This window comes from Agrobacterium cavarae (assembly GCF_004310285.1).
Taxonomy (GTDB): Bacteria; Pseudomonadota; Alphaproteobacteria; order Rhizobiales; family Rhizobiaceae; genus Agrobacterium; species Agrobacterium cavarae.
The window spans coordinates 1-56936 of the sequence record NZ_SISF01000032.1; the positions used below are offsets into that span (position 1 = coordinate 1).

The 56936-nt window shown below is 56.9% G+C and carries 54 protein-coding genes, 3 tRNA genes and 2 pseudogenes (1 of these 59 running past the window's edge); 18 read left to right on the plus strand and 41 right to left on the minus strand.

All coding sequences use genetic code 11. The features are described from left to right. Window positions 1-419: 419 nt before the first annotated feature. The 8 genes from EYC79_RS16005 to EYC79_RS16040 form a co-directional block, all read right to left on the minus strand. Window positions 420-845, minus strand: a complete 426-nt coding sequence (locus tag EYC79_RS16005) for a GlcG/HbpS family heme-binding protein (protein ID WP_062597900.1) — start codon at window positions 843-845, stop codon at window positions 420-422. A gap of 140 nt (window positions 846-985) precedes the next feature. Next, on the minus strand, window positions 986-1981 hold the full coding sequence (locus tag EYC79_RS16010) for a Gfo/Idh/MocA family protein (RefSeq protein ID WP_130978627.1): 996 nt from the start codon (window positions 1979-1981) through the stop codon (window positions 986-988). After that, window positions 1978-2859, minus strand: coding sequence for a sugar phosphate isomerase/epimerase family protein (locus tag EYC79_RS16015; protein WP_116493414.1), 882 nt, complete (start codon window positions 2857-2859; stop codon window positions 1978-1980). Before EYC79_RS16015 ends, EYC79_RS16010 begins: the two co-directional genes overlap by 4 nt. Window positions 2860-2916: 57 nt before the next feature. Next, window positions 2917-3750 (minus strand): carbohydrate ABC transporter permease, encoded by an 834-nt coding sequence (locus EYC79_RS16020; protein ID WP_116493415.1) that lies wholly within the window; start codon window positions 3748-3750, stop codon window positions 2917-2919. After that, window positions 3747-4670, minus strand: coding sequence for a carbohydrate ABC transporter permease (locus EYC79_RS16025; protein ID WP_111851089.1), 924 nt, complete (start codon window positions 4668-4670; stop codon window positions 3747-3749). Before EYC79_RS16025 ends, EYC79_RS16020 begins: the two co-directional genes overlap by 4 nt. Window positions 4671-4736: 66 nt before the next feature. After that, window positions 4737-5936, minus strand: a complete 1200-nt coding sequence (locus EYC79_RS16030) for an ABC transporter substrate-binding protein (protein WP_165457053.1) — start codon at window positions 5934-5936, stop codon at window positions 4737-4739. A 27-nt stretch (window positions 5937-5963) separates the two neighbouring features. Continuing rightward, complete coding sequence (locus EYC79_RS16035) at window positions 5964-6890, minus strand: alpha/beta hydrolase (protein ID WP_321191256.1); 927 nt, start codon at window positions 6888-6890, stop codon at window positions 5964-5966. A gap of 50 nt (window positions 6891-6940) precedes the next feature. Then, window positions 6941-7690, minus strand: coding sequence for a GntR family transcriptional regulator (locus EYC79_RS16040; RefSeq protein ID WP_207773920.1), 750 nt, complete (start codon window positions 7688-7690; stop codon window positions 6941-6943). Between EYC79_RS16040 and EYC79_RS16045 the strand changes: the two genes are divergently transcribed. Together EYC79_RS16045 and EYC79_RS16050 are read left to right on the plus strand one after the other, a co-directional pair. After that, complete coding sequence (locus EYC79_RS16045) at window positions 7680-8792, plus strand: ABC transporter ATP-binding protein (RefSeq protein WP_418123030.1); 1113 nt, start codon at window positions 7680-7682, stop codon at window positions 8790-8792. The genes EYC79_RS16040 and EYC79_RS16045 overlap by 11 nt on opposite strands. A 136-nt stretch (window positions 8793-8928) precedes the next feature. Then, complete coding sequence (locus EYC79_RS16050; protein WP_130978628.1) at window positions 8929-9126, plus strand: hypothetical protein; 198 nt, start codon at window positions 8929-8931, stop codon at window positions 9124-9126. Between the two features lie 793 nt (window positions 9127-9919). On the opposite strand, the gene EYC79_RS16055 is transcribed toward EYC79_RS16050, so the two are convergent. The 7 genes and pseudogenes from EYC79_RS16055 to EYC79_RS16085 form a co-directional block, all read right to left on the minus strand. Beyond that, window positions 9920-10705, minus strand: coding sequence for an SDR family NAD(P)-dependent oxidoreductase (locus EYC79_RS16055; protein ID WP_116493420.1), 786 nt, complete (start codon window positions 10703-10705; stop codon window positions 9920-9922). A gap of 102 nt (window positions 10706-10807) precedes the next feature. After that, window positions 10808-11791: pseudogene (locus EYC79_RS16060) on the minus strand (phosphotransferase enzyme family protein). 628 nt (window positions 11792-12419) lie between these two features. Continuing rightward, window positions 12420-14273, minus strand: a complete 1854-nt coding sequence (locus tag EYC79_RS16065; RefSeq protein WP_130978629.1) for an ABC transporter ATP-binding protein — start codon at window positions 14271-14273, stop codon at window positions 12420-12422. Window positions 14274-14655: 382 nt separating this feature from the next. Continuing rightward, window positions 14656-14815, minus strand: a pseudogene (locus EYC79_RS23835) (DNA polymerase ligase N-terminal domain-containing protein); the annotation flags it as partial. A 198-nt stretch (window positions 14816-15013) separates the two neighbouring features. After that, on the minus strand, window positions 15014-15565 hold the full coding sequence (locus tag EYC79_RS16075) for a DUF4142 domain-containing protein (protein ID WP_113226161.1): 552 nt from the start codon (window positions 15563-15565) through the stop codon (window positions 15014-15016). 17 nt (window positions 15566-15582) lie between these two features. Then, window positions 15583-16683, minus strand: a complete 1101-nt coding sequence (locus EYC79_RS16080; protein ID WP_205654410.1) for an alpha/beta hydrolase — start codon at window positions 16681-16683, stop codon at window positions 15583-15585. Between the two features lie 30 nt (window positions 16684-16713). After that, window positions 16714-18507 carry a YbhB/YbcL family Raf kinase inhibitor-like protein gene (locus EYC79_RS16085; protein ID WP_116493425.1) on the minus strand — a complete coding sequence of 598 codons (1794 nt, stop codon included), beginning with the start codon at window positions 18505-18507 and terminating at the stop codon, window positions 16714-16716. Window positions 18508-19397: 890 nt separating this feature from the next. Between EYC79_RS16085 and EYC79_RS16090 the strand changes: the two genes are divergently transcribed. Continuing rightward, window positions 19398-20297, plus strand: a complete 900-nt coding sequence (locus EYC79_RS16090) for a hypothetical protein (protein ID WP_116493426.1) — start codon at window positions 19398-19400, stop codon at window positions 20295-20297. Window positions 20298-20597: 300 nt separating this feature from the next. Here EYC79_RS16090 and EYC79_RS16095 read toward each other — a convergent pair whose 3' ends face one another. From EYC79_RS16095 to EYC79_RS16110, 4 genes are all read right to left on the minus strand, one after another. Then, on the minus strand, window positions 20598-20789 hold the full coding sequence (locus tag EYC79_RS16095) for a CsbD family protein (protein ID WP_113267364.1): 192 nt from the start codon (window positions 20787-20789) through the stop codon (window positions 20598-20600). 359 nt (window positions 20790-21148) lie between these two features. Beyond that, window positions 21149-21418 (minus strand): hypothetical protein, encoded by a 270-nt coding sequence (locus tag EYC79_RS16100; protein WP_207773925.1) that lies wholly within the window; start codon window positions 21416-21418, stop codon window positions 21149-21151. Between the two features lie 1193 nt (window positions 21419-22611). Beyond that, window positions 22612-22688: transfer RNA gene (locus EYC79_RS16105), tRNA-Arg, on the minus strand. Window positions 22689-22719: 31 nt separating this feature from the next. Further along, a complete protein-coding gene (locus EYC79_RS16110) occupies window positions 22720-23025 on the minus strand; it encodes an ETC complex I subunit (RefSeq protein WP_062424309.1) in 306 nt (101 codons plus the stop codon). 343 nt (window positions 23026-23368) lie between these two features. On the opposite strand from EYC79_RS16110, the gene EYC79_RS23500 reads away from it, so the two are divergent. Further along, entirely contained in the window at window positions 23369-23509 is a 141-nt protein-coding gene (locus EYC79_RS23500) for a hypothetical protein (RefSeq protein ID WP_165457054.1), read from the plus strand. A 260-nt stretch (window positions 23510-23769) separates the two neighbouring features. Here the strand turns inward: EYC79_RS23500 and EYC79_RS16115 are convergent. Then, window positions 23770-23846: transfer RNA gene (locus EYC79_RS16115), tRNA-Pro, on the minus strand. 259 nt (window positions 23847-24105) lie between these two features. On the opposite strand from EYC79_RS16115, the gene EYC79_RS16120 reads away from it, so the two are divergent. The 5 genes from EYC79_RS16120 to EYC79_RS16140 all read left to right on the plus strand — a co-directional run bounded on the left by EYC79_RS16120 (window position 24106) and on the right by EYC79_RS16140 (window position 28906). After that, window positions 24106-25404: an efflux RND transporter periplasmic adaptor subunit gene (locus EYC79_RS16120; protein WP_130978630.1), complete on the plus strand. Its 1299-nt coding sequence runs from the start codon at window positions 24106-24108 to the stop codon at window positions 25402-25404. Between the two features lie 14 nt (window positions 25405-25418). Beyond that, window positions 25419-26141 (plus strand): ABC transporter ATP-binding protein, encoded by a 723-nt coding sequence (locus EYC79_RS16125; RefSeq protein ID WP_130978631.1) that lies wholly within the window; start codon window positions 25419-25421, stop codon window positions 26139-26141. After that, entirely contained in the window at window positions 26131-27339 is a 1209-nt protein-coding gene (locus EYC79_RS16130; protein ID WP_130978632.1) for an ABC transporter permease, read from the plus strand. The genes EYC79_RS16125 and EYC79_RS16130 overlap by 11 nt, the downstream gene beginning before the upstream one ends. Window positions 27340-27412: 73 nt before the next feature. Then, entirely contained in the window at window positions 27413-27895 is a 483-nt protein-coding gene (greA, locus tag EYC79_RS16135; RefSeq protein ID WP_130978633.1) for a transcription elongation factor GreA, read from the plus strand. Window positions 27896-27970: 75 nt separating this feature from the next. Continuing rightward, window positions 27971-28906, plus strand: a complete 936-nt coding sequence (locus EYC79_RS16140) for an MYG1 family protein (protein WP_130978634.1) — start codon at window positions 27971-27973, stop codon at window positions 28904-28906. Between the two features lie 68 nt (window positions 28907-28974). Here EYC79_RS16140 and sufA read toward each other — a convergent pair whose 3' ends face one another. From sufA to EYC79_RS16180, 8 genes are all read right to left on the minus strand, one after another. Continuing rightward, complete coding sequence (gene sufA, locus EYC79_RS16145; RefSeq protein WP_062441466.1) at window positions 28975-29364, minus strand: Fe-S cluster assembly scaffold SufA; 390 nt, start codon at window positions 29362-29364, stop codon at window positions 28975-28977. Between the two features lie 110 nt (window positions 29365-29474). Next, complete coding sequence (locus EYC79_RS16150) at window positions 29475-29882, minus strand: SUF system Fe-S cluster assembly protein (RefSeq protein ID WP_130978635.1); 408 nt, start codon at window positions 29880-29882, stop codon at window positions 29475-29477. A gap of 23 nt (window positions 29883-29905) precedes the next feature. Further along, window positions 29906-31159, minus strand: coding sequence for a cysteine desulfurase (locus EYC79_RS16155; protein WP_130978636.1), 1254 nt, complete (start codon window positions 31157-31159; stop codon window positions 29906-29908). Continuing rightward, window positions 31152-32423: a Fe-S cluster assembly protein SufD gene (sufD, locus tag EYC79_RS16160; RefSeq protein ID WP_130978637.1), complete on the minus strand. Its 1272-nt coding sequence runs from the start codon at window positions 32421-32423 to the stop codon at window positions 31152-31154. Before sufD ends, EYC79_RS16155 begins: the two co-directional genes overlap by 8 nt. Window positions 32424-32447: 24 nt before the next feature. Further along, on the minus strand, window positions 32448-33203 hold the full coding sequence (sufC, locus tag EYC79_RS16165) for a Fe-S cluster assembly ATPase SufC (RefSeq protein WP_062424300.1): 756 nt from the start codon (window positions 33201-33203) through the stop codon (window positions 32448-32450). Between the two features lie 114 nt (window positions 33204-33317). After that, window positions 33318-33659 carry a GIY-YIG nuclease family protein gene (locus tag EYC79_RS16170; protein ID WP_130978638.1) on the minus strand — a complete coding sequence of 114 codons (342 nt, stop codon included), beginning with the start codon at window positions 33657-33659 and terminating at the stop codon, window positions 33318-33320. Window positions 33660-33712: 53 nt separating this feature from the next. Beyond that, window positions 33713-35182 (minus strand): Fe-S cluster assembly protein SufB, encoded by a 1470-nt coding sequence (gene sufB / locus EYC79_RS16175; protein ID WP_062441476.1) that lies wholly within the window; start codon window positions 35180-35182, stop codon window positions 33713-33715. A gap of 201 nt (window positions 35183-35383) precedes the next feature. Further along, window positions 35384-36553, minus strand: coding sequence for a cysteine desulfurase family protein (locus EYC79_RS16180; protein ID WP_130978639.1), 1170 nt, complete (start codon window positions 36551-36553; stop codon window positions 35384-35386). Window positions 36554-36764: 211 nt separating this feature from the next. Between EYC79_RS16180 and EYC79_RS16185 the strand changes: the two genes are divergently transcribed. Beyond that, complete coding sequence (locus tag EYC79_RS16185) at window positions 36765-37442, plus strand: alpha/beta hydrolase (protein WP_062441481.1); 678 nt, start codon at window positions 36765-36767, stop codon at window positions 37440-37442. A 100-nt stretch (window positions 37443-37542) separates the two neighbouring features. Here the strand turns inward: EYC79_RS16185 and EYC79_RS16190 are convergent, their stop codons facing one another. Beyond that, complete coding sequence (locus EYC79_RS16190; protein WP_130978640.1) at window positions 37543-38088, minus strand: GNAT family N-acetyltransferase; 546 nt, start codon at window positions 38086-38088, stop codon at window positions 37543-37545. A gap of 174 nt (window positions 38089-38262) precedes the next feature. Here EYC79_RS16190 and tyrS point away from each other — a divergent pair, with 174 nt between their 5' ends. Continuing rightward, window positions 38263-39516 carry a tyrosine--tRNA ligase gene (gene tyrS, locus EYC79_RS16195; RefSeq protein ID WP_130978641.1) on the plus strand — a complete coding sequence of 418 codons (1254 nt, stop codon included), beginning with the start codon at window positions 38263-38265 and terminating at the stop codon, window positions 39514-39516. An 85-nt stretch (window positions 39517-39601) separates the two neighbouring features. On the opposite strand, the gene EYC79_RS16200 is transcribed toward tyrS, so the two are convergent. The 5 genes from EYC79_RS16200 to EYC79_RS23505 all read right to left on the minus strand — a co-directional run bounded on the left by EYC79_RS16200 (window position 39602) and on the right by EYC79_RS23505 (window position 41993). After that, window positions 39602-40060 (minus strand): lipocalin family protein, encoded by a 459-nt coding sequence (locus tag EYC79_RS16200; protein ID WP_404944068.1) that lies wholly within the window; start codon window positions 40058-40060, stop codon window positions 39602-39604. Window positions 40061-40219: 159 nt separating this feature from the next. Next, window positions 40220-40663: a VOC family protein gene (locus tag EYC79_RS16205; protein WP_207773931.1), complete on the minus strand. Its 444-nt coding sequence runs from the start codon at window positions 40661-40663 to the stop codon at window positions 40220-40222. A 65-nt stretch (window positions 40664-40728) separates the two neighbouring features. Continuing rightward, window positions 40729-41310, minus strand: coding sequence for a hypothetical protein (locus tag EYC79_RS16210; RefSeq protein ID WP_116493438.1), 582 nt, complete (start codon window positions 41308-41310; stop codon window positions 40729-40731). Between the two features lie 89 nt (window positions 41311-41399). Further along, window positions 41400-41474, minus strand: a tRNA-Glu gene (locus tag EYC79_RS16215). 225 nt (window positions 41475-41699) lie between these two features. Then, on the minus strand, window positions 41700-41993 hold the full coding sequence (locus EYC79_RS23505) for a DUF1127 domain-containing protein (RefSeq protein WP_165457055.1): 294 nt from the start codon (window positions 41991-41993) through the stop codon (window positions 41700-41702). A gap of 93 nt (window positions 41994-42086) precedes the next feature. On the opposite strand from EYC79_RS23505, the gene EYC79_RS16225 reads away from it, so the two are divergent. The 3 genes from EYC79_RS16225 to EYC79_RS16235 all read left to right on the plus strand — a co-directional run bounded on the left by EYC79_RS16225 (window position 42087) and on the right by EYC79_RS16235 (window position 46101). Continuing rightward, entirely contained in the window at window positions 42087-43499 is a 1413-nt protein-coding gene (locus tag EYC79_RS16225) for an aminotransferase-like domain-containing protein (protein WP_116493439.1), read from the plus strand. A 114-nt stretch (window positions 43500-43613) separates the two neighbouring features. After that, window positions 43614-45848, plus strand: coding sequence for a phosphoribosylformylglycinamidine synthase subunit PurL (purL, locus tag EYC79_RS16230; protein ID WP_116493440.1), 2235 nt, complete (start codon window positions 43614-43616; stop codon window positions 45846-45848). A gap of 19 nt (window positions 45849-45867) precedes the next feature. Beyond that, window positions 45868-46101: a BolA family protein gene (locus EYC79_RS16235; protein ID WP_003516012.1), complete on the plus strand. Its 234-nt coding sequence runs from the start codon at window positions 45868-45870 to the stop codon at window positions 46099-46101. Window positions 46102-46171: 70 nt separating this feature from the next. Here the strand turns inward: EYC79_RS16235 and EYC79_RS16240 are convergent, their stop codons facing one another. Next, complete coding sequence (locus EYC79_RS16240) at window positions 46172-47326, minus strand: hypothetical protein (protein WP_116493441.1); 1155 nt, start codon at window positions 47324-47326, stop codon at window positions 46172-46174. A gap of 153 nt (window positions 47327-47479) precedes the next feature. Between EYC79_RS16240 and EYC79_RS16245 the strand changes: the two genes are divergently transcribed. Then, window positions 47480-47743 carry a hypothetical protein gene (locus tag EYC79_RS16245; protein ID WP_116493442.1) on the plus strand — a complete coding sequence of 88 codons (264 nt, stop codon included), beginning with the start codon at window positions 47480-47482 and terminating at the stop codon, window positions 47741-47743. Between the two features lie 12 nt (window positions 47744-47755). Here the strand turns inward: EYC79_RS16245 and EYC79_RS16250 are convergent, their stop codons facing one another. Next, the gene (locus EYC79_RS16250; protein ID WP_130978642.1) at window positions 47756-48472 is read right to left on the minus strand and encodes a polysaccharide deacetylase family protein; all 717 of its coding nucleotides are present in this window, start codon (window positions 48470-48472) and stop codon (window positions 47756-47758) included. Window positions 48473-48659: 187 nt separating this feature from the next. Between EYC79_RS16250 and grxD the strand changes: the two genes are divergently transcribed. Beyond that, complete coding sequence (gene grxD / locus EYC79_RS16255) at window positions 48660-48995, plus strand: Grx4 family monothiol glutaredoxin (protein ID WP_062424286.1); 336 nt, start codon at window positions 48660-48662, stop codon at window positions 48993-48995. Window positions 48996-49132: 137 nt separating this feature from the next. After that, window positions 49133-50341, plus strand: a complete 1209-nt coding sequence (locus EYC79_RS16260; protein ID WP_062424285.1) for a multidrug effflux MFS transporter — start codon at window positions 49133-49135, stop codon at window positions 50339-50341. A gap of 75 nt (window positions 50342-50416) precedes the next feature. Here EYC79_RS16260 and EYC79_RS16265 read toward each other — a convergent pair whose 3' ends face one another. The 5 genes from EYC79_RS16265 to EYC79_RS16285 form a co-directional block, all read right to left on the minus strand. Continuing rightward, window positions 50417-51241, minus strand: a complete 825-nt coding sequence (locus EYC79_RS16265; RefSeq protein ID WP_116493444.1) for an inositol monophosphatase family protein — start codon at window positions 51239-51241, stop codon at window positions 50417-50419. 24 nt (window positions 51242-51265) lie between these two features. Continuing rightward, on the minus strand, window positions 51266-52093 hold the full coding sequence (locus tag EYC79_RS16270; RefSeq protein WP_130978643.1) for an inositol monophosphatase family protein: 828 nt from the start codon (window positions 52091-52093) through the stop codon (window positions 51266-51268). A gap of 44 nt (window positions 52094-52137) precedes the next feature. Then, on the minus strand, window positions 52138-53016 hold the full coding sequence (gene ttcA, locus EYC79_RS16275) for a tRNA 2-thiocytidine(32) synthetase TtcA (RefSeq protein ID WP_130978938.1): 879 nt from the start codon (window positions 53014-53016) through the stop codon (window positions 52138-52140). Window positions 53017-53084: 68 nt separating this feature from the next. Next, a complete protein-coding gene (locus EYC79_RS16280) occupies window positions 53085-54014 on the minus strand; it encodes a glutaminase (RefSeq protein WP_062424282.1) in 930 nt (309 codons plus the stop codon). Between the two features lie 60 nt (window positions 54015-54074). Next, entirely contained in the window at window positions 54075-55961 is a 1887-nt protein-coding gene (locus EYC79_RS16285; protein WP_418123053.1) for a L,D-transpeptidase family protein, read from the minus strand. 420 nt (window positions 55962-56381) lie between these two features. On the opposite strand from EYC79_RS16285, the gene fumC reads away from it, so the two are divergent. Next, a protein-coding gene (gene fumC / locus EYC79_RS16290; RefSeq protein WP_062424281.1) for a class II fumarate hydratase crosses the window boundary here: on the plus strand, window positions 56382-56936 show its start. 837 nt of this gene lie beyond the right edge of the window; only the first 555 of its 1392 coding nucleotides appear in the window; its start codon is at window positions 56382-56384; the stop codon falls past the right edge of the window.

Sequence of the window (56936 nt, forward strand, 5' to 3'; positions counted from 1 at the left end):
CCCGCAAAGCGAAAAGTGTTACCCATGTCTCCGGTACAAAACGTCACCTATCTCTCAGGTCGGACAAATTGTTCATACGGAAGGCATAGGTAACCGACTAAAACAGATCGGCAACGATGTCGATAATCAACTCGCCGTTGTACAACCAGACATGGGATGCTTCCCATATCTGCCGCACACGTACCTGGAACGTCCAAAACCATTCAAGAAGAAGTGGTGTGCCAGTAGTATTGACGCGTCACCAAAAGCTCCGTGCGGAAATGATTGAAGCGCGAGGCCGTGATCCACTCCCCTCGCTTCATCATTTGGAGAGAAAGTTCGCTCAAACCAGCGAAGAAACTTCGGAAACGTGGAAATCTTCTGAAGATGCGCCCATGCCTAGGCAACCATCTCCAGCGGCAATTTGACCTATCACGAGCTTAGTTTCTGGAAGCTTGAAAGTAATCAATTCCGGCTTGAGCACATTCAACATCCTGCGCCGGCGTACCAGAACTCAGGCCAATTCCTCCGACGACCTCGCCATCAACGATCACTGGCAAGCCACCGCCGACGACCATAAGGCGCCCACCGATCGCAGAGTTGATGCCGTAGGCGGGATTACCTGGAAGGCTTGCCGTGCCGTAACTCTCGGTCGTCCGCTTGGCGCCCGCAGCCGTGTACGCTTTGTCTTGCGCAATGATGGTGCTGGTTATCTTACCCCCATCCATCCGTTCAAACGCGATCAACTGACCGGATTCATCGACCACAGCGATGCACATTGGCACGCCAATTTCCGTCGCTTTCGCTCGCGCGCCTGCAATCAAGCTACGCGCATCCTCTATATCCAAGCGCTTGATGACCAACACTTGCTGTATCCTCCCTGTTTTTATGAACTCAAGCAAAGCACCACATTCGAAAGATCGACTGCGCGCAATAGCCTGTTACTCGACGTAATGATTACTATTGAACGAGATCGCCCCAATCTTCGGGGCGACTCGTTCGGGCATCAAAGCGCAAGTTCACGGCGGAGCGTTTCCAGACGCTCCATCGCAATGACTCCCTCGGCGATCGTTGGCGCAGGAGTACTTGCTCCAGCGAGGGCGGGGACCACATCTGCAAGCAGGGAATGGTACCCTTTGGGATCCTCATTGGCCGCTGCCGTAAAATTCGGTTTCCATGTCAGCGTGTCGCAATCATCGTTCAGTGTTGCGCCGAGATCGTCGATCTTGAATGGCGGGTTACGATGCCATTTGATGTCGATGACGTCGTCCACTTCGATCCGCTGGTGATCGCCCATGAGCTCTATGCGCTCAACCGGCGTGCCGCGTGATTGGATGGTGCCCATCGCAACATTCCCGATGGCCCCGCATTCGAATTCGAAGCCGACGTGGAAGAGCACGCGTCCCGGCGTCTTCTCGACTTTACGGGCAGAAATCGAGCGGACTGGGGAAACCAGGAAGGACACGAGATCCATATAATGAACGCAATGGTGGAGAAAGAAGCCGGTATAGTCGACATTGCCAACGAAATATCCCGGTGCGGTCATATAATAACCGGTCAATCCCAGGACATCGCCGAAACGACCGGACTTGACGATATTGGCCGCCATGCGATTACCGATTGAGTAACGTTTCATGAAGCCCAGAAGGAGCGGTTTCTTGGCCTTTTCCGACGCGGCCAGAAGTTCACGAGCACCTGCCGCACTACCCGACGGCGGCTTTTCCATGAAAACAGGCAAGCCCCGCTCGAGAGCCATCTTTCCGAAGGCCAAGTGCTGGTCAGGGCCAACCGCCATTCCAACCGCATCGAGGCCCGGCGTCTTCAACAGATCCGCAACGTCACTGACAAGATTGGTCACTCCGAACTGACGACCGGCGTCTCTCAGTCGCGCGCCATCTATATCGCAAAGCGCGACGAGTTCGACGTCATGGCGAACAAGCTGCGGAAGCAGCATCTGGGTTGCGTGAATGCCGCAACCGATCCAACCGATTTTTGTAGTCATCGACGATATTCCGTAAGCAGGAGGTGAGATTTCATGAATGCACTCGATGCCGACAGGCGATCGCTCTCGTCTTCGTGGGGCGCCCGCCACTGGGCGAACGGAACGCCGAAACGGTCATCGGTACGACGAAACGGTTCGAGGGAAATCGGCCCCTCGTAGCCAACCTCATGGAGGGCGCGGCAAACTTCGACCCAGTCCGTCAGGCCAGTGCCGGGGAAGCCGCGATGGTTCTCGTTCGCCTGAAAATGGACAAGGCGATCCCCTGCGAGCCGGATGGCCTCTGATAGCGAACTTTCTTCCATGTGCATATGGAAGGTGTCCAGCATGAGCTTCACAGCCGGATGATCAACGGCATCAAGCAGTTCCATCGCCTGCTGCGTCGTACAAAGCACGTCGCTCTCGAAACGGTTGAGGGGCTCAACCGCCAGAACAATGCCAGCATTCTGCGCGTAGTCTCCCGCTTCCTTCAGCCCTTTGACACACCGGTCTTTTCGAGCAAGGCGCTCAGACTCTTCCACGGGCTGCGGTGGACGACCCGCAAATACGAGGGGGTTTCCCGTCAGGGGCCCCCCGACGACCGTCGCGCCAAGACCGGCGGCGCAATCCACCGTGTATTTCAGGTAATCGATGCCCGCACGATGGGCGTCGTTGTCAGCAGAGGACAAGTTCCTCTGCAGATTCACACGTGCGGCGAGAACGACGCCCAGCCTGGCATCATCAAGAGCGCTTTTGGTGGCCTTGATGTCGAGTTCACCGAGCTCAGGAACAAGAAGTTCAACAAAGTCATAGCCATGCTCGCGCATCTTTAAGAATAATGGGAAATGCTCGGCCGTGAACGGGCGGGCATACTGCATGGAAATCAGCCCGATAGGGTTCATGTTTGCCTCCTTTTTTACTGCGTAGATATTGAGTAGCTTGCGGATTTGGGGTCAACATCAGCCCTTCACGGCGCCTTGTGTCAGACCGCCAACCAATCGACGCTGAACGAGCAGGAAGAGGATAGTTGCAGGCATGGCACCGACCACAGCACCTGCAGCAAGCAATCCCCATTCGATCTGATACTCGCCAATCAGCGTCTGGATCGCGACAGTCACAGGACGGACATTTCTGCCCCCCAGCGTCAACGCGTAGAGATATTCATTCCAGGCGGTGATGAAGATGTAGATCCCGGTCGAGATAATTCCCGGCATCGTCAGTGGCAGCACGACCTTTCGCAGAGCCGTTAATCGCGAACAGCCATCAGTCATTGCCGCCTCATCTAGACTTTTCGGGATTGCAGCGATGTAGCTTGTCAGCATCCAAACGGCGAATGGAATAGCGACTGTTGCGTTGGCAAGAATGAGCCCGATATGAGTGTCGAGAATTCCAATCCGGCGCATCAGAATGAAGAGCGGCAGGATCAGCAGGACCATCGGGAACATGTTGATCAGCAAGAACTGCATCATCAGGAGTTTCCGTCCAGGGAAGCGGAAACGCGAGAACGCATAGGCAGCGGTAACCGAGACAATCAAGCCGACCACAACCGTGCCGCCAGCAATGATAAGGCTGTCCAGCATGTTTTTCAAAAACGAAGTCTGCTCGATCAATCGGACATAGTTGTCAATCCGCCAACCCATGGGCGAGAGGGAGACGCCAGTGGCGGAGAGGGCGGCAGTTGGCGTGAGTGACGTCAGTATCATCCACACGAACGGTGCCATGGCGAACAGGACGATCGCAAGAACAGGCAAATCTGTTGTGACGATCCGGCGAAGCGTGTTTTTCTGCGTCATCTCTCAACCTCGCGCATGGTACGGGCGAGGTAGAGAACCACGAACGCTCCGAGAAGGATGGTGAATGTAACGGCGATTGAGGTGCCGTATCCGAAGTCGAGGTTCTGGCGCGCTTTTATGAACGCATAGAGCGGGAGCGTATAAGTCGCATAGCCGGGTCCACCTCCTGTCATCACGAAGATGACGTCCATCGAATTGGCGACCCAGATCACGCGCAGTAGTCCTGCGGTCGCAAGAACTGGTGCAATGCCCGGCAACGTTATGTGAAGGAACTGCCTCCAGGATGACGCCCCGTCGATGGACGCAGCCTCGTACTGGCTCTTCGGAATGCCCTGCAGCCCTGCCAAAATCATGACCGCGAAGAAGGGGAAGCCTTGCCATGTCAACGTAGCTATGATCGCATAGATCGCAACCTTTGGATCGGCGAGCCATGGCACTGCCGCTTGCACGACCGACAGATAGATAAGGATGTCGTTCAGCACACCTGTATTGGGATCATAAATCCAACGCCACATCAGAGCGATCACCACGCTGGGCAGAGCCCAGGGAATAATGATCAGCGCTCGCGCTAGACCACGCCAGGGAAACTCCCGGTTCAACAGCAAAGCCGTAAGAAGGCCGAGCCCCATCTGAAGTGGCACGGTCAGACCGATCCATAACAGGGTGTTCCAGAGTGCGGCCCAGAAAACGGGATCGTTAAAGAGCTTCACATAGTTTCCGAAACCGACAAACTTGCTGGCGTTCGGTTTAAAGAGGATGAGATCGTAGAAACTCGTCCAAACCGCCTGCACCATCGGCATGAAGACAATGACCAGCGTTACGACAAATGCAGGCGCAAGCAGGACATATGGAAGAAGCCGTTCCGAGCGCCAGTCGAAAGTCGCGCGGCGCCTAGGGGAAGATGTTGCTGACAGAGACATACTGCGTCCGTTTCAAGCCTTGAGGAAGGCCCCGACGCAGACGTCGGGGCACACAGATGGCAAGTGTTACTGAGCAAACAGCGTTTGAAGCTGCTCCATCATCTGCTGCGAATTGATCTGCCCTGTGAGCGCCTGCTGCATATTCGTCTGCCAAGCGCTGTTGACGAATTCGGAGACAGCCGACGTTTGCGGCAGCACTTTCGCAAAAGGAAGGGATTGGATCGTAGCGTCGACGAAACGGCGTTCATGAAGCTTCCAATTCGCCGAACCGCTCTTGGTAACCGTCATTTGGCCGGTTGCACCATTGAAAGCGACGTTATTCTCGCCCTCGGCGAGAAACGAAATCCACTTCCATGCAGCGTCCTTCACGGATGAATTCGAGAAGATCGCGAGGGACTCGTCTCCGTAGGATGTCCACTGACCGTTACCGCACTTTGGTACCGGCACTGCTGAAACCTTGTCTCCAAGCGCCGCGACCAGATCCTTGGACGAGCCAATGTGATGGATCGTCATCGCCGTTTTCCCGGATTTAAAAGCAGCAATGATTTCCTGGAACCCGTCATTCGGAGCGGATGGTGGTATTACCTTGTCCTTCTGGAACAGGTCGACTACCCACTGATTGGCAGCGATGGCTTCTGGCTTAACAAGACCGTCTGGCTTCAGTTCGGCTCCTTGAGAAAATACAAACGCGCCCCACTGATCCCATCCGCCTTTGCCGCCCCGTAGGCCAAACCCATAGGTGTCGGGCGCCCTTGTCAATTTGATAGCGGCATTCCTGAACTCCTCGCAGGTCTTGGGCGGCTGCAGACCTGCGGCTTGAAAGAGATCCGTGCGATAATACAGATAGAGAACGACATATTGGACCGGCAGGTAATATTGAGTACCGTCAGGCCCCTTGTTCAGTTCGAGGACGTTATCGAGTAGATCGGCCTTGCCTTTCCAGGCGTCAATCATATTGCCGATCGGCTCGAGCGCACCCATTTCAACGAGGCGCGGTTGAGCAAAAAGCTTCACCATCGCAGCGTCCGGTGCATTACCTCCCACGAGTGAGGTGTAGAGGTTGTCGTAATAGCTGTTCCACGGCACGTTCTCGGCTTGAATTGTGATGCCCGGATTAGCCGCTTCGAATTTCTTTACCAAGTCAGCCATCGGGTTGGCTGGATTGTCGAAGTGGTACCAAAACCGGACCGTTTCCGCTTTTGCCTGGGACAGCGCTGCCGACGCCGCCAGTGCGACGCTGAGCGCCATTGTTTTCAGAAATTTCATGCTTTCCTCCTCCAGATTGATTTGTTTTCAGCGGCCAGCCTGCCGCCTCGCTGCATTCCCCGCTGCTGCCAACGCCTCCCGCGCGGCAGACAGTTCGGATGTATTTTGTAAGAAGCCGTGCATCACGCCTGGGGTAATCGACAACTCGTCGCTGCGACCGAGCGCCTTGAGACGTTCACTAAGCAGAAGCGTGTCCGACAGCAGAGGGTCGACCTCCGCAGCCATCAAATACAGCGGCGGCATTGCCGCCAGTTGCTCTTCAGTTGCGACAAGCGGACATGCCAAAGGGTCACCTTCGATGTTCTGCCCCCCGGCATAGAAGTCCCAATAACGCTGCATCTTACCGCGAGTCAGTCCAGGCCCTTCGCTGAAGTGGACGTAGGATGGCGTCTCGAAAGACCGTGCATAGTTTCCGTAAAAGAGCAGTCCGCCGTCCGGCAGGGGGCGTCCAGCCGCCTCTTCGTGCAACATGGCTGCCAATGCAAGATTGGCACCGGCGGAGTCGCCAGCCACCAGCAACGGGCCACGCGTGACACCCGAGGCAGATGTTGCGCTAAAAACGTGCCGAAGTGCCGAGACCACGTCCTTCAGACCTGCGGGGAACGGACATTCGGGCGCCAGCCGATAGTCCGGCAACACAACAGGCATTCCGCTTTCAATCGCAAGGGTTCGCGCACAACGCTCGTGCGTTTCCGGAGAGCAGAACGCAAAGCCTCCGCCATGTATGAACAGGATCGCACCGTGCCCAGCACCTTTCGGCACTAGGATTTTCAAGCGACAGCGGTCAGAACCAAGATCGAGATCCGCATCGATCCAGACTTCCGAAACGCTGTGCATCGGCGGCAAATTGAGATTGCAACGCGCGCTCGCGAACGCCGACTGAGCCCTCCCCTGTTCGGGCGTCAACGTTGTTGGATCTGGCAACGGACCAAGTTCAGCCAGCGTCCTTGCCATCAGAGCAACACTCTCTGCCGACAACGCACCAGAGACTGTGTGAGCGGCGCTCACTGAACGCTCTCCGGAAATACCTCAGGACCGAAATCAACAATCGTAGCAATGTGATGATGCATCGAGGCGGTCGCCCGCCGCGCATCACCGCCTTCGATGGACTCGATGATGCTGCGGTGGCGCAGCGCTGTCGCCTTCAAATCCCTTGACATCGGACTACGCGAAATCTTGAAACGATGATTATGAACCAGACAGCGATGAAGAATTGGATCAAGGGCCGGCAGATCGGCATCTTCGAAAATGCGACGATGAAAATCCCGGTCGATGGCTGCAAGCTCGAGTTCGTCGGCAGCGTCGGCCGCAGCCAACATTTTGCTCAACAAGTCTTCTAGATCTTTGATCAGAGTCCGGCTCGGCGCACGCATCATCCGCGCAATACCACTCCCCTCGATCTGCTGCCGTAGCCTGAACATTTCGATCGCTTCGTCCGCGGTGCATTCGGAAACCTGAGTTCCTCGGCGGCCCTTTCGAAGCACAAGACCCTCTTCCTGCAGCTGCAATAGAGCTTCGCGCACAGTGCCTTGGCTACATTGGAAGTGGGTCGCAAGATCCAGCTCGGTCAGCCCCGTTCCTGGTTCAAGCACGCCGAGCATGATGTCGCGCTTTAGCGAAGCAAACGCTGCGCTGGATTTCAGGGATTTCGTGGCGGTTTGCCGGGGTGGAAAATATGTCATCCAAATATGCCTGAGCTGTTGCGTCTCGATGAACTTATCATTATCGATATTGACATCGATAATGATCGTCAAGCACGAAGTTGCTACCCGGGAGGAAAACGTGGCTGAAATTGCGCTGAGGGGAATCCAGAAGTCTTATGGCAGTCTAAAAGTCATCCACGACATCGATATTGACATCGAGAGCGGCGAATTTCTTGTCTTGGTTGGCCCGTCCGGATGCGGAAAATCCACCCTTCTTCGAATGATTGCCGGACTGGAGGAAATTTCCGGCGGGGAGCTGCAGATTGAAGGACGCACAGTGAATCTTCTCCCGCCTGCAGAACGCAACATCGCGATGGTTTTTCAGGACTACGCGCTTTATCCACACATGAGCGTGAGAGACAATATGTCTTTCGGCCTGAAGATGCGTGGCAGCAAAGACGAGGAAATCCAGAGCCGCGTTTCCCACGCGGCTGACATCCTCAAGATTACAGAATATCTCGACCGTAGACCAGCTCAGCTTTCCGGTGGCCAACGTCAACGTGTCGCCATGGGTCGAGCGATAGTGCGTGAACCGGCCGCATTCCTCTTCGACGAGCCGTTGTCCAATCTCGACGCCGCACTTCGTGTCGAGATGCGGCTTGAGATTGCTAAGCTCCATCATCGCATGAGGGCAACCACCATTTACGTTACCCACGATCAGGTGGAGGCGATGACACTAGCGGACCGCATCGTTGTGATGAACGCCGGCGTCATCGAACAAATCGGCAAGCCTCTAGATTTGTATCATAGACCAGCAAGCCTCTTCGTCGCGCGCTTCATCGGTAGCCCAACTATGAACACCCTTCCCGCAAGCCTTACGTATGGCCTACTTACGTTACTCAAAAAGTCGATCCAGCTTGATGAGACGTTTGGTTACGGCGGGCTTGACAGTCAGATCGTGGTCGGCATTAGGCCGGAAGATCTTATACAGTGTTCTGAGGAAGACGCCTGGGTAACCGGAGAATTGCTTGTTGCAGAGCGCTTGGGCAGTCAGACGTATGGCTATGTGGAGATCGGTCACTCGAAGATGCTCTGCGCGGAGTTTCCTCGAACGAGCGACTTGAACGTTGGTGAGACGTTACATTTTCGAGCGCGGACCGAAAGCCTCCATCTTTTCGATCCGACGACGGGCCGGAGAATTACGCCGGTGTGAAAGCGCCAGCCGAAGAAACCACATGCCGAGCTTACCGCCGTAGCCAAAGCTTTCCACAATCGCTCGCATTTTAGCGATCCGATTGCCGGCGTTAGAAGAGCGATGTCGTATGAACGTCCCAAACAGGGACACTCCATTGGCAGACATCGATCCAAAAGCGCAGGCGCTCTCACTGGCGGTCAAGCGGATAACCGATCTGCAGCGGCAGATGACCTGCCGTCTTTTAGCGATGGCGGTTGAGATAGAGAAGCTGACCGAAATCCTACCTGGAGCGGAAGCGAAAACCTCCCTTAAGGCTCGGTGCAGTCTGCCTGACACCGAGCTATCGGCCTAGATGGGATTCTCGAAGACCCTGAAAGGTTCGGAGGACGTGCTTCGCGGCGCGGGCATCTTTCCCCGTGGTCAAAGCCCTGGTCGCTGCAGAGGCCAAGAAATCCTCAAGAGGATGGAGATCGACGCCCGTATCGATACAAAAGACGCCACTCTCATCAAGAAGCGCTTGGCGTCCGCGAAATTGACGCTGGCCGAAGTGTTGACTGCAGCGAACAAGAGAGCCGTCGCAGCGGCTGTACGCCGACAAGCGAATGCGACTGCTGCCTCCTTAGAAGGATAAGTCGCGTTCTTCGTGGAAGAGCTGAGAAAGCATTTTCGAACTGACGGCGAGACGTTCTCCGACGCGGATGGAGAACTCTGCCAGCGGACCGGGATCCTTCATGTCGAACGTAACATCCTCTTCGGCGACGACAGGAGTGACTTGGCTTCAATAAAACCAGCGACGCCTGCATTCCGGATCGCGGTGGCCCGAAAGTGCTTGTAGACTTAGCGTCCGGGTGGCTCGGCGAAATGGACCGGTAGAGGCAGAAGAGATAACGCAGAGCGCCTGAGCCGCGTTTATGTTTTTTCGGTCAGTCGAACTAGGCAAAGTCAGTTCGCGGCCTCCCGCTGGCTGAAGTAGGGCACGTCAGCCTTTGACATCAACTACACTCTTTTTTTGCTCAACCCGTTGCTGCGAGAACTCGATGGCGTTCCGGAATCTGCCACTGCCGCAAATTGAAGCACTGATAACCCGAACTTCAACAATTCATCTCGGTCGGCGCGAAGCCCAGGATACCTCTGAAGTCTCAGAACTAGGCCATGTAACCGCCGTCGAGAACAAGGGGGCTCCCAAGCATGAACGAAGCGGCGTCAGAGCAAAGCCATAGGACGCCGTTTGCGACTTCAATTGGAGTCCCAAGTCGGCCGATTGGCTCTTGCCCTACGATCTGAGCACCAACTCGCTCGTTTTTCCTAATGAAATTTTCGACTGGCGGCGTGCCAATCCAACCGGGGCAGATTGCGGTAATTCGAACTCCGTCCTTCGCGTGTTCCAGTGCCGCACTTCGTGTTAAGCCCAAAACCCCGTGCTTAGCTGCCGAATAAGCGGCACCGCCAGGCAGGGGATAACCTCGAAGGCCATCGACTGAAGAGTTGTTTACGATGACACCGCGCCCAGCCTCGAGCATTGGCGGCAACTGATAACGCATGCAGAGGAAGACCGAGGTGAGATACCCATTGATCGTCTTTCCCCACGCATCTTCACTCATGCTCGCAATCGGAGACATTTTACCACCACTGCCAGCATTGTTGAAAGCGTAGTCAATTTTTCCGTGCTCTCTCAAAGCTGAAGAAATAAGCCTGTCGACATCGCGGCCACTCGTTACGTCACACTCGATCCAGCTCACACGACTATCTTGAGAAAACGTCGTCAGAGCCTGCTTAGCTCTCTTCTCGTTGCGGCCCGCAATGATCACAGCCGCACCTTCGCGAGCGAACGCTTGCGCCGTCGCCAGCCCGATTCCGGTGCTGCCGCCAGTTACAAGAGCAATTTTTTCTCTCATCTCAGGATATCGTTTCGGCGGCGATATTTGCACCATAGGCAGTCTCCTGTTTCCTGAGACGTCAGTTGGACAGCATGAACATCTGTCGAAGGACAATAAGTTTATCTTGCGGAACAAGCGGATGCAGATCTTGGATGCCTAAAACAAACGGCCCATCAAGTACTCGCTCTTCCATGCTCTAACAAAACCCAACCCGCGGGAAATCCAGCGGACGTTGTTGCTGCCCCACTCGTCGACCCGGCTTGCATGCTCTCCCATGAGCCAGACGTGGCGGACGACAACAAACCGCAGAGCAGCTTCGAAATCATCTGAAGTGATCGGTCTTATCAACCGATAGCCGGCCAAAAATGATGTCCAAGCTCGTGTTGTCTCCCGACCGAAAGAAACCTGCGCCCATAGAAAGACAGCTAGGTCGTAAGCCAAATATCCTGGACCTCCGTCATCGAAATCAAAGAAAACAGCTTCTCCAGCTTCAGTGATTTTCGAATTGAAGCCGTGACAGTCTCCATGGCAATAGGTCCACGAGAGATTAGCGGAAAGCTTAATTGCAGCGCCGGTCCGTTCGGCGATCTGTTCAAGCTCGTCAAGTACAGAGGGGTCTTCTATGACGCCGCTGCTACGAATTCGCGCAAGCGGTCGATACAACAGATGTTCCAAGTCGAGCTTGTACAGCGGCGCATTCGGAATGTATGTATCGGCAGCGTTGTGGAGAAGAGCGAGAGTTCTTCCATTTGCATGAGCATCGCCGACGTCGCCTGCATGGGGCTCCCGCCCGTCTACAGCCTGAAAAAGCACGCCTTCTCTTCGCCCCTCTGGAGCATGGACTTGTAGGAAGAGTTCGCACCCGATGGTTGGGATTGGCGTTGCGACCGGCACGCCAAGCTTGGAGACGTGGATCAGGAAATCCGTCTCACTCTTCACATCTGCTGGCCCTCGTACGCGGTGGTGGGACAGCCGAAACACATAACGCTCGCCGCTAGTCGAGCTGACTAAGTACACATCGTTCAGGCCGCGCTGGAGCAAGCGTCAAGATGCTAAGCCCGCCAAGGCGTAGTTGCTTTCAATCAAGCCCTTAATGGCTTTAGCGCTCACCATCGAATAGATCGGATCAAAGTCAGTCATCTAGGTGTCGCCGTCGGATTGTAAAACCTATCGCTTTCATGACCTGTTCCAATTGCCCAAGTCCGTTGCTTGGCGGCGTCGATAATCAAATCACACGCCGGGTCCTTTATTGCGCAGTATGCGTCCTTATCTTCGGGATGCCTTGCCGCCATCTCCTCTGATCGGGGCTGGAAATGGATTTCCATTTGGAAAATGGGACCATGCAAGGAGTGCCTCACCCAGCTCCGTCCAACGGGCGAAACGCATGCCAGCATCCTCCATATACCCGTACGCGTATAGTGCCTCGAACGCATTCTCCCCAGCGGACATGGCATAATTATCTATCATGCCGTCAGGTCGTTTCTCGAGATATTGATCTACCATACGAGCAAGCGCCGCCAGCGCTACTTTCTCTCTGTTGTCCACCCTCTAGCTTTCCACTCACTCAAATCGGCAAATCAAACACAATCGGTAGCATGATTGGAACTCCCTATCAGTGAAACGGCCTGTGAAATTCCTGCGACTGCAAATTTTACGGTTGGGAGATATGAGGTGCGCCGGTGCAGTCATACGCCTGCGAGCCGGGCCTGACTTGAAGATCGGACCAGTCGATTACACGCGTGTCGTAAACGCACAGACGTTTCTGGGACTATGTGAGTTGCTCGGGAATGAAACCGCCCGTCTGGCGCCTCCATAGGCTAGCAAACAGCCCCTCGCCCTCGATCAACTCCTCTGGCTTGCCTTCTTCCACAATACGTCCCTGGTCGAGCACAACGATCCGGTCCATCCGCGCAATCGTGGAGAGGCGGTGTGCGATGGCAATGACCGTTTTACCCTCCATGGCAAGGTTCAGCTTTTCCTGAATAGCGGCCTCGGATTCACTATCGAGCGCCGATGTCGCTTCGTCCAACACCAAAATCGGCGCATCCTTCAGAAGCACACGGGCAATGGCCACACGCTGGCGCTGGCCACCCGACAGCTTGATGCCGCGATCACCGACGAAAGCATCATACCCCTTCCGGCCCTCGCCGTCGGTAAGATCGGCGATGAAGCCATCTGCACTTGCCATCTTCGCCACGCTCTCGATCTCCTCCTGCGTCGCATCCGGCCGGCCATACCGAATGTTGTCGCCGATAGAGCGGTGGAGCAGAGCGACATCCTGGGCTATGACGCCGATCGCACCCCGGAGGCTCGTCTGCGTGACGGCGCGGATATTCTGCCCGTCCACGAGGATTGCGCCGTCCCTCACATCGTAGAAGCGCAGGAGAAGGCTTGCGAGTGTCGTCTTGCCTGCCCCCGAAAGCCCAACGAGGCCTACCTTCTCGCCGGGCCTGACCATGAGTGACAACGAGTTTATCACCGATTTACCGGACTTGTAGGCGAAGCTGACATTCTCGAACCGTATCTCGCCTGCTTCAACCTGGAGATCGGTGGCATCCGACCGATCTGTGATGGTCGGCGGCGTCGTCATGACGGGCATGGCGTCCTTGATGGTGCCAATCGCCTGGAAGACCTGCTGGCCCACTTGCAGAAAGGTGAAGATTTGTGCCGACAGGCGCTGGAGAATGTAGACCGCGCCGACGAATTCGCCAACTGTAAGAAAGCCCTTGAGGAGACCAGAAAAACCGATCGCCAGCATGCTTACCCAGAGCAGCGTGTTGAGAATGACCACCGTCGCTTCCGAGGTGCGGTAGACGCGTTGTTCTCTCTGCTGTGTCTTCACAGTCTTCAGAATGGCGCGGCGGATCGCACCGGCCTCGCTATCTTCGGCAGCGAACTGCTTAATCATCTGCATGTTGGTGTAGAGGTCGGTAATAGCACCTGCCAAGAGGCTCCGCTGCTTGGCAGTCCGACGAGCGCTTTCGGCAAAGATGGGGACGATCCTCACCGCGTATGCGATATTGAGACCTATCCAGATGACAACCGGGAGCGCGAGTTGCCATGACAGCGAACTGAGGAGGATGACAGAGCCAACCATCTGCAGCATGAAACGGGGGATGGTCTGGAACGCAGCTATGATCTGTTGCTGGACGGCGGATGCTACCTGCTGCAGTCGCGAGGCGACTTGACCGGCGAAAAGGTCGTGGAAGAAAGCGAGATCCTGACGCTCAACCGCCTTGTGGCCCTGCCATTGGATCGCGGCGGGCATGCCGATGCCAAGCGTATGCGACTGGAGCGTGTTGAGCAGGAACGACGCGATAGGCATTGCCGGAAATATCAGGAAAGCAAGAAAAGCGAGAAGTGGCCACTCGCTCTGGAGGAATGCACTTGCACCATGTTGACTAACACCGTCAACGACGACCGTAAGTCCCCAGACGATGGACAGATTGATGGCCTCCATGGCCATGGCGGAAAGTGCCAGGCCGATCAATACCCCACGGAACATGGATATGAAATGCAGGAGGACCGCCACTGGTCCGCTGGACGGTAGCGGCCGGCAAGGTATCTCCAGTGGCTCAATCAGCTTTTCAAATGGGCGGTAGATTGCATCTGAAATTGACATGGTCGCTCGAACTCTGGTTGGAACGGAGGGCGAGGATTCAACTTCTAGAACAAAACATATTATTCTAGAACAAAACATCTTGCGGTGACGACCTCAACCGGAAATCAAGGCAGGAAGGGCAATTGGGCTGCCTCGCGCCAGCAAATGACATTGATTAACCTCAAAGCCGTGGTCACCGACTGTAAGAACACTTACTCGACGCCAAATAGCCGGCTCTTGAGCTGCTCTTTCGATGGAACCTCGCCTTCTATGATCATTTTCGTCAGACATGATCAAAGCAATTCGAACGATGCAACAAGGTCATCTGGGACATGTCACGGCTCACCATGTGCTGCGGCGGACCGCTTATCAGAGAACTTCGCTATACGTTTTTGTGCTTCTAGCCATCGAGCTCGATCCGGAGATCGTAATGAAGTCGGGCCGCATCATGCTTCTGGATGACGAAGCGGCAGCGGTTAGACGCATTGACCTCGATCTCTCCGCTTGGCTCGCGTCTGCTTGAAATCGCGTTTGGATCGGTACTTGGTCAGATTGTCTGTCAAGGCATCAACTCCGTACTCAGCAACGATGTCGCGGCATCACCCAGTGCTCGGCAGAGGTCTCTCCCGCGTCTCACTCCCGCTGAGCGTAAACCCCTCTGGCGCGGCATTAGTTTCCAGAAAAATACCTTCGAACGGTTCGCCAAAACCGCCGAAGGCAAAAAGCCACAGAGATCCGAAAGCAGACGCGACCAAAACGGCCTACTGCTTGGCGACAACCATCTTCACATGCGACAGATGCGTCTCCAGGCTTGGCAATGTTTCCTTCGCAAAGCCAACGACGGTCTGGTCGTCGCCGGAGCCTGCATAGGTCCGAAACAGTGCGATCGCCTCGAGATGCGCTTGTACCTGCATATCAAGGTAGAGCGTATCGAAATCCTTGCCCTTCGCGGCCTGCAACTGATCGAGCATCTTCTGGTGCTTGGGCGAAAGGACGATTGGGGACGGCAGTGGCGCTTCCTTTTTATCGAGTATGCCCTTCAGCTTCTCGCCGGCTTTCTGATGATCGGCGATGATCATCTTCGCCGCTCCCTTGAGGTCCCCCGATGACGCATTCTGCAAAGCCAGTTCACTGGATTTGATCTCGAATTCGTTCGCGCTCGAGACGACGCTGACGAAGGTTGATCGATCCACAACCATCATGGGCGCGGCATCTCCAGCAGGCTTGGGCGTCAGCTCCTCAGCCAAAAGAGGCTGTGCCAGCAGAGCGACGGATAGCGCCACGTAGGATAGGTTCGAGAGATTCATCTTCATAGCCCTTTCTGAGGCGGTCACTTTGCTTTGGAGAACGCTTTGATGAGATCGGCATTGGCCGCATCGACCGCGTCTTTGGCCTTGTCCACCACCTTGGCCATTCCAAAGAATTCGTGGGTTACGCCGTCGTAGTTCCGCGCATTCACCGTCACGCCCGCAGCCTTGAGTTTTTCAGCATAGGCTTGGCCTTCGGAACGCAGCGGATCGATCTGTGCGGTAATGACAGTCGCAGGCGGCAGTCCTTCAAGGTCGTTGCGACCGACAAGATTGATCCGCGGATCCGCGGTTTCATCTTTTGACTTGAAGACGTGCGAAACGAACCACTCCATATCCGCGTTGCCGAGCGGCGCCGCGTTGGCGTTTTCTTGGTAGGACGGGGTGTTCATGTCGTTGCCAGCAATGGGGTAAACCAGCAACTGGTGAACGGGCATCGTCGTTTTCTTTGCCTTTGCCATCAGCGCGACATTCGCCGCCAGATTTGCGCCGGCGCTCTCGCCTGCAACCGCGATCCGCTTGGCATCCCCATTCAGCGCGTGGACGTTTTCAACAGTCCAGGTATAGGCAGCCCAAGCGTCATCATGCTGAGCCGGAAATTTGCTTTCCGGTGCGTGATGGTAGTCGGCGGATACGACGATGGCTTTTGAACCTAGGGCAAGAGCTCTTGGCGTCGCATCATATGTGTTAATATCGGCGACAACCCATCCACCGCCATGGAAATACAGGATGACCGGGAACGGTCCCTTCCCTTCCGGAGTGTAGACGCGAGCTGGCAACGCTCCCGCTGCAGTTGGTATGGCAATGTCTTTCGTTGCGACGCCCGCTTCCGGCATCGGCGAGATCTTCTTGTCCCTCTGCACCGTGCGTGCGGCGTCGGCAGCGCTTGCCTGCGTTCGGGCCTCTGGCACAGTCAGTCCCGAAAAGGGTTTGGCATCAAGCCCTTTCAAAGCATCGAGAACGGCCTGCATCTGAGCATCAGGTTTTGCCTGTTCAGCCTGCTGTGGCTGTCGAGCAGTTTCGGCGGGTGCTGGAGCGGGCTGTTGGGCCCAGACCGTTGCAGGAGACGACAATAGTATGACCGTCAGACCAGCGGTGCCAATTGCAGATTGTAAAACGCGCATGTTGTTTCCTTTAAAGCTGGGATTCGGTCGTTATTGCTTGGGTGGCTCGATCTTCTGCTGATACGTACCGACGATTTCACCCTTCGCGATCACGTGGCCGGATATCGCAGACAAGAGCGCGTCGCGGTCAGATGTCGGGGGCAGATCGATCATGGAGTCGAGTGCGACGACCTGAATGTGATAGCGGTGCGGCTTTTCGCCAGGAGGCGGCTTTGGCCCGAAATAGCCGTGCGTTCCCGATGTGTTACGACCCTGCAAAACACCCTCCGGTTCTACAAGGCGAAGCTGTTCCTGCAGACCCTCTGGGAGCGTCGTGACTGTAGCCGGGATGTTCCAAGCCAACCAATGAACGAACGGCTTGAGAGGCGAAGAGTCCGGATCTTCCATGACAATAGCGTAGGACGCGGCCTTCGGCACCACGCTCCATTTCAGAGCGGGCGAAACGCCATCTGCATATTCGCTGTACTTCGCTGGGATCGCCTGGTTGTTCGAGAACGCCTCGGTAGAGACTGTGATTTTTCCTTGTGTCTCTGTCTCGGGTCGAGCCAAGGACAACAGCACATCTGCGCCTTTTTTCGCCTGGGCTACCATCACATCTGCGGGAGCTGTGGCCGCTGACCAGGCTTTTTTGGCATCGCCGTTATAGGCAACTCGATAGATCACGCCATTGGCGTCATCCGCCATCAGCAGCGAACCGTCTTTGGCGACGGCAAGACCCACCGGACGGGCGAAATGCGTCTTTCCGCCGTCCGTCAAGAAGCCTGTCAGGAAGGGTTCAATGCTTTTGGGCTGGCCGTTTTCGAAGTGAATGCGGACGATTTCATAACCCGAAGCAGGGTTGCGGTTCCACGATCCGCGCATGGTCGCAAACGCATCGCCTGCAAACTCCACCGGAAACGAAGAACCGTGATAGAATTTCATCTGCATCGGAGCGGCATGTGCCGTGTATCCGATCACCATTGGCTGGCTCTGGTCGCGCCATTGTTCCTTGGTCACACCGCCAACAGGCGTCGACTGCGGATAGATGTCACCTGCACCGTAGACATGTGGCCAACCGTACTGCTTGCCCCGTTCGATCTTGTTGAGTTCTTCAGCCTGAACCTCGTCGCCCATCAGGTCGATACCATGATCGAGGCCCCAGAGTTCCCCGGTCGTCGGCTGCCAATCGTAACCTATCGTGTTGCGCAATCCCGACGCAAAGATGGTGCGGCTCTTCCCGTCAGGCGTTGCACGAATGATCGTCGCGTTTTCCGGATTGCTCTCGTTGCACGCGTTACAGGTTGAGCCGACGCTGATGTAAAGCATGCCGTCGGGTCCGAAAGCGAGGACGCGGTTTGGATGCTGGCCTGAATCCGGCAGATCGCCGATAATCATCTCAGGTTCGCCGAGTGTACCGTCCGTCTTGATGTCGGCGACAAACACCTCCTTCACCGTCACGAGGTAGAGCTTGTCGTCCTTGATTGCCAATCCGTGCGCCTGGGCGCGGGAGAGAACCTGGATCGGCGCCCGATCCGCCTTTCCATCGCCGTCTTCATCTTTGAGAAGAAGCACATCGCCTTCTTCTCGGCGGCTGACGTAAACAAATCCCTTGTCGGAAACCGCAATGATGCGGCTATTGCCGAGACCCTGCGCGAAGGGCTGTACGGAAAAGCCGTCCGGTGCCTTCAACTGCCCTATCCGCTCGCTTGTCGGCGCGACTTTATTAGGCTTGAACACGTTGGTGGTGATCTGAACTTCCGTACCATCACCTTGCTGCGCGTATGCAGCGGTACAAGTAAAAAGTGCCACTGCAACTGATGCAGCCAAGTCAACGCAACGTCTCATTTGATACTCCTCAGGATGTTAGGGAGCCGAACAAGCGCAAGTATTTTAAGTTCCCATTGGAGATGTTGCTTATCGATGGCATCAAGCTGCACAGCGGACCCGAGACAAGTTAATGAACGCGGCTGGGCAAACTTATCGAGTTGGGCACTCTTGAGAGCAATAACGCTCGGCCCGCGGGATGACATAAGCGACAAGGCCGGCGCGCCGCCACTCGACGAGGACTATCTCGCCCTGTCGACCACTCATTCGGCCAAAGCGCAGGAATGGCGCTCCTCACGCCGCTGCGATTCTTTACTCACGGTGAGAACTCTCGGGAGGATCGGCATGTTCACGCGTCCCGCTCCCGGTTCTTTCCGGCGACGGTGCTGCAATGCTTCGAACCAATGACCTGGCCGCAGCTTTCGGCTGCAACTTCTGAACGCAGTGCCTAGCAAATCCGCATTGACGTCGACGCACGAATGCGCGGCATGTGGAAATAGGGGCGGGCGATGTGCGATCTGTATAAAGTAGCCACGACACGTCACGCCGTCCTACTGGATGACGACTCCCTGGAACAAGGCGCGTCACATTCAAAAGCCACTGTCCGGCAACATGCTGGTCGTCATGCCACGGGATGAAAAGCCTGAAATCCGGGCGGTAGGGCTTTGCTCTGACCTAAATGCCCAAGTCCGCACCTCTCGCCCGCCTTGCGACGAATTGCCGGTAAAAAACCGCAGTAGGACCAAAGGCTTCTTGGAATTTTCGGAGGAACTAATAAACATAGAGATAGTTTGAAGGTCTCTACTCAACAATCTCAAAAGGAGACTTCCGATGGGCCGTGGCATATTACTCTGGATGCTGGGTGTTCCGCTTCCAATCATCATCCTCCTCGCTATCTTTTTACGATAGGAATGGTGATGTCTTTAACCAGCAACACGGGCGTGACACCCGTTGAATCCTCACAAACTGCAATGGCCTGGGGTCCGATCATCGGTGGCGCGGTGGCGGCAACCGGCATCACTCTCATTCTGCTGCTCCTAGGCTCCGGGTTCGGTCTCACCATGGTTTCTCCATGGTCTGGCGAGAGTAGCTCGGCTGCCACCGTCGGCGTTACTGCTGCGATCTGGCTGATCGTTGTTCAATGGTTGTCGTCGGCACTCGGCGGATACCTCACTGGGCGACTGCGGACAAAGTGGGCCGCGGTTCACACTGATGAAGTGTTTTTCAGGGACACCGCACACGGCTTTCTAAGCTGGGCTCTCGCTACCATACTGGTCATGGGTTTCCTTGCCTCGTCGCTAACGTCCCTTGCTGGAGCCGGAGCATCCGCTGTTGGATCTGCCGCTTCGACAGCGACAATCGCCGGAGCTGCGTCGTCCGCCGGTTCATCTGGTGAATCTGACCTGTCGACGTCGTATTTCACCGACATGCTTCTGCGGCCTGAACGAGTAACGGCGGAAGCACGCACCGATAACGCCGCAGCGGCGTCCGAGGTGTCACGTATTCTGCTGCAAGGCGCCGCTGCTGGCGAAGTGGCCGAACCCGACCGCACCTATGTCGCAAGTATCGTAGCCGCCCGAACAGGTTTGAACGAGCAGGACGCGCGCGCTCGTGTTGACACAGTGCTTGGGCAGATTGAAGCCGCGAAGGTGAAGGCTCAGGAAGCTGCCGATACCGCGCGTAAGGCGGCGGCGACGACCGCTCTTGTGGGTGCGGTTTCTCTTCTAGTCGGAGCATTCATCGCATCTGTAGCCGCAGCCTTGGGCGGTCGGCAACGCGACGAGGAAGAAGACTTGCTCCTGCGGCGCTAAGACGGCTGAGCATTTGCTTTGGGGTGCCTACGGGCGCCCTTTCCCCCCAACATTCCGCGGCCGTTACGCGCCTTAAAGGTAACCAAACACGGCACACGCCACTGAGAGGAAGAATGGAGGCGGGAAGGCGGTCGACAGCGCTGGCTGGCGTACGACGGAGGATTGGTTCCAAACGGAGAAGTCACCTTCGATCAAGCTTTCCAATACCACGGAAAAGCGATGCCTGACTTCGATCTTAATCTGCGTGGACCAAAAAAAGCCCCGAACTCAATTCGGGGCTTTTGGCGGATTTGTGATCCATTACGCGCGGTCGACGGCGTCTTTCACTTTTTCCTTCGCGTCGCCCTTAGCCTGCTGTGCATGGCCCTTAGCTTCCTGAGCCGCGCCTTTGGCTTCCATCTCGCGGTTGTCAGTGGCATCGCCTAGGGACTGGCGCGCCTCACCAGCAACTTCGTTGGCCTTGCCTTTTACTTTGTCCATGGTGCTACCCATCATCATTCTCCTTCTTGAGCTTGATTGCTCGATCGCTAAAACAACGGGTTAAGGCGCGTCATTGTTCCTCAGTGATTTGGTCATGGCCTCGCTTTGGCGGATGGTCCCCTGTGCGATCGTGTGTCAGTCGAGCGCAATGACCTCAAAAGGAAAGAACTGCGCGCGTGCTGAAAGCACCCACCGTCTATGACTGCAAGGCGTCGCTTCAGTGGGCATTCGGAAAAGTCTTCCGGAAGCGCGCGACCGCCATGTGATCGAACGCGAACGAGACTGCTTCACAATTCTTATCCTTTTCGTTTCCTGCCAAGGCCTCACTTCTTCGCGACGAAGCGTCGATCGAACGGCTTTCGTTCACGCTCCTATGCGTCGGGCCGAAAATGGAGAACGAACTCCACGACTTTTTCCGAAGACATCTCGCACGGCATAAGAACAGAGCCGGAATCATTGGTACGATATAGATTGAATGACACGATCTCACGTCCGCCAAGTTGTTCGGCGAGCAGCCATACCCGTCGGCCATCTTTCGATCGGTGGACGGTCGCGCCCCAGCGGCGACCGTTGAAGTCTCCTTCCTGATGCCCATCGTTGAGCTGCGCCAGCGCCTCCTCGAATGCCGTCGGGGATTTCACGGAGATAGGTTTCCTTCGTTATGTTCGAGCTGCGACGCCAACTCGAGATTGGGCGGCGGGGACGATCGCATTATCCAGACAACGGCAGGTTCTTTTCCATGAAGAGGGATAGCCCGATGATGGGTCTGGATTGCAGATGTTTCTCCCCTGACAACTGAGACCTCGCGAGGCCAGGTATGGGAGCGTTGGTGTGCTAATTTTGGCGCCTAGGATTAACGTCCCAGGCCATAATTAACGAGTCCTTACCGAAATCAGTCTTCCGGAAGACCCCTGATTAGGAAATCCGTGACGCGTTCGTGGGACTTTGTGCCTGAATAGCGGAGAGTGAAACTTCCACTCTCGTCCCTAATGGATTGAGGCCCTTGAGTTTTCGCGGCTTCGAGAAGCTGGTCGAAGTTGGCTTTCGCCCGCGCGGACGTCCATGCGTGAACATCTTCCATAGATCCTAGCTCCTTAATTGCGCCGGGAATCGGGAAGGGATTTACCAGCCACTCCAACGTAACGTTACAATCGGTTCCGATCAATCGGTCGGACGGTTCACAGGAGTGACGGCAATGGGATCCGACTACATCATCCTCGATACCAACATCCTTTCCGAAGCACAGAAGCCTAGGCCAAGACCCGAGCTTGTCTCCTAGCTGGAAACACTGCCTCCTTCAAAGGTGGCCATCCCCTACGCCGCATTCTTCGAAACTCCTACGGTATCGAACTCATCGTCGACGCGATCCACAACGCGCGTCAAAACTTAGGAAATGGCGCGATCATTTCCTAAGCCTCGATTTCATGATTCCCGACACGACCCTAGGTTGCAACGATGATCGCGCTATTGGCTGCTCACCTGAGCGGGCTTAAACGAGCGTGAATTTACACTGAGGAAAGTCGTCTTGCCACAAAATCGCAAGCCCTTGGTCAACATTTTCCGATAGGAAACTCAAACGGCTTAGTCGGCAGATCACTACATCGCACTATTATGTAGCAGCAATCGACGGCGGGTGCACATAAACTCTTCTGATTCAAACGCTTACATCGGGTGGGTATGTTGCATCAGGCTAAAATTCTGCTCGAGAAAAAGCAGATAGGGATTAAAATGCCCAAATCAAATAACCCGATATGCCCACATCAGACGGCGCAGGGACAAACCTTGTCAGCAAAATCAACTGTTACCTATGTCTTCGGTTCGGACAGTAGCAAAATGGCGACCCCTGCAGGACTCGAACCTGCGACCTACTGCTTAGAAGGCAGTTGCTCTATCCAGTTGAGCTAAGGGGCCACTCGCGGCGCCGTGGAGGCGCCGAAAACGGTTAGTGTGTCCAAGGCTGCGTGCGCGTATAGCGGAAGTTGTCCGTGTAGGAAACCGTCTGGCGCTCTGCTTCCTTCGGCTGGATCACGCGGTACTCGATGCCCTTGCGTTGTGCATAGGCTTCAGCTTGTTCCTGTGTGTCGAAATTGAGCTTGACCTGCTGCTTCATGTCCGATGAGGACGTGTAGCCCATGATCGGATCGATCTTGCGCGGAACCTCGGCGTCGAATTCCAGCACCCAGATATTCGTCTTGGCCTTGCCGGACTGCATGGCGGTCTTTGCCGGACGATAAATTTTTGCAGACATTTCAACTGCTCCAGTCTTGCGATCAAGCGCGATGACGCTCTTTTTACGCGGCTTCCCGTAACCATTTTATTACGGTCGGCATCAGAATTTCACTTGGACTGACTCCTGCACGAAGTCAAGCCGCTTGCTTTGTAGATGCTACAGCATCGGCCTGAAAATCCTAACCGAATTTCAGAAAGCACGATGCCTCAATTAAAGAGGATAGAGCGGCCGTTATACCTCCGTAAGGAGGCCGGCGCGCTCCGAAACATAAGAGCCTTCACCAACAGAAAAAGCGAAAGCCACGCTTGAATGGGACGCGCGAAGCATATTCTATCGCGACACCTAAGAGGAGACACGTATCATGAGCGATAACGTCATCAAGTTTCGCAAGCCACAACCGCCGAAGAAGCCCCGTCCCGGCCAGAGCAAGCTGCTCGCCGTCATTATTGGCGGCATTGCGCTCTGCGCTTTGATCTGGGTGCACTTCCAATACGGAGTATGAGGCTGGAGGCCTCACGGCGCGCGGCAGGAGCACATTCATTTTCCAGGAGGACGGTTGTCACAAGCGGCAGACAATACCAAGGCTTGAGACCACAAATCAAAACGCAATCCATCGGCGCCTCGACATCACATTGCGAGACGTCGATCGTATTGAAAACAGCAAGCGCAGCAGAACACGCTTAACGTTCACATACGCTCACCAGAGAAATTTCAACAATGTAAGGGAAATTACAAATCCAGACAAATCAGTGATTTGTCGAATGGTCGGAGTGGAGAGATTCGAACTCCCGACCCTCTGGTCCCAAACCAGATGCGCTACCAGACTGCGCTACACTCCGCCGATGTCGTGAGCGGGGAGATACACGGTTACCGCAGACCCTGCAACAGCTAAAATCACCTTTTCGTTTGTTTTTTTCTCAATCGGCTTAGCCGTCCCTGATTGTGGGACGGGATGCAGGTGGCAGGAAGATTACGAAGTTTTCACTTCACCCACCCTTCCAGCCGTGCGATCCAGCAGACGTATTTTAGCAGTTGCAGTAGCTTCCTCAGATAGCCACCTATCAAGGCACAACTTCTGCAATCTCTCAGACAATGGGAATGAACCACTTGGACGCCAGTAGCGAGAAAACGACCAGCCAGAAAGCGAAACCCGATCTTCGCGACATTCTGGTGTCTTCGAAAACCGGAAAAAAGAAATCCAGGCGTTCGCTCTATATCCTTCTCGCGCTGCTGATGATTGCTGGCGCGGCGACCTACTATTTTGCCTTTGCCGGTGCTCGGGTCGCCTACACCTACACGACGCAGGAAGCAAAGCGCGGCGATCTCTCCGTCATTGTTACCTCCACCGGTTCGGTGCAGCCCACCGACCAGGTGGATATATCGAGCGAGCTCTCCGGCACGATCCGCAAGGTCAACGTCACCTTTAACAGTCCGGTGAAAGCGGGCGACATTCTGGCTGAACTCGACACCAACAAACTTGAGGCCGATGTGCAGAGCGCGCGCGCCAAGCTTGCTTCCGCCAGAGCCAATGTCGCAAAAGCGAAAGCCGATCTCGGCTCGGCCAACACATCGCTGGAGCGGCTGAGATCGCTGGTGCAGAACCGCGTCTCCAGTCAGCAGGATCTCGATGCGGCGCAGTTCAACCGCGATGCGGCTGCGGCAACGCTGGAAGTCAATGAAGCGACGGTGCTTTCATCGGAGGCCGATCTGCGACTTGCGGAAGTCAATCTCAGCAAGGCGAAGATTGTGTCTCCGATCGATGGCGTGATCCTGACGCGCGATGTCGATCCCGGTGCGACCGTGGCATCGTCCTTGAATGCGCCGGTGCTTTTTACCATCGCCGGGGATCTGCGCCGCATGGAGCTTCAGGTCTCGATCGATGAGGCGGATGTCGGCAAGGTAGAGGCTGGTCAGGAGGCCACCTTCAATGTGGATGCCTATCCCGAGCGCCGTTTCCCGGCGAAAATCGAAACCGTTCGTTTTGCGTCAGAAACCGTCTCCAACGTCGTGACCTATAAGGGTATTCTGACCGTGGATAATGCCGAACTCCTGCTGCGCCCTGGCATGACGGCAACCGCCAATATCGTGGTCGAACATGTGAAGGATGCACTGCTGGTGCCCAACGCGGCCCTGCGCTACACCCCACCGCGGGAGAACGCTTCGCGCGGCGGCGGGCTGATGAGCCTTTTCCGCCCTCCGCGCATGAACCGCTCGCGCGGCAGCGGTGCCGAGCAGGCCGCGGCTGGCAAGCGTGAGGTTTGGGTTCTGCGCAACGGCACGCCTGTCAGCGTCTCGGTCCAGACAGGCTCCACCGACGGCCAGTTCACCGCCGTGACCTCGGACGAGTTGAAGCCCGGCGACCAGGTGATCACCGACGCAACCCAACGCAGCAGCTAGGCGGGAGTGGAAGCATGAGCGCACCGCCTCTGATCGAGTTCCGCGATGTCGTGAAGCAATATGGTAAAGGCGAAGCGGCCATTCGGGCCCTGGACGGCGTCAGCCTGTCGATCAATGAACACGACTTCGTTGCCATCATGGGACCATCCGGCTCAGGCAAGTCCACCTCGATGAACATCATCGGCTGCCTGGATACGCCCACATCGGGAGAATATCTGTTTCAGGGCGTGCCCACCAGCGGCTTTGACAATGAGCACCTGACGTTGCTTCGCCGCCACATGCTGGGTTTTGTCTTTCAAGGCTTCAACCTTTTGTCGCGCACCTCGGCTGTCGAAAATGTCGAGTTGCCTTTGATCTATCGCGGCATGAAATCCGCTGAACGGCGAGCGCTTGCCATGGAGGCCCTGGCGCAGGTGGGGCTGAAGGGGCGTGAAAACCACACCACGCAGGAGCTGTCCGGTGGGCAGCAGCAGCGCGTGGCAATCGCCCGTGCCATCGTCACCAAGCCGGCCTTGCTTCTTGCCGACGAGCCGACAGGTAATCTCGACACCAAAACCAGCATCGAGATCATGGATCTGATCACCTCGCTCAATCGCGATCGCGGCATCACCGTCGTGATGGTGACCCATGAAGAGGATATCGCCGCCCATGCCAAGCGCCTGCTGCGCTTCGTCGATGGCCGTCTGGGTTCGGACAGCGCCGTCGAGCATGGAATGGAGGCCACCGATGTTCTTTGAGACCGTCAGGCTCGCCATGCGCGCCATCAGCCGCAACATGCTGCGCTCCTTCCTCACCGTGCTCGGCGTCGTTATCGGTGTGGCAGCGGTCATCGCCATGGTCACCATCGGCAATGGCACGACGGAGCAGGTAAAGTCTGAGCTTTCTCGCCTCGGCACCAATATGCTTTTCGTCAGGCCTGGACAATTCGGCCCTGGCCGCGCCAGTGTCGATGCCAAACGCTTCACTGATAGCGACGTACAGGCCATCCGCGACCAGATCAGCGGTGTGCGGGCTGTCGCGCCGTTAAACCGGTCATCTGCGGCAACGGTCATTTATGGCGGCAAGAACCACCAGACGAGCGTCGTCGGCACAACCAACGACTATCTGATCGCGCAGGACTGGACGATAGCGCTAGGCCGCGAGTTTCTGCCCGCTGAAGATCGCGGGGGACAGATCGGCTGCATCATCGGTGAAACCGTTCGACAGGAACTGTTCGGATCGTCCGATCCGGTGGGACAGACGATCCGTGTGAGCAACATCTCCTGCCCGGTCATCGCTGTTCTGGGGCGCAAAGGGCAATCAGGTCTCGGCGATGATCAGGATGACACCGTGATCATGCCGCTGAAAATTCATCAGCGTCGCATTGGCGGTACGACGACGATCTCCTCCATTATGGTCTCCGCCCAGGATGGAGTCTCGACTGCAAAAGTGCAGTCCGACCTGGAAAATCTGCTGCGCGAGCGCCGGCGCATCGGGCTTGGCCGCCAGGACGATTTCACTGTCAACGACATGGCGCAGATCGCGTCTGCCATGACCGGTACCACCACCCTTTTGACGGGGTTGCTCGGCGCTGTCGCCGCCGTCAGTCTTCTGGTCGGCGGGATCGGCATCATGAACATCATGCTGGTTTCAGTAACGGAACGAACGCGCGAGATCGGCATCCGTCTTGCCATCGGCGCTCTGGAAAAGCAGGTTCTGACACAGTTCCTCGTCGAGGCCGTCATGCTTTCGGCCTTCGGCGGGATCGCGGGGATTTTGACAGGCCTTGGCCTGGCCTATGCAGTCGTCAGCTTCCTTGGCGTGCCCTTCGTCACCAGCCCGGTGATCATCGCCGTCGCCTTCGCCTTCTCGGCCGCCATCGGCGTGGTGTTCGGCTATTTTCCGGCTCGCCGTGCCGCAAGCCTCAGCCCTATCGAGGCATTGCGCCACGAGTAACGAGGCTGTCGAACTTGCTGAAGCGCCCTGCGCTCCCCATATGCAAACGAGCGAGAGTTAAGGGAGTTGGACCGTGAGCGTTGCGTTTGTGAAAGAAGAGAGTGCGGAAACTGCAGCGGAAACCCAGCTGCCGGATCGCCCTGTCTCGCAACATCCCAACCTCGTCACCGAAGCAGGTCTCAAGCTCCTTGAAGAACAGATGAAAGCTGCCCGCGCCGCGCATGAGATCGCCAATGCCGTGGAGGACGTGAACGAACGCCGGCGCCAGATCGCGCCACATCTGCGCGATATCCGCTATCTGGCGGAGCGGCTGCGCACCGCGCAGGTTATGCCCGCACCCGAGGCAAACGATAGTGTCTCCTTCGGAAGTACCGTGACCTTCACGCGTGAAGATGGCCGCGTGCAATCCTACCGTATCGTCGGCGAAGATGAGGCAGACCCGAAGGCCGGGTCCATTTCCTATGTTTCCCCCGTCGCTCGCGCTCTCAACGGCAAGGTCGTTGGTGATATTGTCACGGTCGGCGAGCAAGAGTTGGAAATTACAGCCATTCAATAAGCCGCCAGTTGCAGCAGGTCGAAATAACGGGTAACTGCCCGGTTACTTGACTTTCAGCAAAAGGTTTACTGCGCCATGGCGGTGGAATTCCTCGTCACCCATTCCGGCGGCTTCCATGCCGATGAACTGCTCTCCAGCGTCATTCTCACCCGGCTTTATCCGACGGCCAAGATCGTTCGCAGCCGCGCGCCGGAGTGGATCACCCCTGCGCAAGACCGGGTCATCTATGATGTTGGCGGCGCCTATGATGCCGAGGCGCAGATTTTCGATCACCACCAGCGCGGCGCGCCGCTGCGTGACGATGGTCAGCCCTACAGTTCATTTGGCCTTGTATGGAAACACTACGGTCGAGATTATCTCACCGCGCTTGGCGTTGCTGGCGCCGATATCGAAAACGTCCACGCGTCTTTCGACAAGAGCTTTGTGCTACCGATCGACCTTACCGACAATGGGGCGCTGAGCCCGGCCATTGCCGGCGAGCTTGCCGGTCTCACCTTGCCGTCTCTTTTGGAAACCTTAAAACCTTCATTCGACAACCGTGAACCAGGTGCTGACGACGCAGCCTTCCATAGCGCGCTTGCGATTGCTCGCTCTTTTGTCGAAGCCGGCATCGAGAAGAAGGCCGCAAAGCTGCGGGCAGAAACGCTCGTTCTCAAAGCCATAGAGCGCACCGGCGAAAGCCGTATCCTGGAATTGCCGATCGGCATGCCTTTCAGACCAGCGATCGTCAAGGCCGGTGCGGATCATCTGCTCTTCGTCGTTCATCCCCGTGACAAGGACTGGTGCGTCACAGGCATCCGCCGCGCGGAAGAAGGCTTCGAGCTTCGCGCCGATCTGCCGGTCTCTTGGGCTGGCTTGACCAATGGCGATCTTGAGCAGGCGAGCGGGGTTGAAGGCGCAACCTTCTGTCACAATGGTCGCTTTATCGCGGCTGCAAAGACGCGCGAAGCGGCAATGACGATGGCGGAAATCGCCACACAGGAAGCCCTGTTAGAGGAGCAATCCGCTTAAATACCGTCTTTGGAAAATGAAGTGTCGCGGTGCTTGGGAACAAGCACCGCAATGCAAACAGGCATTTCTCAGACGCTAGCCTCAGCTTCACGCTGCTTGGCCAGCATGGCAAGATCTGCGGCCTTCAGTTCGACGGACTCGCCGCAGCCGCATGCCGATGTCTGGTTCGGATTGTTGAAGGTAAAGCCGGAGCGCATCTTGGTGACTTCGAAATCCATCTGCGTGCCGAGCAGGTAGAGCACGGCGGATGGCTGAATCCAGACCTTTGCACCATCATGCTCGATCAGGTCGTCCTTGGCATCAGGCTCGGTTACGAGATCGATGGTATATTCCATCCCGGCGCAGCCGCCTTTTTTGATCCCGACGCGCACGCCCTTGGCCTCAGCGCCGGAATTATCGACGATCGCCTTGACGCGAGAGGCCGCAGCCTCCGTCATTGTCATCACTGCAAAGCCCATGGGCTCATCACTCCTTCGACAGTCGGGTTCAAGGCCCGATGTTTATGGACTTAAATCTAGTCCTGCGTCGAGACGGTATCAAGGGTTGTCGATTGTGCAATCGACGGCGCTCAGTACCAGCCCACCGCAACCTGCGCTTCTTCCGACATGCGATCCGGCGTCCATGGCGGATCGAAGGTCATTTCGACCGTTACGCCGGACACGCCCTCGACGGCGCCAACCGCGTTTTCCACCCAGCCCGGCATTTCTCCGGCCACAGGGCAGCCGGGTGCAGTCAGCGTCATGACGATCTTGACCATCCGGTCGTCTTCGATGTCGATCTTGTAGATGAGACCAAGTTCGAAAATATCGGCGGGAATTTCCGGATCGTAGATGGTCTTCAGCGCGGCGACGACGTCGTCGCTGAGCCGCGCCAGCTCATCCGGGGAGATGCTGGAGGTCTTGGCAGGGGCTTGCACAGCCTCTTCTGCAGGCGATTGTGCCAGATCCTGCAGCTGTTCGGTCGTATCGGTGCTCATGGTCCTGATCCTCAATTTCGATGTCAGGCGAAAAATTTGCGGGCGTAATCGAGTGCTTCGGCCAGCGCATCCACTTCCGCGCGGGTATTGTAAAGCCCGAATGATGCTCGGCATGTGGAGGTCACGCCGAAGCGTTTCAAGAGTGGCATGGCGCAATGTGTACCGGCGCGCACGGCGACGCCGCGGCGGTCGATGACCATCGAGACATCATGGGCATGGATGCCTTCAAGCTCAAAGGAGAAGATGCCGCCCTTCCCCGGTGCATTGCCGATGACGCGTAGCGAGTTGATGTCACGCAGACGTTCGGTGGCATAGGCGGCAAGATCCGCCTCATGTGCAGCGATCGCCGCGCGTCCGAGATTATCCATATAGTCCAGCGCGTAGCCGAGACCAATCGCCTGGACGATCGGCGGCGTGCCCGCCTCGAAACGGTGCGGCGGCTCGTTATAGGTGATCTCGTCCTCAGAGACGTCGAGGATCATTTCCCCGCCGCCCTGGAAGGGACGCATTTCTTTCAACCGGTCGGCCTTGCCGTAGAGAACGCCGATACCCGATGGGCCATAGAGCTTGTGACCCGTCATCACGTACCAGTCGCAATCGATGTCGCGGACATCGACCGGCATGTGAACCGCACCCTGGCTGCCATCAATCAGCACGGGAATCCCACGCTCGTGGGCAATGCGGCAAATTTCCTTGACCGGCACGATGGTGCCGAGCGCGTTGGACATATGGGTTATGGCGACGAGCTTGGTGCGCTCCGTCAGGCTTTTTTCGAACGCCTCGACATGAAACGCGCCTTCGTCGTCCACCGGCACCCAGACGAGCTTGGCGCCCTGCCGCTCGCGAATAAAATGCCAAGGCACGATATTGGAATGGTGCTCCATGATCGAGAGGACGATCTCATCGCCCTCGCCGATCTTCGGCATGCCGTAGCCATAGGCGACCGTGTTGATCGCCTCGGTGGAGGACTTGGTGAAGACGATTTCATCCACCGAACCGGCATTCAAAAAGCGCCGCACCTTTTCGCGCGATGCTTCGTAGGCATCCGTTGCCGCATTGGAGAGAAAATGCAGGCCGCGATGCACATTGGCATATTCGTTGGAATAGGCATGCGACACCGCATCGATGACCACCTGCGGCTTCTGCGCGGACGCGCCATTGTCCAGGTAGACAAGCGGCTTGCCATACACCTCACGCGAAAGGATTGGAAAATCCTTGCGCACGGCCTCGACATCGTAGGGAGCCGCTTTGACGGCGCGTTCGCTGTTATCAGGCATGATCTTCCAGCCAGCTGGAGATGATACCTTCCAGCGCCTCTACCAGATTGTCGTCTTCCAACTCTTCGACGATGGCCGCGACGAATGCGTTCACCAGCATGGCACGCGCCTTCGCCCGTGGCACGCCACGCGCCATCAGGTAATAAAGGTGTTCATCGCTGATATCCGCAACCGTTGCGCCATGGCCGCACTGAACGTCGTCTGCGAAGATTTCAAGTTCAGGCTTTGCCGAAAACTCGCCATCGTCGGACATCAGCAGGGTGTTGCAGGACATCTTGGCGTCTGTCTTCTGGGCATCGGGCGCGACCCGGATCATACCCTGAAAGATGCCCTTGGCACGATCGAAGACAACGTTGCGGAAGATTTCCGTCGAGGTCGTGTTCGGCACGTTGTGGCCGAGAACCATCGTCACATCCGTATGGGTTTCGCCACCCAGCAGGTTGACGCCACGCACGGAGAGATCGGTGCCCTCACCTTCCACATCGATGCGCAGTTCCTGGCGCACGAGCTTGCCGCCTGCGTTGATGATGAAGAGGCGAAGATTGGCGTCTGCGCCAAGCTTGATACGCAACTGAGCCAGATGGGTATCGGCTGCACCCTGCTGCTGCAAAAGGATATAGGTGGCTTCAGCCCCGTCCTGAACCTCAAGATCGGTGACATGCGTGACGAGTGCTGCTTCCGCCGTAACCGACAGATGACGCTCGATGATCGTGGCCTTGGAGCTTTTGCCGAAGCGAACTGGCGAACGGGTGTGAACCTGCCCGGCGCCATGGATCACCTGAAGCTCGAGCGGACGCTCGATCTGGGCCTCATCCGGCACGGTTACCGAGTAACCATCACGCACGAAGCTGCCATTCAGGCGGCCGATCATGTCGTCCTTGTCAGCCGCTACAAGCGAGCCGGCAGCCGTGCCATCCAGCAGGCTTTCGGCAAAGCTTGCGATTTCGAAATCGACGATCTCGGTATCTGCCGACTTGCCGTGGCGTAGATAGGCAACCTGCGATCCAGCAACGGCTGAATCACGCTTCTCGATCACCGGCGCAGAGGCATCCTCGGGGATGCTGCGCAGCAGGGTTTTCATATCGGTATAGTGCCAGGCTTCGATGCGGCGCGTCGGAAGACCAGCGGTCTTCAGGTCGTCGAACAGCACGTCGCGCGCAGCAACGACATCGCCATTGCCGGGAAGCTCGGTGAACTTGGCCGTGAAGGCTTCCACCAGTGCGGTTTCCGCAGGTGTCAGCCGGTTTGTCGTTTGAATATTCATGGACATGGTCTCCTGGCCCTTTGATTAGGCCGCTTCACCGATGATGTCGGCGTAACCATTGTTTTCCAGTTCCAGCGCCAGTGCCTTGTCGCCCGAACGGATGATCTTGCCCTTATAAAGAACATGGACGCTGTCCGGCACGATGTAATCGAGCAGGCGCTGATAGTGGGTGATGACGACGGTCGCACGATCCGGCGACTTCAATGCGTTGACGCCATCGGCAACGATCTTCAGCGCGTCGATGTCGAGACCGGAGTCCGTTTCGTCCAGAACGCAGAGCTTCGGCTCAAGCAGCGCCATCTGCAGGATTTCCGCGCGCTTCTTCTCACCGCCGGAGAAGCCGACATTGAGCGGACGCTTCAGCATGTCCATGTCGATCTTCAGATCGCCAGCTGCTTCCTTCACCTTCTTGATGAAGTCAGGCGTTGTAAGTTCAGCTTCGCCGCGTGCTTTGCGCTGCTCATTCATCGCAACCTTCAGGAACTGCATGGTCGCAACGCCTGGAATTTCGACCGGATACTGGAAGGCGAGGAAGATGCCCTTGGCAGCGCGTTCGGCAGCGTCCAGCTCCAGAATGCTCTCGCCATTATAGAGAATGTCGCCCGAGGTCACTTCATAGTCTTCGCGGCCCGAAAGGATATAGGACAGCGTGGACTTGCCGGAGCCGTTAGGACCCATGATGGCGGCGACTTCGCCGGCGGCAACCTTCAGGTTCAGACCCTTGATGATCTCGGTTTCGGTATCGGCGATCTTTGCGTGCAGGTCGATGATTTCAAGCATGTTTCAATTCCTGTTCGTAGTGCGGTTTCAAGGACCGCCTCGTTGGCCGTTCTACCGGCTTAGCTCAACATTTACATCCGTCATCCTCGGGCCTGTCCCGAGGATCTAATCACGTCAATTGTAGTCGCGCGCCGCGAGCGTATTTTTGTGCGGCATATAAGCATTCTCGATTTCGTCAATACGCTCGTAGAGATCGAGCCAAGTTGGGTTCAACTCTTCTATCAATCTCATCTTCCATTCCCGAAGATAGCGCTTCAACGATTTCTCGCGCTGGATGGCCAGAACGATGTTGGGATGGGCTTCAAACCAAACGAGGTTTTTAGCCTGATACTTCTCCGTATAGCCCTTCCGAACCACGTTTCGATGTTCCCACACACGCCCAGCCAAATCGCTTGTGACACCTGTGTAAATCACCCCGCGTGGCTTGTCGGACATCATGTAGACGAAGCCACTCATTCCAACACCCGCCCAGCAGATCCTCGGGACAAGCCCGAGGATGACGTTCTAAGTCAACCCACCGAGCCTTCCAGCGAGATGCCAATCAGCTTCTGCGCTTCGACAGCAAATTCCATCGGCAGTTCCTGAATGACGTCCCTGACGAAGCCGTTGACGATCAAAGCGATCGCGGCTTCTTCGGGAATGCCACGCTGCAAGCAGTAGAACAGCTGATCCTCGGAAATCTTGGATGTCGTTGCTTCATGCTCGAAATGCGCCGAGGCATTCTTTGCTTCGATGTAAGGCACGGTATGCGCCCCGCACTTGTCGCCAATCAGAAGGCTGTCGCACTGCGTGAAGTTGCGCGCATTGGTCGCCTTGCGATGGGCCGAGACCTGCCCGCGATAGACGTTTTCCGAGAAGCCTGCCGCAATACCCTTGGCAATGATGCGGCTCGACGTGTTCTTGCCGAGATGGATCATCTTGGTGCCGGAATCGACCTGCTGGTAACCGTTGGAGACAGCGATCGAGTAAAACTCGCCGCGGCTGTCATCACCACGCAGAATGCAGGATGGGTACTTCCACGTGATGGCAGAACCGGTTTCGACCTGCGTCCAGGAGATCTTCGAGCGATGACCGCGGCAATCGCCGCGCTTGGTCACGAAGTTGTAGATGCCGCCCTTGCCTTCCTTGTCGCCCGGATACCAGTTCTGGACGGTGGAGTACTTGATCTCGGCATCGTCGAGCGCCACGAGTTCGACGACAGCGGCGTGAAGCTGGTTTTCATCGCGCTGCGGTGCGGTGCAGCCTTCCAGATAGGAAACGTAGGCGCCTTCTTCCGCAATGATCAGCGTGCGCTCGAACTGGCCCGTGTTCTTCTCATTGATGCGGAAATAGGTGGAAAGCTCCATTGGGCAACGCACACCCTTTGGAATGAAAACGAAGGAACCGTCTGTAAAGACCGCTGAGTTCAGCGTGGCATAGAAGTTGTCGGTCGTCGGAACGACGGAGCCAAGATACTTCTTCACCAGTTCGGGATGCTCGCGAACAGCTTCCGAGATGGACATGAAGATCACGCCCGCCTTCTTCAGCTCTTCCTTGAAGGTCGTGACGACGGAGACCGAGTCGAACACGGCATCCACGGCCACGCGACGGTTCTCCACGCCGGCCAGGATTTCCTGTTCCTTCAGCGGAATGCCGAGCTTCTCATAGACCTTCAGCAGCTCAGGATCGACATCTTCAAGCGACTTGGGACCTGGCGTGCTCTTTGGCGCGGCGTAGTAATAAAGGTCGTTAAAGTCGATCTTCGGATAATTGACGCGCGCCCAGGTGGGCTCTTCCATCGTCAACCAGCGCTGATAAGCGTCAAGACGCCATTGGAGCAGCCACTCCGGCTCCTGCTTCTTGGCGGAAATGAACCGGATGACCTCTTCCGACAGACCCTTAGGCGCCTTATCGACTTCGATCTCGGTTTCGAAACCGTATTTATACTGGTCCACATCGATCTGGCGAACCTGATCGATTGTTTCCTGAACCGCTGCCATTGTCGTTCTCCAATCTCGCCGGATACAAGGTCCGGTGGCTTGTCAACGTATCAAGACGGAACCCCCGCCTTCATTCGCGCTTCACATAAATGCGGGAGCCATCTGAGGCCAGCGCTTTCATGCGTTTATTTAAGAGCGGGTTGGCGTTTTTCCCACCGCACCGCAAGCGAAATTTTGACATTTCGCAGTTTATCCCAGCCCTCAGGCTGCCTGACCGGAAAGCTTGCGCCGTCCTGCAATCTTGCTAAAGGCGCGGACCGCCTTCTCTATATCATCTACCGTTGTCGCGTGCCCGAGTGAAATGCGCAGAGCACCGAGCTTCGGATCCTGCCCCATGGCCGTCAGCACATGGCTCTCTCCGACTTTACCCGAAGAGCAGGCCGAACCTGCGGAGAGAGCGACACCTTCGATATCAAAGGCAATCTGCCCGGTTTCCGACTTCAAGCCGGGAAGCGTGAAGAAGGTCGTGTTGCCGACGCGCGCGACATCCGCACCGTGGATGATGACATCCGGCGCGGAGACGCGCATTCCGTCTTCCAGCCGGGTCCTCAACGAGGCCAAACGCGCGCTTTCCGCCTTTTGCATCCGCGCCGCTTCTTTTGCGGCCACACCAAAGCCGAGAATTGCGAGCGTGTTCTCGGTACCAGACCGATGACCCTTTTCCTGCCCGCCACCATGGATCAGCGGCAAAGGCATCATCACTTCACCGCGGGAGATCAGGGCGCCAACACCTTTCGGGCCACCGATCTTGTGTGATGACACGATCAGGAAGTCTGCGTCCAGCGCTTCGATCTCAACCGGGATGCGCCCTACCGCCTGCACGGCATCGACCACGAGCAAGCCACCGGCAGCATGAACGAGCCGCGCCGCATCTTTCACTGGCTGTATGATGCCTGTCTCATTGTTGACCAGCATCAACGCCACCATCGGCAGGCCCAATGCCCGGTCGTGTCGCGAAAGCAGGCTTTCCAATGCTTCGATATCGAGCAGCCCCTTCTCCGTCACCGGAACTTCCGTGACTGCGGACCTGCTGAACCGTCCGCCCTCGCGAATGGCTGGATGCTCGATGGCGGATACGTAGAGATGGCTTATATTTAAGGGTGAACGGCCCATTTTAAAGTGCGGGCACAGAACAAGGTTTGCAGCTTCCGTCGCACCGCTGGTGAAAACGACGTGCGACGCCTCAGCGCCTACCAGCGCAGCCACATCACGACGCGCAGTCTCGACGGCGGCGCGAACGGCACGTCCTTCCTTGTGAACAGACGACGGATTGCCGGATAGATCGAGAGCAGAGAGAAGCGCATCACGGACGGCCGGCAGCAAAGGTGCTGTCGCATTCCAGTCCAGATATGTGCGCTCCGCTGTGCCCATGGCGCAAATCGTGCCTTTATCCCGATCATTCGCGCCTCAAAGCGCATTTTCCTTGAAATTTCCGTCACCCTTGCCTTATGACACCACCAACAGCGCCACGGAACGCAAGTTTCGAACAGTTCTAAACTAGGTTTTAGAAAAGCTGACCATCCACGTCAAGTCTTCTTGCGCGGGGAAAGAGTCAGAAACATAAAAACCGACCGGAGTACCTATGCCTGAAGTTATTTTCAACGGCCCCGCAGGTCGTCTCGAAGGCCGCTACCAGCCCTCCAAGGAAAAAAGCGCACCGATCGCCATCATTCTTCATCCGCATCCGCAGTTCGGCGGCACGATGAACAATCAGATCGTCTACCAGCTCTTCTACATGTTCCAGAAGCGCGGTTTCACGACATTGCGTTTCAACTTCCGCTCCATCGGCCGCAGCCAGGGTGAGTTCGATCATGGCGCTGGCGAATTGTCGGACGCTGCGTCCGCGCTCGACTGGGTGCAGAGCCTGCATCCTGATTCCAAGAGCTGTTGGGTCGCCGGCTACTCTTTCGGATCCTGGATCGGCATGCAGCTTCTGATGCGCCGTCCGGAAATCGAAGGCTTCATGTCGATTGCACCGCAGCCCAACACCTACGACTTCTCATTCCTCGCCCCCTGCCCGTCGTCCGGCCTGATCATCAATGGCGATGCGGACAAGGTTGCACCGGAAAAGGACGTCAACGGCCTGGTGGAAAAGCTGAAGACCCAGAAGGGTATTCTCATCACCCACCGCACCGTGCCTGGCGCAAACCACTTCTTCAGCGGCAAGGTGGACGAGTTGATGAGCGAATGCGGCGACTATCTCGACCGCCGCCTGAATGGCGAACTGGTGCCGGAGCCCGCGGCCAAGCGCATCCGCTAAAAGATCCAAAGAACTTTCAGAGCCGCCGGTCACTCCGGCGGTTTTTTGTTGGAACAGTGATGGATTTCAAGCCTGACGCTCTGACCGGCCCGAACTCACATCAACTCAATCGCGTTGCGATCTGGTCATGCATGGCAGCCGTATATTCAAATGTCGGACACACGAGCCCCTCGACGGTCATCGGCTGGCACGGTTGCATGCCGATCTTGGTCAGCACTTTTTGAGAGGCGATGTTGTCCGGGTGGGTGAAGGCGATGAACTTGTCAGCGATCTTTCGGTCGAAGAACCAGTTTCGCAATGCCATGCCAATCTCTGTCGCATAGCCCCTGCCCCACACCGTCTGGCAAAGCGAATAACCCAATTCGAAATCGGGTCTCTCGCCTCCAAAGAAGGAGAAACCTGCCCTTCCTAGAAAACGATCGTCGTCACGTGACAGGAGCTTGTACTTCGTGGTGCCATAACTGTGGTGATCATCGATCCAGCGCGACAATCGTTCTTCGCATTTCTCGTTGCTCCAGGGTGCCGATCCCGTGAGGTAGCGAGTCGTCTCGATTGTTGAATGCAGCTGATGGACAAGTGTGACGTCACCGGGCGCCCACATTGTCACTTTCAGCCTCTCAGTCTCGAGTATGACTTGCTCGCGCATTTTTCCTACCTTTCCATTGCCCCGCCGCTACCGCCCACCCCGTAGCGACTAAGCGTCCATCGAAGCGAACATTCATGGCCGAAACGGGTGTAATTTGAAAAAAATAATGATAAAGCCGCTGCCATTCACTGAAATGCAGTGAAGGTCACGACTAATCCCAGAAAGAAAAAGGTTATGTCCAGGTTCAAGTCCGATTTCCTCCGCACGCTCGATGAGCGCGGCTTCATTCACCAGATCTCCGATGAGGCAGGTCTCGACGAACTGTTCGCCAAGGAAACCGTGACTGCCTATATCGGTTATGACCCGACGGCATCGAGCTTGCATGTCGGCCACCTGACGCAGATCATGATGTTGCATTGGCTGCAAGCGACCGGCCATCAGCCGATCTCGCTGATGGGTGGCGGCACCGGCATGGTGGGTGACCCTTCCTTCAAGGAAGAAGCACGCAAGCTGATGACCATCGACATGATCGAAGACAACATCACCTCGCTGAAGCACGTCTTCGCCAATTACCTCGATTACGACCGGGCCACCAACCCCGCCTTGATGATCAACAACGCTGATTGGCTGCGCGGCTTGAACTATCTCGAATTCCTGCGTGATGTGGGTCGGCATTTCTCTGTCAACCGCATGCTCTCCTTCGATAGCGTCAAGACGCGTCTCGATCGCGAACAGTCGTTGTCCTTCCTCGAGTTCAACTACATGATCCTGCAGGCCTACGACTATGTAGAGCTCAACAGGCGCACCGGATGTCGCCTGCAGATGGGTGGTTCGGATCAGTGGGGCAATATTATCAACGGAATCGATCTCGGCCACCGAATGGGGACGCCGCAGCTCTACGCCCTCACATCGCCGCTGCTGACCACATCTTCCGGCGCGAAGATGGGCAAATCAGCGTCGGGTGCCGTCTGGCTGAACAAGGATCTGCTGCCCGTCTACGACTTCTGGCAATACTGGCGTAACACCGAAGACGCGGACGTTATTCGTTTCGCCAAGCTCTTCACCACACTACCGATGGACGAGATCGATCGTCTCGCAAAGCTTGGTGGGTCGGAAATCAATGACGCTAAGAAGATCCTCGCGACGGAAGTGACCGCGATCCTGCACGGCCGCGCTGCGGCGGAGGAAGCTGCCGAAACCGCTCGCAAGACTTTTGAGGAAGGTGCGCTTTCCGACAACTTGCCGTCGATCGAAGTGCCGAAGACTGACTTGGAAGCAGGCATCGGTCTTCTCTCGCTGATCGTGCGTGCAGGTCTTGCCGCGTCCAACGGCGAAGCCCGTCGTCACGTTCAGGGTGGTGCGGTGCGCATCAACGACGAGAGCGTTTCGGATGAACGCAAACTTATCGGCGCGGGCGAAGTGACGGCAGATGGCGTCATCAAGCTTTCGCTTGGCAAGAAGAAGCACATTCTGGTGCGCCCGGCCTAAACCATTTGCCAAAGTCTCAGGGCCGCGAAAGCGGCCCTCGGATCATCCCAAACTGCAATGCAACGCCGCCCAACAATTGGCGACATCAAAACTCAGGAAACTCGAGCTTCGAGGTATCATAGCCGAGTTCCTTTGCTTTCCTGACCATCACAGCCAGCTTGGCTTTAGACGGAACGGAGCGAGAATAAATCCACAGATTCTCCATGTCCGGCGTTGCGCTGACAAACCACGTCTTGTCCGGCGAATTGTAGAGCACCCAGTAATTGAAGGTGATGAAGAGCGGATAGCGAACCCGCATCTTCGCCTTGGTCGTTTTCGCGTCCGTTATCGTCCCAATACCCTCGACCGTCTTTAGCTTTCCGGTCGGCGATCCTTCGCGGCATCCATCTTCAACCAGCACCTGCCCGGGCGAGGAACCGGGCTTATAGATCGAATAGCCCGCCACGCAGCCATCGGTCAGCCACATGGGTGTTCTGCCAATTTCAAGCCACTTCCCGCGGTAGTGCGACATGTCGGTCTGCGCAACCGCTGGCACTTTCGCCATCTCGGCCTGCGCTGGGGAAAAGACGCTAATACCCAAGGCGCACGAGACGAGGCCTGCGCTGGCCCATCGAAGCAGTGTGTTCATGCTGGTTCTCCGCAAAGGTGTTGCCGGAAACGCTTGGCTTCCAGAGCGGTTGCATCAACAAGATGGTGATGAGGATCAGGCGGTCACAGCGCGACCATCCGGATATTCTGCCGGTCCCTTCACCTCCAACAAATTACCGAAAGGATCGCGGATATAAAAGGAATGCCCCAGTCCACGTGCTCCGCCATGCATCGCCTCACGCTCGATGATCACGCCATGATGTTCAAGATGTACTCGCAACGCATCGTGCTCAAACGGTCCCGTCGCGATGCAGATATGATCGACATTTCGTCCACCGGCCACCGGTGGCGCAGCCTTTTGGCCGCCTGGGTGAGTGATATCCCACAAAACGATCAGCGACGCGCCGCACCAGACCTGCTCCATGCCGAGTGCCGGATAGGAATAGCCGGGCCGGCATCCCAGCACCTCATGGTAGAAGGCGAGCGCCTTTTCCATGTCGTCGACCAGCAGCACGACGTGATCTATTCCCACAAGCGAAAACGGTACATTCGATGTCACGAAAAATCCTCTCAGAATGACGCTCACAAACATCACGCAATGGCGGACAGGGTCAACTGCAAACCTTACTTGGGTTCTTCCAGGCAAAGCTGGAGCAGTTCGTTGACCAAGGTCTCGCGACCCACCTCAATCTTTTGCAAGGAGAGACGTGATGCCTCCTCGCCGACGAAGCGATTGAACGCGACCGCCCGTTGGGCAAACTTGTCGATCAGAAACCGTGCATCGGGATCGCGCGACTCATAATCGCTCTCTGCTGTGATCCGGCGCTCCAGCACGCCCTCGGCAGCGACAAGCCAAATTGCCCGCACATGCTGTATATCCAACTGCGAAACGAGTTCCGGCAGAAGTGCTGAGCCCTCTAAGACAAGACGCTCTCCGCTCTCGATCAGCGGCAGCACGAGTGGGCTCCACATGGAGCGATAATGGGCGAGCACGGATTGCATCATCTGATCCAGCGCCAGATCGCGATAATGTTCAACGACATGCGGTGGCGGTAGCTCAGGCGGATCGCGCCAGGGCCGTCCAGGATGCTTCGCCAGACTGTCGGTCGAAATGCAACGACAACCGAGATAGTTGGCGACGACCTCGCCCAGCGTCGATTTCCCGGCATGGGAAGATCCGCCGATGAGAGACAATCGGGCAGTCATGAGCGTCCTCGTGCAGTTCGATCAGGCAACAAGAAACGCGACGAATAGATGTTGAGAAAGGCAATTTTGAGGGGGATTACAAAGCCAAGTGGCACGCCCTAGGGGAGTCGAACCCCTCTTTTCAGAATGAAAATCTGACGTCCTAACCGATAGACGAAGGGCGCGTGCGCTTGGTTTGTGGCGCCCTTATAGTCAGAGGTTTTCGATACCGCAAGCGGTAAAATGCAGGATTTGACAAAAAAATGACATCGCAGTCGCAACGCCCTGAATAACAAGGATTACCTATTCAAAACAAAAGCTTGTTCGATAGCAAAAAGCCCGCTGCACCGGTTGGGACAGGTGCTGCGGGCTTCTCATCTCGATGCGTATCCGCATCGAGAAGCAGGTCCTCAGAGAAAACGCGTCCAGCTCAATGTGAACGCCTTTCTGGTCTCCTCATAGGCTTCCGTCCGGGACAGCCCGATATCTGCGAGTTGTTCAGGGGAAAGATCATAGAGGCTCAGCCGGCTTTGCCGTTTGACATACCAGAAGGCGAGGCGCTGCAACACGCGGGCAAGAACGCTTTGCGTTTCCGTCGGCACAAAAAGCCGGGCGGGTGTCATCTGATCGCGGACAAACCTCGCCGTTGTCGGCTCAATGCTCTCTTGTTCCGCTACTGCTAGATATTCTTCCATCCTGCGCATGATTGTACCTGCCTGGCGTTCTGCCCTCTGCTTGATCTTGGAGACAATCAATACAATTGACATATATGGGGGTACAATGCATATATTGTCACCATGACAAATTGGCTTCCAAACCTCGCCGAGGGCTCCGGCCCAATCTATGTCCGCCTTGCCGACCATATCGAATCTGCGATTGAAGATGGCGTTCTTGCTCCGGGCACAAAACTACCGCCGCAACGAAATCTCGCCTTCGACCTGGGGGTTACGATCGGCACCATTAGCCGAGCCTACTCGCTAATTCACGAGCGTGGCCTCGTCAGCGGCGAAGTTGGTCGCGGAACCTATGTGAATGACCGCAAGCCTGCAGAGGCGGCGCAGAAGGCAGTCGAAAGCCCCTTCGGCGGCACCAGGGTATCATTGGCGGCGCCCGGACAGATCGCCTTCAATGGCACCGCCGCGCCAGACAATGGCCAGCAGGAGGTCATCGCATCGCATGTGACCGAGATTGTCAGGGAGAAGCCGTCCGAGATCATGGACTACACCCGCTCCTTCCCATCCTTCTGGGCGGAAGCCGGGGCAAGGTGGCTTTCCCATCAAGGCTGGTCTCCCAAGCCGGAACATGTCGTCACAACGCTTGGCGCCCATGCGGGCGTGATGAGCATCATCACCGCCATGACCGCGCCTGGCGACCGTATTGTCTTCGAACCCGTCACCTATTCGCAAATCAGCCGCGCCGCATCGCTTTCCGGCCGGCGGATATCGATCGTAGATATTGATGCCGATGGCATCATCCCGGACGAGTTCGAACGGATCTGCGCACAGCAGCACCCGAAGATCGTTTTTCTGATGCCTGCCGGTCAAAATCCGACCTGCTCAACACTCCCGCTTGAGCGCCGCAAGGCAATCGTCGAGATCGCCCATCGCCACAATGTCTGGATCGTCGAAGACAATCTCTACGGTGCGATGACCGGCAACCCCCTGCCGCTGATCGCCGAACTTGCGCCGGACAGAACGTTCCTGGTGAACGGCCTTTCAAAATCGGTCAGCGCGGGCTTGCGTGGCGGCTGGGTGGCTTGCCCGCCCGCCTTCGTCACGCGCATTCGCGTGGCTCACAAGATGCTGACTGGTGGCATTCCCTTTCTGATGGCGGAGCTCTCCGCGCGACTGGTGATCAGCGGCGATGCGGAGGGCATCCGAAAGGGATGCATAGAGGAGATCGAGGCGCGAAAAGCCATCGTCAGCGAAACCTTGAAGGGGGTGGATTTCAATAGCGCACCGGGCATCGCTTTCGTCTGGGTGAAACTTCCCGAACCCTGGCTTTCCGGCACCTTCCGGAATGCGGCAATGAACGAGAATGTCCTGATCGACGATGAAGACGAGTTCAAGCCAGCCAGAACCGACCGGATCTTCCATCGGGTGCGGATCAGCTTTTCGCTGCCCAAGACCCATGACGAATTAAAACGCGGGCTCGGTGTCCTCAGAAGGCTGCTCGACAACGGTTCTGCGGGCTACGACAGCATTGAATAGAGGCGACGAAGACGCTGAATTGAAAGCCTGCCGAGGCATTTTCCTATCGCAAGAATGCATGTCTTAGGGTAAAGAACCGGAAATTACCGTACCGGCTCGAACCCCGTGAGACCTATGACACTTCCAAATCATATTCAGATCACCCCGGAACTCGTTGCATCCCACGGGCTGAAGCCCGATGAATATCAGCGCATTCTCGACCTGATCGGACGCGAGCCGACCTTTACCGAACTTGGCATCTTCTCCGCCATGTGGAACGAGCACTGCTCCTACAAGTCGTCGAAGAAGTGGCTGAAGACGCTGCCGACCAAAGGTCCGCGCGTCATCCAGGGGCCTGGCGAGAATGCCGGCGTGGTGGACATCGACGATGGCGACTGCGTCGTCTTCAAGATGGAGAGCCACAACCACCCTTCCTATATCGAGCCCTATCAGGGTGCGGCAACCGGCGTCGGCGGCATTCTGCGTGACGTCTTCACCATGGGTGCGCGCCCGATCGCCGCGATGAATGCGCTGCGTTTCGGCGCTCCTGACCACCCAAAGACCCGCCACCTTGTGGCAGGCGTCGTTGCCGGTGTGGGCGGATACGGCAACTCCTTCGGCGTTCCGACGGTGGGCGGCGAAGTCGAGTTCGATCCGCGATACAACGGCAACATCCTCGTCAACGCCTTCGCAGCCGGTCTGGCAAAGTCCGATGCCATCTTCCTGTCGGAAGCCAAGGGCGTTGGTCTTCCTGTCGTCTATCTCGGCGCCAAGACCGGTCGTGACGGCGTCGGTGGTGCAACGATGGCCTCTGCGGAGTTCGACGAGTCTATCGAAGAGAAGCGTCCGACCGTTCAGGTGGGCGATCCCTTCACCGAGAAGTGCCTGCTAGAAGCCTGCCTGGAACTGATGAAGACGGGTGCCGTCATCGCCATTCAGGACATGGGTGCCGCCGGTCTCACCTGCTCCGCCGTCGAAATGGGCGCCAAGGGCGATCTCGGCATTGAGCTAAACCTCGATCAGGTTCCGGTCCGCGAAGAGCGTATGACCGCCTACGAAATGATGCTGTCCGAAAGCCAGGAGCGTATGCTCATGGTTCTCGAGCCCTCCAAGGAAGAGGTCGCCAAGGCGATCTTCGTCAAGTGGGGACTGGACTTCGCCATCGTCGGCAAGACCACCGACGATCTGCGCTTCCGCGTTCTGCACAATGGCGAGGAAGTCGCCAATCTGCCGATCAAGGAACTGGGCGATCAGGCACCGGAATATGACCGTCCCTGGACGCCGGCAAAGGTCTCCGCGCCGCTTTCCGAAAACGACATTCCGGACACCGATATTGCAGATGCGCTCATGAAGCTTGTCGGCTCTGCCAACAATTCATCGCGCCGCTGGGTTTACGAACAATATGACACGCTGATCCAGGGCAACTCGCTGCAGCTGCCGGGCGGCGACGCGGGCGTTGTGCGTGTCGAGGGCCATGAGACGAAGGCGCTTGCCTTCTCCTCCGACGTCACTCCGCGCTATGTGGAAGCAGACGCCTTCGAAGGCGGCAAGCAGGCTGTGGCCGAATGCTGGCGCAACATCACCGCTACCGGCGCACTGCCACTGGCGGCAACCGATAACCTGAACTTCGGCAATCCCGAAAAGCCGGAGATCATGAGCCAGCTCGTCCATGCCATCAAGGGTATCGGCGAAGCCTGCAAGGTGCTGGAATTCCCGATCGTATCGGGCAACGTCTCACTCTACAACGAGACCAACGGCCAGGCTATCCTACCGACACCAACCATCGGCGGCGTCGGCCTTCTGAAGGACTGGTCGAAAATGGCGCGTATTCGCTTTGCTGCAGCGGACGAGGTCATCCTGCTCGCCGGCGCGCCTGAGGGACTTGGTACCCACATTGCCCAGTCGGTTTACATGCGCGACATTCATGGCCGCATCGACGGCCCTGCCCCGCATGTCGATCTGGACAACGAAAAGAAGACCGGCGACTTTGTTCGCACCGTCATCACAGCAGGCCTGACGAGCGCGGTTCACGATTGCTCCTCCGGCGGCCTCGCTCTAGCGATTGCCGAAATGGCGATGGCATCGGACATCGGCGCGACGATCGACACGGTATCCGGCAACAACCCGATCCTGGCTTTCTACGGCGAAGATCAGGGCCGTTATGTCCTGACCGTCAAGCAGTCCGATCTCGAAACCGTCAAGGCGCAGGCTGCTTCGGCAGGCGTTTCTCTCGCCGTTATCGGCAAGACCGGCGGCGCTTCGGTAAAGCTGGGTACGGCGCGCGCGGTCGAGATTAAAGAATTGCGCAATGCCCATGAATCGTGGTTCCCTCAGTTCATGGACGGCGAGACACTCGTCGCAGCAGAATAAGAATTGAGGAGTAGACACCATGCCCATGAAGCCCGGCGACATTGAAGACATGATTAAGGCTGGAATTCCCGGAGCAAAGGTCACCATCCGCGATCTGGCCGGTGACGGCGATCACTATGCCGCTGAAGTCGTGGCGGACGCCTTCAAGGGCAAGACGCGCGTGCAGCAGCACCAGATGGTCTATGACGCATTGAAGGGCAATATGGGTGGCGTCCTGCACGCTTTGGCGCTGCAGACCTCCGCGCCTGAGTAAAGCTCTTTCGCTGATCAACAAAAGGCCCGCGTGATGCTTGTCACGCGGGCCTTTTGTTACGGCATTGTGTTTATTGGAACGCCGCCGGCGGCACGTCGGACTTCAGGCCGACAAAGGATGCGGCCGGCAGCGGACCGGCTGTCAGCAGCGTAAAGTCGAAGCCGGACTTTCGGTCCGACCCCAGTACATATTGGCGATGCATGCGCAGAAAGTTCAGCTTGTTCTTGCGATAGCGCTCGTCCGAAAGCGAGTGCTTGAATTTGATCCGCACGATCTTGGGCTGGCCAGCATCGCCATGCCCGGTCAGGTGCGCCGTATTGCATTTGTAGAGATGGATGGGATCGGACAGACACTGGATATCGAACCATGTCACCTCGCCGTGGCGCGCAAGCGTCCCGATGCTGTCGCGAAGGCGCGTGGCTTTGGCAATGAAAGCGCATTGGAGTGCTGCACCGCCCAAAGTCACGAAAGAGACATTGCGTCTATCAAACGCATCCGGTTTCAATTCCAGCACACGCCCCGCCACCGCCAGCGCCAGGCTCGCGCCCATGCTGTGCGATACAAACAGCACCTCATCTGAGGATGTTTGGAGAGCGAGCAGGACCTTCTGCGCCTTGTCCTCGATCCAGGCACGCGCGACCGGCTCGTCGCGGCCCACCATCAGCGCGAACCGCCAGTCGGCAAAGAGATGCAAGGTGTGAAATCGCCCCGAGAACGGGATGACGCCCTTGTCGAAGAACAGCCACGCGGCTGGCACACTCAAAAGACAGAGGAACGGCGAAACATGCAGCAGCAGCGGCGACACGGCGATCAACGCCGCGAGCAGCAGACCCGTGAAGATGAGTAGATAGGGAAAAAGAAAAAACAGGCCGAAACGCCAGGCGTGACGAAAGTATCGGAATGCCGCACCGCTGGTGATAATCTCGGCCCCGGCCTTGAAGCCGAGCAGGATCTGCTTCCAGGTGGGAGGCGCTCTTAAGTCCGAGATGATGCTGTTATGATCATGAATATAGATGGTGCTCTTCGTCTCCTGGCCGTCGGAGATCGAGACCGCCTCCACACGACTACCAGCTTCAACCTCTTGAACCGGACCGACCCCATAGTCGAGACCAAAGGTCTTGCCGGATTGAGCGGCACTCCGCTCATAACGACGGTGATGGGCGGCAGCATCCAAAGGATCGAAGCCGGGGAAGTAGAAAACGAGACGTGAGGAGACAGACGCCATAAAACGAGCCAAGGGTTCAAAACCTGAAGGTTGCGAAGAGCCCAAAAGGATCGCTTGATACAATGGGTGTCGCCCATATAGTAAACACCGTGGCTTAATTATGTTTTATATCATAAGCGGCCCAGAGGATTTTGTTGCGGAGCGGAGAAGATCTTGTCGAAAATCGTTGATCAGATCATCGGGAGTGTCGTGAAAGGCGCCATATCGGAGATCCTGTCGAAGACAGGCGTTCGGAAGACACGACGGGCAAGAGGAAAGGCGAAAGCCGGTACATCGCTTGACGGCGGTATCCTTGGCGGCATTCTGGAGGCGGCCCTCGGCGAAAAACCCGCGCGAAAGAAAAAGCGGACGCCCGCCAAGAGGCAGGTGAGTAAACGCCGGACCGCTGGCGCGCGCAGCAAGCAACGCGCGAGATAGCTGCAATTCATGTCACTTCTGTTGGTGCTTCATCAGCTCCGACACGGTGACAAACTGGAAGCCGCGCTCCCGCAAACCATCGATGATCTTGGGTAAAGCCTGGCGGGACGCTTCGCGCCTTCGATACATGACATGCAGCAGAATGATCGAGCCGTTCTTGGCGTTCTGGATCACATACTCCGCGATCGCATCTGCATCCTCGGCGATGTCTGGGTAGGATTCCGGCTCGACATCCCAGGTGATCGAGGTTCGCCCGGTCTGCGATAAATACCAAGGCAGGGTCAGCAGCTTCTTGCCGTAGGGTGGCCGAAAATAGATCTCTCCCTGATATCCCGCCGCACGAATGGCGCGATCCGTTCGCTCGATCTCGTAGCGCACCTTGTCGAAACCCATCAGGCTCATATTGGAATGGGAGAAGGAGTGATTGCCGATCTCGTGACCGCGCCGGACGATATCGGCCGCGAGCGCTGGCGTTTCCTCCATTTCCCGACCCGTAAGAAAGAATGTCGCCTTGACGTTCTTTCCATCCAGCAGGTTCAAGACGTCGCGCGTATAGCGAAGTGTGGGGCCGTCATCGAGAGTGAGCGCCACGAGGGGCTCGTTCGTCTCCACCCGCGGCACGATCGTTCCAAACAGCTGATAGCCACGCGCCTTGCTCAGTTGGAACAGCCCAAACACTAAGAGCAGGATCACCACCAGCGCGATGATCCAAACACCAAATTTGCGCATGTCGGGCCTCGGCGTTGGTTGAATGGAGCATCAGGGCACCACACCTTCGGGGCAGCATCATGACTGTCTGTTCCAATTCCGACCGCCCTTGGTTTTTTCGCCTTTGCGACTGGAAATAACGATATTCCATGTTATTTAAGAGCGAACGAAGCAGCGGCCTTGACCCGCATGTGAAAGGAATACAGCCATGAGCGGCATTCACGACCTGATCGACAACGAAGTGAAGAGCAACGACATCGTTCTTTTCATGAAGGGCACGCCCCAGTTTCCGCAGTGCGGTTTCTCCGGACAGGTGGTCCAGATTCTCGATTATCTCGGCGTGGACTATAAGGGCGTCAACGTCCTTGCCGATGCCGACATCCGTCAGGGCATCAAGGACTATTCCAACTGGCCGACGATCCCTCAGCTCTACGTCAAGGGTGAATTCCTCGGCGGCTGCGATATCGTAAGAGAAATGTTCCAGTCCGGCGAACTTCAAAGCCAATTCCAAGAGCAGGGTATCAGCGTCCGCGGCGCGGCCTGATTTCGGCCGGTTCATCCGGCCCACCCTGATTGTCAGAAAACTATGCCAGGCGTTGCGTCATGCAACGCCTTTGCCGTTCTTTTTGAGGCAATCCTGTGACACATCAACCACAAACGACCGCTTCGCCCGCAGGGACCATGGGGCGCGCGGAATTCATCGGGCTGGCTGCCATGCTGATGGCGCTTAATGCTCTTGCCATCGACATCATGCTTCCTGGCCTGCAGGAAATCGGTGCATCGCTTGGCGTCGATAACGAGAACCATCGACAATATGTCGTCTCTGCCTACCTGCTCGGCTTCGGTATCGCCCAGCTCTTCTACGGCCCGCTTGCGGATCGCTTCGGGCGCCGCAAGCCGATGCTGTTTGGCCTTGGCGTCTATATCCTGTCGTCCATCGCCGTGATCTTTGTGCCGAGCTTTGCCGGCCTTCTGGCACTTCGGTTTATCCAGGGTATCGGCTCTGCGGCGACACGCGTCATCACCGTTTCCATCGTTCGCGATATCTATGGCGGGCGTCAGATGGCCGAAGTCATGTCGCTGATCATGATGGTGTTCATGGTGGTCCCGGTCATCGCACCCGGCACAGGTCAGATTGTGCTGTTCTTTGGTGACTGGCACCTCATTTTCGGCTTCATGGCCGCGATCGCTGCCGTCGTGACGGTCTGGATGTACATTCGGCTTCCCGAAACGCTACGGCCCGAGGACGTGCGCCCGCTGACTGTCTCATCCGTCCTTACCGGCTTCAAGATCGTTCTGACCAACCGTGTTGCGCTCTGTTACACGATCGCCAGCATGATCATCTTCGGGGCACTGTTCGGCTTCATCAACTCGGCCGAACAAGTCTATAAGGGCATCTACGATCTCGGCGCCTGGTTTGCAGCCGCCTTCGCCGCTGTCGCGCTATTCATGTCGCTGTCGTCCTTCCTGAACTCCAAGCTCGTCGGACGTTACGGCATGCGCAAGCTGTCACACGGCTCCCTGCTGGGCTTCATCGGCATCAACTTCATCTGGCTGCTGATGATGATCCTCGGTCCGCAGCCAATGCCGTTTGCGCTCTTCATCGTGATGTTCGGTCTGTCGATGTTCCAGTTCGGTTTGATTGGCTCGAACTTCAACTCCCTTGCCATGGAGCCGCTTGGTCACGTGGCCGGGACAGCCTCGTCCGTGATCGGCTTTCTCGGAACGGTGGGCGGCTCACTGATAGGCGCCGGCATCGGTCAGGCTTTCAATGGCACGGCGCTGCCCATGGTCAGCGGCTTCTTCATCGTCTCCATTATCGGCCTTGTGTTCGTTTTGATCGGCGAAAAGGGCACGCTGTTCCAGGCTCACAACAAGCCGACGCACTGAGGCAGCCCTCCGAAGATAAAGAAAAGGCGCGGCTGCCATGACAACCGCGCCTTTTTTGTGCCGTCGTTCAGTCGATCAAACCGTGAAGATCTTCTCGCGCAACACGGTCCATGTCTCTTTGTCAGGGGCCAGCAGCAAGCCGCCGCTCACATGGTTTGGCAGATATGGAGATCCGTCGAAGCGTGCCGCGTAGGCGCCCGCCTCCTGTGAAATCAGCGTGCCAGCCAAGTGATCCCAAGGCATCAGCTTGTTGTACATCAGAAAGTGCATGTGGCCGCCGCAGAAGATGCGGTACTCATGCGCTGCACAACGGTAACTGGTGAAGAGCCTCACATCGGCAAGATTGTTCAAGAGACGACGGCGCGTCTCGACCTCGAAGTAGCCGGTATTGGCGATGCCGACCATCTGCGAGAGTTCAGGCGCCGGAACCACCTGCATCTGCGTCTGGGAGCCATCGGCGCTGCAAAGCCAGGCACCGGAGCCCTTCTCCGCGATCACCCAGTCATTGCCCATCGGATCGAAGATGATGCCTGCGACCGTCTCACCCTTGGAGACGACGCTCAGCATCACGCCGAACAGCGGCAATCCGGCAGCAAAATTATAGGTGCCGTCAATTGGGTCCACGACCACCGCAAGGTCAGCATCCCCAAGCTTCTCCAGAAGCGATGGATCTGCAGCGACCGCTTCCTCGCCGACGAACAGAGCATCGGGCATGAACTCGGCGACACGGGCGCGGATCAAGCGCTCTGCCGCCTCATCTGCCTCTGTCACAAGGTCGATGGCCTCGGTTTTCACCCGCACGTCACCCTCGCCGAGATTTCGGAAACGCGGGAGGATTTCCACCGCCGCCGCTTCCTGTAGGGCATTGGCAAGCGAGGCGATGTCGAGTTCGACGGACATGAGAGGTTCCTTTACATGTTCAGATCAAAGACCGAGAATGTCCCGGCGCAGCATCTTCCAGCTTTCCTTGTCGGGTGCAGAGAGGATGCCACCCTCGGTATCTCCTGGGCGGTAGGGCGTGCCATCGAGCTTTAGCGTGTAGCCGCCCGCCTCCTGATGGGTTAGCACGCCTGCCAGATGGTCCCAAGGCATAAGCTTCTCATGACCGATGAAATGCAGCTTGCCGGTTGCCACCAGCCAATATTCGTGCGCCGAGCAATTCAGGGACAGCGCCATCTTCGTCTTGGCCATATTTGCAGCGATCACCGGTCGGCGGTCTGGATGGCTGTGACCCCAGGAAAAGATACCCACCATGTCCGAAAGACCGACGGGCTCGGCGACGCGCAGCTTCGCTTCGCTGCCGTTTGCGCGCTTCAGCACGGCGCCTGCGCCTTTGACCGAGACGATGCTGTCGCCCATCACCGGATCATGAATGACACCAGCGACCGTTTCACCTTTGACGGTGACGGCGAGCAGTGTTCCGAAGGCTGGAAAACCGGAGGCGAAGTTGAATGTGCCGTCTACGGGATCGATCACGAAGGCAAGCGGCGCATCGCGAAGTGCTGGAATAACGGAACGGTCGGCATCATAGGCTTCTTCGCCAACGATATGCGCGGTCGGGAAACGCTGCAGCAAGGCTGCAGTGATCTGCTTTTCAGCAAGAACATCCGCTTCCGTGACCAGGTCGACAGCCGATGTCTTCTCGGAAATGGCCGAAGCGCTGAGATTGCGAAAGCGCGGCATGATTTCGCTGGTACCGGCATGGGCAACGGTTGCAACGAGAAAGTCGATATCTGAATCGGAAAGGGTCATTGAAAACAATCTGAACAGGTGAGGAATGCGCCTCACCTATTCCTCTAGGATGACGGATCCGTGACAGTCAGGCCGGAAAAATCGAAGAGCTTTGTATCCAGCAGATGCGAGGGATTGACGTGTGCGAGTGCCCGCAACATCACGTCCTTGCGACCGGGCATACGCCGTTCGATATCGGCCAGCATGTCCTTCATGGCATTTCTTTGCAAACCGTCTTGGGAACCGCAAAGATCGCAGGGGATGATGGGGAACTCCATCGCCGCTGCAAATTTCGCCATGTCGTCCTCTGCGCAATAGGCAAGCGGGCGCAGCACCATCAGGTCGCCTTCGTCATTCATCAGCTTCGCCGGCATGCCAGCAAGCCGGCCGCCATGGAAGAAGTTCATGAAGAAGGTCTCCAGAATGTCTTCGCGGTGATGACCCAGAAGTAGCGCGTCGCAGCCCTCTTCGCGCGCGATGCGATAGAGATTGCCACGGCGAAGACGCGAACAGAGCGAGCAATAGGTCGCACCCTCAGGGACTTTCTCTTTCACGATCGAATAGGTGTCGCGATATTCGATGCGATGCGGCATGCCGATCTTCGTCAGATAGTCCGGCAGGATGTGTTTGGGAAAGTTCGGCTGACCCTGGTCGAGATTGCAGGCAATCAGTTCGACAGGCAGAAGCCCGCGCCATTTCAGATCGAGCAGCAGCGCCAGAAGACCATAGCTGTCCTTGCCGCCGGAAACTCCCACCAGCCAGCGCTTCTGTCCCTTCAACATGCCGAAATCGTCAAAGGCCTGTCGCACGTTTCGCAACAGCCGCTTGCGCAGCTTGTTGAAGGAGACGGAGCGCGGCGCATGGGCAAAGAGCGGATGCGAGCCGCCAGCCTCTTCGACCTCGCCGGCGTCCTGAATGTCATCGATCTGTGCGGCAATGGTCATGGTCATCTCGCTGTCTGATCCGCTTGAAAGCGGTTAATGACAGGCAATGCCCTCATATAGGCGCAAGATCAAGCCCCGAATACGGACCAGCCCATGCGGTTCGCCAGCATTTCAAGCGCGTCAGACCCGAGCGCGGAATTACCGACCTTGTTGAGGCCCGGCGACCAGACGGCAATCGACGCCTTGCCCGGCGCCACCGCCAGAATGCCCCCGCCGACACCACTCTTGCCGGGAAGACCGACATGATAGGCAAAGTCGCCCGACCCATCATAATGGCCGCAGGTCAACATCAGAGCATTGATACGCCGCGCCCGGCGATCCGACACCACCGTGTGCCCCGTCAGCGGATTGCGTCCGCGATTGGCGAGGAAAAGCCCTGCCCGTGCCAACTGAACGCAGTTCATCGAGAGCGCGCACTGGTGGAAGTAGACACCGAGCGTATGGTCGACCGGATGGTGGATATTGCCGAAGCTGCGCATAAAATTCGCGAGCGCGAAATTGCGAAAACCGGTGGCCTGCTCGGATTTGGCGACGGTGTTGTCGATCGAGACCGTATCATCGTTGGAGAGGTACCGTACAAAACGCAGCAACTCGCCGATGGCCTCTCGCGGCTGGTGTCCCGCGAGCACCATGTCGGTCACAACGATTGCACCCGCATTGACGAAGGGGTTGCGGGGGATACCGTGTTCATGTTCGAGCTGAACGATGGAATTGAACGATGAGCCGGAAGGCTCGCGTCCAACACGCTTCCAGACGGACTCACCGGCTTTGCCGAGCGCAAGCGTCAGCATGAAGACCTTGGAAATACTTTGAATCGAAAAAGGAACGGCGGCATCGCCCGCAACGAAAGTCTCGCCTTCGACGGTGGTGACGGCAATGCCGAACTGTTTCGGATCGATCTTGGCAAGCTCGGGAATATAATCCGCGACCTTCCCCTCCCCGAGGTGGTTCTTCATCTCGTCATAGATGGAGTCGATGACCGTCTGAATGTTCTGCATGCCCTGCCCCGATACAGCAAAAGCGCCCGTAGGGCGCTTTTGTCAGATGTTTCAGCCGCCTCAGATGGAGGTTGAGCGCGCCTTGGTGGTGGTGGCGAACGCCTTCATCACATAGCTGTCGCGATCATAAACGTCGTCGAAATACTGCACCTTGCCGTCCTTGTCCGGCCATGCGGTAAAGTAGGCGACATAGACCGGAATTTTCACCGGCACGGACACTGCGCGATTTTCACCGGATGCGATCTGCTTGTTGACGTTGTCAATCGTCGTGCCGAGAACGGCCGCTGCCATGCGACGCGGATCGACAAGACGGATACAACCATGGCTCAGAGCGCGCATATCGCGGTTGAAGAAACTCTTCGATGGCGTGTCATGCATGTAGATTGCATGGCTGTTCGGGAAGAGGATTTTCAGATCGCCCAGCGCATTGTCGCTGCTTGGCGGCTGACGAACCGAGATCGCGTTGGTCGAACCATACCAATTGACGCTCGACGACGAAACGGCCCGGCCATTGACCGAAACCTCATAGCCGAGGCGATCGAGATAGGATGGATCGTTGCGCAGCTTCGGCAGCATTTCGTTGACGATGATGGACTGCGGAACGCCCCAATAGGGGTTGAACTCGACAGTCTCGATTTCATCCTGGAAGAAATAGGTCTGGTTGGTCTTCGAACCGATGACCACCTTCATGCCGAACTGCTCTTTGCCCTGATCATGGTAATAGGCCATGAAGGCCGGCTGATTGATGAACACATAGCGGTCGCCGAGATCTGCCGGCAGCCAGCGAACCTGTTCCATAGCAACTTCAAGCTTGGCAATCTTCGCCTCGTTGCTATCGCCCGTCATGGCACGAACGGTGGCGCGACCGATCACGCCATCGGCCTTCAAACCGTTTTCGCTCTGGAAAGCCTTGACCAGATCGACCAGTTCCGGCGTGTACTGCGTCGTTTGCTGATAGCCCGTCAGGGCCGGTGCATGCTGCGACTTCAGCGCCTCGGACGAGCGATGCTCGATCGCCTTCACCACATTGGCAAGTTCGGGGTTATCTTCGCCGGGCTTCAGTACCAGATCGGAGCGGACAGCGATCTTGTTCTCACCGGACTTGTCCTCATCAAGAAGCTTGACCAGTTCGGCCTTCAGCGCCTGATATTCCGGGTTGGAAGGCTCACGCGATTTCAGATAGGCCGTCACATCCGGGCTCAATGCTGCAAGCTTCAGAACCGGCGAAAGATTGACCGTCTTGCGCTTGAAATCGTGATAGCCGGAAAGCTTGTTTGGATCGATGCGACCGCGGGTCGTGTCCTGGACATAGCCAAGAACCTTTGCGGAGAGGGCCAACTCAAACTGCATCATCGCGCGGTTGACAGGCTTGGCCTCGGTTTCCGTGGCACTCACCGTCTGGACTTCGGCCTGAGGCTCACCGGCGATGCTGGCCGTGACGTCGGAAGAGGGAGCTGAGATGCTGTAGTCGGCCGGGTCCAGGCCGCTGTCGCCCACGGTTTCGAAGAAGGCGAGAACGGCAGACGCGCGCTCGTTAATATCGCCATTGGAAACCCAGATCGGTTTTGCGCCGCCAGCATAGTAAGCTTCGAGCGCCTTGGCGATCTCAGGCGTTGCCGAGACTTTTACGCTGGCATAGTCCGGGCCGAACTTCGACGTATCAACCGCACGGGTGCCATCTGCCTTGTAGGTGTAATAGCGAGGACCGGAAATGCGCGGTGTCGGCTCGGGATCGATATCGCCACCGACCGGAGCGTTTTGCTGGACGACGCCTGGAAGGCCACGGTCTTGGCGTTCGCGCTCGATCTTACCAGGACCGCCACGAAGCAGATCCATAAGGGTGATGGCGCTGGCTGGAGCTGGAATGCCCGCTGAGACGGAAACACCGAGAGCCAGTATGAACGCCGCCGATTTTTTTCCTGAAGTGATCTGCAATTTGGTCCTCATTGCGTCCAGCGCCATCATCCATCGAAGCGCGAATAAAACATTGTCTGTCTAGCTGATTGGTCTTCGCTTGAAAAGGAAACGCGCAAAGCCCGATCTCGTGCCAGAATTGTCCTGCCGTTCGTCAAAAAAGCTCTGGCAATCTCCTTAATTTTTGGCAGGAATAGTTAAATTTCTCTTTAATTTCGAAGCATTGCAGAAAGATGTTTTTTCATCTGTTAAGCCTGAAGCGCCATGGAATTGTCTCTTTTGCGAACGTTACCCAAAAGTCACGTCAATTGACTTTCGAATCTGCGGCAAAATCTGACGCCCTGCGGCGCGTGAGGCTTTCCAGAGTTGCGGGATGGCTCTATATGTCGGCCCGCGCGCAAGACGGCTTGAAACGCCGCCTTGCCACCGGAACACAATGGAGAGGCACCAACGATGACAGCCACACGCACGGAAACTGATACTTTTGGCCCGATCGAAGTCGCCAGCGATCGCTACTGGGGCGCGCAGGCCCAGCGCTCGCTCGGTAACTTCAAGATCGGCTGGGAAAAGCAGCCCACATCCGTCATCCGTGCGCTCGGCATCGTCAAGCAGGCAGCCGCACGCGCCAATATGGCGCTCGGTGGCCTCGACGCTCAACTCGCCGAGACGATCGTCAAGGCGGCTCAGGAAGTCATCGATGGCAAGCTGAACGAGCATTTTCCGCTCGTTGTCTGGCAGACGGGTTCTGGCACCCAGTCCAACATGAATGCCAATGAAGTGATCTCCAACCGGGCCATCGAAATGCTAGGCGGCGTGATGGGCTCGAAGAAGCCGGTTCACCCGAACGATCACGTCAACATGAGCCAGTCGTCCAACGACACCTACCCGACGGCCATGCATATCGCCTGCGCCGAGCAGATCGTTCATCACCTGCTGCCGAGCCTCAAGCACCTGCATGCCGCGCTCGACAAGAAGGCGAAGGACTTTGCCCACATCATCAAGATCGGC

Excerpts from the sequence above, each read along its gene's own strand:
- EYC79_RS16010 (WP_130978627.1), bottom strand. The coding sequence starts at position 1,981 with ATGACTACAAAAATCGGTTGGATCGGTTGCGGCATTCACGCAACCCAG.
- EYC79_RS16015 (WP_116493414.1), bottom strand. The coding sequence starts at position 2,859 with ATGAACCCTATCGGGCTGATTTCCATGCAGTATGCCCGCCCGTTCACG.
- EYC79_RS16020 (WP_116493415.1), bottom strand. The coding sequence starts at position 3,750 with ATGACGCAGAAAAACACGCTTCGCCGGATCGTCACAACAGATTTGCCT.
- EYC79_RS16025 (WP_111851089.1), bottom strand. The coding sequence starts at position 4,670 with ATGTCTCTGTCAGCAACATCTTCCCCTAGGCGCCGCGCGACTTTCGAC.
- EYC79_RS16030 (WP_165457053.1), bottom strand. The coding sequence starts at position 5,936 with ATGAAATTTCTGAAAACAATGGCGCTCAGCGTCGCACTGGCGGCGTCG.
- EYC79_RS16035 (WP_321191256.1), bottom strand. The coding sequence starts at position 6,890 with ATGGCAAGGACGCTGGCTGAACTTGGTCCGTTGCCAGATCCAACAACG.
- EYC79_RS16045 (WP_418123030.1), top strand. The coding sequence starts at position 7,680 with ATGATCGTCAAGCACGAAGTTGCTACCCGGGAGGAAAACGTGGCTGAA.
- EYC79_RS16055 (WP_116493420.1), bottom strand. The coding sequence starts at position 10,705 with ATGGTGCAAATATCGCCGCCGAAACGATATCCTGAGATGAGAGAAAAA.
- EYC79_RS16065 (WP_130978629.1), bottom strand. The coding sequence starts at position 14,273 with ATGTCAATTTCAGATGCAATCTACCGCCCATTTGAAAAGCTGATTGAG.
- EYC79_RS16075 (WP_113226161.1), bottom strand. The coding sequence starts at position 15,565 with ATGAAGATGAATCTCTCGAACCTATCCTACGTGGCGCTATCCGTCGCT.
- EYC79_RS16080 (WP_205654410.1), bottom strand. The coding sequence starts at position 16,683 with ATGCGCGTTTTACAATCTGCAATTGGCACCGCTGGTCTGACGGTCATA.
- EYC79_RS16085 (WP_116493425.1), bottom strand. The coding sequence starts at position 18,507 with ATGAGACGTTGCGTTGACTTGGCTGCATCAGTTGCAGTGGCACTTTTT.
- EYC79_RS16090 (WP_116493426.1), top strand. The coding sequence starts at position 19,398 with ATGGTGATGTCTTTAACCAGCAACACGGGCGTGACACCCGTTGAATCC.
- EYC79_RS16095 (WP_113267364.1), bottom strand. The coding sequence starts at position 20,789 with ATGGGTAGCACCATGGACAAAGTAAAAGGCAAGGCCAACGAAGTTGCT.
- EYC79_RS16110 (WP_062424309.1), bottom strand. The coding sequence starts at position 23,025 with ATGTCTGCAAAAATTTATCGTCCGGCAAAGACCGCCATGCAGTCCGGC.
- EYC79_RS23500 (WP_165457054.1), top strand. The coding sequence starts at position 23,369 with ATGAGCGATAACGTCATCAAGTTTCGCAAGCCACAACCGCCGAAGAAG.
- EYC79_RS16120 (WP_130978630.1), top strand. The coding sequence starts at position 24,106 with ATGAACCACTTGGACGCCAGTAGCGAGAAAACGACCAGCCAGAAAGCG.
- EYC79_RS16125 (WP_130978631.1), top strand. The coding sequence starts at position 25,419 with ATGAGCGCACCGCCTCTGATCGAGTTCCGCGATGTCGTGAAGCAATAT.
- EYC79_RS16130 (WP_130978632.1), top strand. The coding sequence starts at position 26,131 with ATGTTCTTTGAGACCGTCAGGCTCGCCATGCGCGCCATCAGCCGCAAC.
- EYC79_RS16140 (WP_130978634.1), top strand. The coding sequence starts at position 27,971 with ATGGCGGTGGAATTCCTCGTCACCCATTCCGGCGGCTTCCATGCCGAT.
- sufA (WP_062441466.1), bottom strand. The coding sequence starts at position 29,364 with ATGGGCTTTGCAGTGATGACAATGACGGAGGCTGCGGCCTCTCGCGTC.
- EYC79_RS16150 (WP_130978635.1), bottom strand. The coding sequence starts at position 29,882 with ATGAGCACCGATACGACCGAACAGCTGCAGGATCTGGCACAATCGCCT.
- EYC79_RS16155 (WP_130978636.1), bottom strand. The coding sequence starts at position 31,159 with ATGCCTGATAACAGCGAACGCGCCGTCAAAGCGGCTCCCTACGATGTC.
- sufD (WP_130978637.1), bottom strand. The coding sequence starts at position 32,423 with ATGAATATTCAAACGACAAACCGGCTGACACCTGCGGAAACCGCACTG.
- sufC (WP_062424300.1), bottom strand. The coding sequence starts at position 33,203 with ATGCTTGAAATCATCGACCTGCACGCAAAGATCGCCGATACCGAAACC.
- EYC79_RS16170 (WP_130978638.1), bottom strand. The coding sequence starts at position 33,659 with ATGAGTGGCTTCGTCTACATGATGTCCGACAAGCCACGCGGGGTGATT.
- sufB (WP_062441476.1), bottom strand. The coding sequence starts at position 35,182 with ATGGCAGCGGTTCAGGAAACAATCGATCAGGTTCGCCAGATCGATGTG.
- EYC79_RS16180 (WP_130978639.1), bottom strand. The coding sequence starts at position 36,553 with ATGGGCACAGCGGAGCGCACATATCTGGACTGGAATGCGACAGCACCT.
- EYC79_RS16185 (WP_062441481.1), top strand. The coding sequence starts at position 36,765 with ATGCCTGAAGTTATTTTCAACGGCCCCGCAGGTCGTCTCGAAGGCCGC.
- EYC79_RS16190 (WP_130978640.1), bottom strand. The coding sequence starts at position 38,088 with ATGCGCGAGCAAGTCATACTCGAGACTGAGAGGCTGAAAGTGACAATG.
- tyrS (WP_130978641.1), top strand. The coding sequence starts at position 38,263 with ATGTCCAGGTTCAAGTCCGATTTCCTCCGCACGCTCGATGAGCGCGGC.
- EYC79_RS16200 (WP_404944068.1), bottom strand. The coding sequence starts at position 40,060 with ATGGCGAAAGTGCCAGCGGTTGCGCAGACCGACATGTCGCACTACCGC.
- EYC79_RS16210 (WP_116493438.1), bottom strand. The coding sequence starts at position 41,310 with ATGACTGCCCGATTGTCTCTCATCGGCGGATCTTCCCATGCCGGGAAA.
- EYC79_RS23505 (WP_165457055.1), bottom strand. The coding sequence starts at position 41,993 with ATGCGCAGGATGGAAGAATATCTAGCAGTAGCGGAACAAGAGAGCATT.
- EYC79_RS16225 (WP_116493439.1), top strand. The coding sequence starts at position 42,087 with ATGACAAATTGGCTTCCAAACCTCGCCGAGGGCTCCGGCCCAATCTAT.
- purL (WP_116493440.1), top strand. The coding sequence starts at position 43,614 with ATGACACTTCCAAATCATATTCAGATCACCCCGGAACTCGTTGCATCC.
- EYC79_RS16235 (WP_003516012.1), top strand. The coding sequence starts at position 45,868 with ATGCCCATGAAGCCCGGCGACATTGAAGACATGATTAAGGCTGGAATT.
- EYC79_RS16240 (WP_116493441.1), bottom strand. The coding sequence starts at position 47,326 with ATGGCGTCTGTCTCCTCACGTCTCGTTTTCTACTTCCCCGGCTTCGAT.
- EYC79_RS16250 (WP_130978642.1), bottom strand. The coding sequence starts at position 48,472 with ATGCGCAAATTTGGTGTTTGGATCATCGCGCTGGTGGTGATCCTGCTC.
- grxD (WP_062424286.1), top strand. The coding sequence starts at position 48,660 with ATGAGCGGCATTCACGACCTGATCGACAACGAAGTGAAGAGCAACGAC.
- EYC79_RS16260 (WP_062424285.1), top strand. The coding sequence starts at position 49,133 with ATGGGGCGCGCGGAATTCATCGGGCTGGCTGCCATGCTGATGGCGCTT.
- EYC79_RS16265 (WP_116493444.1), bottom strand. The coding sequence starts at position 51,241 with ATGTCCGTCGAACTCGACATCGCCTCGCTTGCCAATGCCCTACAGGAA.
- EYC79_RS16270 (WP_130978643.1), bottom strand. The coding sequence starts at position 52,093 with ATGACCCTTTCCGATTCAGATATCGACTTTCTCGTTGCAACCGTTGCC.
- ttcA (WP_130978938.1), bottom strand. The coding sequence starts at position 53,016 with ATGACCATTGCCGCACAGATCGATGACATTCAGGACGCCGGCGAGGTC.
- EYC79_RS16280 (WP_062424282.1), bottom strand. The coding sequence starts at position 54,014 with ATGCAGAACATTCAGACGGTCATCGACTCCATCTATGACGAGATGAAG.
- EYC79_RS16285 (WP_418123053.1), bottom strand. The coding sequence starts at position 55,961 with ATGAGGACCAAATTGCAGATCACTTCAGGAAAAAAATCGGCGGCGTTC.